The organism is Ralstonia sp. 25mfcol4.1 (assembly GCF_900104095.1).
Classification (GTDB): Bacteria; Pseudomonadota; Gammaproteobacteria; order Burkholderiales; family Burkholderiaceae; genus Cupriavidus.
The window spans coordinates 1-55629 of sequence record NZ_FNJO01000006.1 but is presented as its reverse complement, the minus strand read 5'-3'; the positions used below and the strand labels follow the sequence as shown (position 1 = coordinate 55629).

At 63.9% G+C, this 55629-nt stretch carries 55 protein-coding genes and 2 pseudogenes (1 of these 57 only partly in view); 21 read left to right on the top strand and 36 right to left on the bottom strand.

Features of this window, described 5'->3' with window-relative positions; genetic code table 11:
• From BLQ58_RS12445 to BLQ58_RS12400, 10 genes are all read right to left on the bottom strand, one after another.
• On the bottom strand, positions 1 to 184 hold the 5' portion of the coding sequence (locus tag BLQ58_RS12445) for a cation acetate symporter (protein ID WP_092598200.1). 1481 nt of this gene lie to the left of the window's left edge; only the first 184 of its 1665 coding nucleotides appear in the window; it begins with the start codon at positions 182 to 184; the stop codon falls past the left edge of the window.
• Positions 181 to 489 (bottom strand): DUF485 domain-containing protein, encoded by a 309-nt coding sequence (locus BLQ58_RS12440; protein ID WP_092598197.1) that lies wholly within the window; start codon positions 487 to 489, stop codon positions 181 to 183. Before BLQ58_RS12440 ends, BLQ58_RS12445 begins: the two co-directional genes overlap by 4 nt.
• Positions 490 to 841: 352 nt before the next feature.
• Positions 842 to 1135, bottom strand: a complete 294-nt coding sequence (locus tag BLQ58_RS12435; protein WP_092598194.1) for a GYD domain-containing protein — start codon at positions 1133 to 1135, stop codon at positions 842 to 844.
• Between the two features lie 267 nt (positions 1136 to 1402).
• Positions 1403 to 1741, bottom strand: a complete 339-nt coding sequence (locus BLQ58_RS12430) for a hypothetical protein (RefSeq protein ID WP_092598191.1) — start codon at positions 1739 to 1741, stop codon at positions 1403 to 1405.
• A 201-nt stretch (positions 1742 to 1942) separates the two neighbouring features.
• The gene (locus BLQ58_RS12425) at positions 1943 to 2833 is read right to left on the bottom strand and encodes a LysR family transcriptional regulator (RefSeq protein ID WP_092598188.1); all 891 of its coding nucleotides are present in this window, start codon (positions 2831 to 2833) and stop codon (positions 1943 to 1945) included.
• A 55-nt stretch (positions 2834 to 2888) separates the two neighbouring features.
• The gene (locus BLQ58_RS12420; RefSeq protein ID WP_254775934.1) at positions 2889 to 3476 is read right to left on the bottom strand and encodes a cysteine hydrolase family protein; all 588 of its coding nucleotides are present in this window, start codon (positions 3474 to 3476) and stop codon (positions 2889 to 2891) included.
• A 252-nt stretch (positions 3477 to 3728) separates the two neighbouring features.
• On the bottom strand, positions 3729 to 4151 hold the full coding sequence (locus tag BLQ58_RS12415; RefSeq protein ID WP_092598182.1) for a hypothetical protein: 423 nt from the start codon (positions 4149 to 4151) through the stop codon (positions 3729 to 3731).
• A 176-nt stretch (positions 4152 to 4327) separates the two neighbouring features.
• Entirely contained in the window at positions 4328 to 5146 is an 819-nt protein-coding gene (locus BLQ58_RS12410) for a class I SAM-dependent methyltransferase (protein WP_092598179.1), read from the bottom strand.
• A 162-nt stretch (positions 5147 to 5308) separates the two neighbouring features.
• Entirely contained in the window at positions 5309 to 6274 is a 966-nt protein-coding gene (locus BLQ58_RS12405; protein WP_092598176.1) for an NAD(P)/FAD-dependent oxidoreductase, read from the bottom strand.
• A gap of 6 nt (positions 6275 to 6280) precedes the next feature.
• Positions 6281 to 8698, bottom strand: a complete 2418-nt coding sequence (locus BLQ58_RS12400) for a hypothetical protein (protein WP_139186100.1) — start codon at positions 8696 to 8698, stop codon at positions 6281 to 6283.
• A 182-nt stretch (positions 8699 to 8880) separates the two neighbouring features.
• On the opposite strand from BLQ58_RS12400, the gene BLQ58_RS12395 reads away from it, so the two are divergent.
• A complete protein-coding gene (locus tag BLQ58_RS12395; protein ID WP_092598170.1) occupies positions 8881 to 11247 on the top strand; it encodes a xanthine dehydrogenase family protein molybdopterin-binding subunit in 2367 nt (788 codons plus the stop codon).
• Positions 11214 to 11675: a (2Fe-2S)-binding protein gene (locus tag BLQ58_RS12390; protein WP_092598167.1), complete on the top strand. Its 462-nt coding sequence runs from the start codon at positions 11214 to 11216 to the stop codon at positions 11673 to 11675. The genes BLQ58_RS12395 and BLQ58_RS12390 overlap by 34 nt, the downstream gene beginning before the upstream one ends.
• 19 nt (positions 11676 to 11694) lie before the next feature.
• On the opposite strand, the gene BLQ58_RS12385 is transcribed toward BLQ58_RS12390, so the two are convergent.
• A complete protein-coding gene (locus BLQ58_RS12385) occupies positions 11695 to 12378 on the bottom strand; it encodes a GntR family transcriptional regulator (RefSeq protein ID WP_254775933.1) in 684 nt (227 codons plus the stop codon).
• 245 nt (positions 12379 to 12623) lie between these two features.
• On the opposite strand from BLQ58_RS12385, the gene BLQ58_RS12380 reads away from it, so the two are divergent.
• From BLQ58_RS12380 to BLQ58_RS12360, 5 genes are all read left to right on the top strand, one after another.
• Positions 12624 to 13922, top strand: coding sequence for an MFS transporter (locus BLQ58_RS12380; RefSeq protein WP_092598164.1), 1299 nt, complete (start codon positions 12624 to 12626; stop codon positions 13920 to 13922).
• Positions 13923 to 13970: 48 nt separating this feature from the next.
• The gene (locus tag BLQ58_RS12375; RefSeq protein WP_092598161.1) at positions 13971 to 15152 is read left to right on the top strand and encodes a serine hydrolase domain-containing protein; all 1182 of its coding nucleotides are present in this window, start codon (positions 13971 to 13973) and stop codon (positions 15150 to 15152) included.
• Between the two features lie 63 nt (positions 15153 to 15215).
• A complete protein-coding gene (locus BLQ58_RS12370; RefSeq protein WP_029051639.1) occupies positions 15216 to 15944 on the top strand; it encodes a maleate cis-trans isomerase family protein in 729 nt (242 codons plus the stop codon).
• 27 nt (positions 15945 to 15971) lie between these two features.
• A complete protein-coding gene (gene hydA / locus BLQ58_RS12365) occupies positions 15972 to 17390 on the top strand; it encodes a dihydropyrimidinase (protein WP_029051638.1) in 1419 nt (472 codons plus the stop codon).
• A gap of 5 nt (positions 17391 to 17395) precedes the next feature.
• The gene (locus BLQ58_RS12360; RefSeq protein WP_029051637.1) at positions 17396 to 18133 is read left to right on the top strand and encodes an aspartate/glutamate racemase family protein; all 738 of its coding nucleotides are present in this window, start codon (positions 17396 to 17398) and stop codon (positions 18131 to 18133) included.
• Between the two features lie 61 nt (positions 18134 to 18194).
• Here BLQ58_RS12360 and BLQ58_RS12355 read toward each other — a convergent pair.
• Positions 18195 to 18466, bottom strand: a pseudogene (locus tag BLQ58_RS12355) (hypothetical protein); the annotation flags it as partial.
• A gap of 123 nt (positions 18467 to 18589) precedes the next feature.
• Here BLQ58_RS12355 and BLQ58_RS12350 point away from each other — a divergent pair.
• The gene (locus BLQ58_RS12350) at positions 18590 to 18844 is read left to right on the top strand and encodes a hypothetical protein (protein ID WP_029051636.1); all 255 of its coding nucleotides are present in this window, start codon (positions 18590 to 18592) and stop codon (positions 18842 to 18844) included.
• 1 nt (position 18845) lies between these two features.
• Here BLQ58_RS12350 and BLQ58_RS12345 read toward each other — a convergent pair whose 3' ends face one another.
• Positions 18846 to 20072, bottom strand: coding sequence for an MFS transporter (locus BLQ58_RS12345; RefSeq protein WP_254775932.1), 1227 nt, complete (start codon positions 20070 to 20072; stop codon positions 18846 to 18848).
• A gap of 155 nt (positions 20073 to 20227) precedes the next feature.
• Between BLQ58_RS12345 and BLQ58_RS12340 the strand changes: the two genes are divergently transcribed.
• Positions 20228 to 20743: a winged helix-turn-helix transcriptional regulator gene (locus tag BLQ58_RS12340; protein ID WP_092598155.1), complete on the top strand. Its 516-nt coding sequence runs from the start codon at positions 20228 to 20230 to the stop codon at positions 20741 to 20743.
• Between the two features lie 34 nt (positions 20744 to 20777).
• Positions 20778 to 21584, top strand: coding sequence for a helix-turn-helix transcriptional regulator (locus BLQ58_RS12335; RefSeq protein ID WP_029051680.1), 807 nt, complete (start codon positions 20778 to 20780; stop codon positions 21582 to 21584).
• A 13-nt stretch (positions 21585 to 21597) separates the two neighbouring features.
• Here the strand turns inward: BLQ58_RS12335 and BLQ58_RS12330 are convergent, their stop codons facing one another.
• From BLQ58_RS12330 to BLQ58_RS12305, 6 genes are all read right to left on the bottom strand, one after another.
• Positions 21598 to 22104, bottom strand: a complete 507-nt coding sequence (locus BLQ58_RS12330; protein ID WP_049815997.1) for a RidA family protein — start codon at positions 22102 to 22104, stop codon at positions 21598 to 21600.
• The gene (locus tag BLQ58_RS12325) at positions 22101 to 22973 is read right to left on the bottom strand and encodes a PhzF family phenazine biosynthesis protein (RefSeq protein WP_029051681.1); all 873 of its coding nucleotides are present in this window, start codon (positions 22971 to 22973) and stop codon (positions 22101 to 22103) included. The genes BLQ58_RS12330 and BLQ58_RS12325 overlap by 4 nt, the downstream gene beginning before the upstream one ends.
• Positions 22966 to 23949, bottom strand: a complete 984-nt coding sequence (locus tag BLQ58_RS12320; protein WP_092598152.1) for a Bug family tripartite tricarboxylate transporter substrate binding protein — start codon at positions 23947 to 23949, stop codon at positions 22966 to 22968. The genes BLQ58_RS12325 and BLQ58_RS12320 overlap by 8 nt, the downstream gene beginning before the upstream one ends.
• A gap of 175 nt (positions 23950 to 24124) precedes the next feature.
• Positions 24125 to 25177: a porin gene (locus BLQ58_RS12315; RefSeq protein WP_029051442.1), complete on the bottom strand. Its 1053-nt coding sequence runs from the start codon at positions 25175 to 25177 to the stop codon at positions 24125 to 24127.
• A gap of 370 nt (positions 25178 to 25547) precedes the next feature.
• A complete protein-coding gene (locus BLQ58_RS12310; protein WP_029051443.1) occupies positions 25548 to 26150 on the bottom strand; it encodes an HD domain-containing protein in 603 nt (200 codons plus the stop codon).
• Positions 26147 to 26509, bottom strand: a complete 363-nt coding sequence (locus BLQ58_RS12305) for a hypothetical protein (protein WP_029051444.1) — start codon at positions 26507 to 26509, stop codon at positions 26147 to 26149. Before BLQ58_RS12305 ends, BLQ58_RS12310 begins: the two co-directional genes overlap by 4 nt.
• Positions 26510 to 26690: 181 nt before the next feature.
• Between BLQ58_RS12305 and BLQ58_RS12300 the strand changes: the two genes are divergently transcribed.
• Positions 26691 to 26876, top strand: coding sequence for a hypothetical protein (locus BLQ58_RS12300; protein ID WP_029051445.1), 186 nt, complete (start codon positions 26691 to 26693; stop codon positions 26874 to 26876).
• Between the two features lie 72 nt (positions 26877 to 26948).
• Here the strand turns inward: BLQ58_RS12300 and BLQ58_RS12295 are convergent, their stop codons facing one another.
• The 4 genes from BLQ58_RS12295 to argC form a co-directional block, all read right to left on the bottom strand.
• Positions 26949 to 27461, bottom strand: coding sequence for a hypothetical protein (locus BLQ58_RS12295; RefSeq protein WP_029051446.1), 513 nt, complete (start codon positions 27459 to 27461; stop codon positions 26949 to 26951).
• A 12-nt stretch (positions 27462 to 27473) separates the two neighbouring features.
• Entirely contained in the window at positions 27474 to 28328 is an 855-nt protein-coding gene (locus BLQ58_RS12290; RefSeq protein ID WP_049815950.1) for a DUF2092 domain-containing protein, read from the bottom strand.
• A gap of 62 nt (positions 28329 to 28390) precedes the next feature.
• Entirely contained in the window at positions 28391 to 28669 is a 279-nt protein-coding gene (locus BLQ58_RS12285; RefSeq protein WP_029051447.1) for a hypothetical protein, read from the bottom strand.
• Positions 28670 to 29474: 805 nt separating this feature from the next.
• Positions 29475 to 30398: an N-acetyl-gamma-glutamyl-phosphate reductase gene (gene argC, locus BLQ58_RS12275; protein ID WP_029051448.1), complete on the bottom strand. Its 924-nt coding sequence runs from the start codon at positions 30396 to 30398 to the stop codon at positions 29475 to 29477.
• 136 nt (positions 30399 to 30534) lie between these two features.
• Between argC and BLQ58_RS12270 the strand changes: the two genes are divergently transcribed.
• A complete protein-coding gene (locus BLQ58_RS12270) occupies positions 30535 to 31419 on the top strand; it encodes a LysR family transcriptional regulator (RefSeq protein ID WP_029051449.1) in 885 nt (294 codons plus the stop codon).
• An 831-nt stretch (positions 31420 to 32250) separates the two neighbouring features.
• Here the strand turns inward: BLQ58_RS12270 and BLQ58_RS12265 are convergent.
• On the bottom strand, positions 32251 to 32697 hold the full coding sequence (locus BLQ58_RS12265) for a carboxymuconolactone decarboxylase family protein (protein ID WP_092598146.1): 447 nt from the start codon (positions 32695 to 32697) through the stop codon (positions 32251 to 32253).
• Positions 32698 to 32851: 154 nt separating this feature from the next.
• Here BLQ58_RS12265 and BLQ58_RS12260 point away from each other — a divergent pair, with 154 nt between their 5' ends.
• Together BLQ58_RS12260 and BLQ58_RS12255 are read left to right on the top strand one after the other, a co-directional pair.
• Positions 32852 to 34327: a MocR-like pyridoxine biosynthesis transcription factor PdxR gene (locus tag BLQ58_RS12260; RefSeq protein WP_092598143.1), complete on the top strand. Its 1476-nt coding sequence runs from the start codon at positions 32852 to 32854 to the stop codon at positions 34325 to 34327.
• Positions 34328 to 34595: 268 nt separating this feature from the next.
• Positions 34596 to 35060, top strand: a complete 465-nt coding sequence (locus tag BLQ58_RS12255) for a Rid family hydrolase (protein WP_029051618.1) — start codon at positions 34596 to 34598, stop codon at positions 35058 to 35060.
• A 13-nt stretch (positions 35061 to 35073) separates the two neighbouring features.
• On the opposite strand, the gene BLQ58_RS12250 is transcribed toward BLQ58_RS12255, so the two are convergent.
• From BLQ58_RS12250 to BLQ58_RS12215, 8 genes are all read right to left on the bottom strand, one after another.
• Entirely contained in the window at positions 35074 to 36108 is a 1035-nt protein-coding gene (locus tag BLQ58_RS12250) for a LysR family transcriptional regulator (RefSeq protein WP_217635995.1), read from the bottom strand.
• A 459-nt stretch (positions 36109 to 36567) separates the two neighbouring features.
• A complete protein-coding gene (aspT, locus tag BLQ58_RS12245) occupies positions 36568 to 38268 on the bottom strand; it encodes an aspartate-alanine antiporter (RefSeq protein WP_092598140.1) in 1701 nt (566 codons plus the stop codon).
• A gap of 59 nt (positions 38269 to 38327) precedes the next feature.
• Positions 38328 to 39092 carry a bestrophin-like domain gene (locus tag BLQ58_RS12240; protein WP_029051655.1) on the bottom strand — a complete coding sequence of 255 codons (765 nt, stop codon included), beginning with the start codon at positions 39090 to 39092 and terminating at the stop codon, positions 38328 to 38330.
• 64 nt (positions 39093 to 39156) lie between these two features.
• The gene (locus tag BLQ58_RS12235; protein WP_029051656.1) at positions 39157 to 39693 is read right to left on the bottom strand and encodes a hypothetical protein; all 537 of its coding nucleotides are present in this window, start codon (positions 39691 to 39693) and stop codon (positions 39157 to 39159) included.
• A gap of 10 nt (positions 39694 to 39703) precedes the next feature.
• Complete coding sequence (locus BLQ58_RS12230) at positions 39704 to 40519, bottom strand: DUF2092 domain-containing protein (RefSeq protein WP_029051657.1); 816 nt, start codon at positions 40517 to 40519, stop codon at positions 39704 to 39706.
• Positions 40520 to 40653: 134 nt separating this feature from the next.
• Positions 40654 to 41850, bottom strand: a complete 1197-nt coding sequence (locus BLQ58_RS12225) for a hypothetical protein (RefSeq protein ID WP_254775918.1) — start codon at positions 41848 to 41850, stop codon at positions 40654 to 40656.
• A 36-nt stretch (positions 41851 to 41886) separates the two neighbouring features.
• A complete protein-coding gene (locus BLQ58_RS28790) occupies positions 41887 to 42480 on the bottom strand; it encodes a hypothetical protein (protein WP_139186099.1) in 594 nt (197 codons plus the stop codon).
• Complete coding sequence (locus tag BLQ58_RS12215; RefSeq protein ID WP_254775917.1) at positions 42477 to 44447, bottom strand: alkyl/aryl-sulfatase; 1971 nt, start codon at positions 44445 to 44447, stop codon at positions 42477 to 42479. The genes BLQ58_RS28790 and BLQ58_RS12215 overlap by 4 nt, the downstream gene beginning before the upstream one ends.
• Before the next feature lie 405 nt (positions 44448 to 44852).
• On the opposite strand from BLQ58_RS12215, the gene BLQ58_RS12210 reads away from it, so the two are divergent.
• Entirely contained in the window at positions 44853 to 46262 is a 1410-nt protein-coding gene (locus BLQ58_RS12210; RefSeq protein ID WP_029051459.1) for a DUF2252 domain-containing protein, read from the top strand.
• A 529-nt stretch (positions 46263 to 46791) separates the two neighbouring features.
• Here the strand turns inward: BLQ58_RS12210 and BLQ58_RS12205 are convergent.
• Together BLQ58_RS12205 and BLQ58_RS12200 are read right to left on the bottom strand one after the other, a co-directional pair.
• Positions 46792 to 47223, bottom strand: coding sequence for a GNAT family N-acetyltransferase (locus tag BLQ58_RS12205; protein ID WP_029051460.1), 432 nt, complete (start codon positions 47221 to 47223; stop codon positions 46792 to 46794).
• A gap of 255 nt (positions 47224 to 47478) precedes the next feature.
• Entirely contained in the window at positions 47479 to 48324 is an 846-nt protein-coding gene (locus BLQ58_RS12200) for a DUF3626 domain-containing protein (RefSeq protein ID WP_029051461.1), read from the bottom strand.
• A 203-nt stretch (positions 48325 to 48527) separates the two neighbouring features.
• On the opposite strand from BLQ58_RS12200, the gene BLQ58_RS12195 reads away from it, so the two are divergent.
• Positions 48528 to 50963, top strand: a complete 2436-nt coding sequence (locus tag BLQ58_RS12195; protein ID WP_092598736.1) for a CheR family methyltransferase — start codon at positions 48528 to 48530, stop codon at positions 50961 to 50963.
• Between the two features lie 39 nt (positions 50964 to 51002).
• Here BLQ58_RS12195 and BLQ58_RS12190 read toward each other — a convergent pair whose 3' ends face one another.
• Both BLQ58_RS12190 and BLQ58_RS12185 read right to left on the bottom strand, forming a co-directional pair.
• On the bottom strand, positions 51003 to 51287 hold the full coding sequence (locus BLQ58_RS12190) for a hypothetical protein (RefSeq protein ID WP_049815953.1): 285 nt from the start codon (positions 51285 to 51287) through the stop codon (positions 51003 to 51005).
• A gap of 639 nt (positions 51288 to 51926) precedes the next feature.
• Positions 51927 to 52568: pseudogene (locus BLQ58_RS12185) on the bottom strand (transglutaminase family protein); the annotation flags it as partial.
• A gap of 165 nt (positions 52569 to 52733) precedes the next feature.
• Between BLQ58_RS12185 and BLQ58_RS12180 the strand changes: the two are divergent.
• The 5 genes from BLQ58_RS12180 to arsC form a co-directional block, all read left to right on the top strand.
• Positions 52734 to 53063, top strand: a complete 330-nt coding sequence (locus tag BLQ58_RS12180) for an ArsR/SmtB family transcription factor (protein ID WP_029051503.1) — start codon at positions 52734 to 52736, stop codon at positions 53061 to 53063.
• Positions 53064 to 53066: 3 nt separating this feature from the next.
• Positions 53067 to 53555 carry an ArsI/CadI family heavy metal resistance metalloenzyme gene (locus BLQ58_RS12175; protein ID WP_029051502.1) on the top strand — a complete coding sequence of 163 codons (489 nt, stop codon included), beginning with the start codon at positions 53067 to 53069 and terminating at the stop codon, positions 53553 to 53555.
• Between the two features lie 87 nt (positions 53556 to 53642).
• Entirely contained in the window at positions 53643 to 54155 is a 513-nt protein-coding gene (locus tag BLQ58_RS12170) for an arsenate reductase ArsC (RefSeq protein ID WP_029051501.1), read from the top strand.
• On the top strand, positions 54152 to 55216 hold the full coding sequence (arsB, locus tag BLQ58_RS12165) for an ACR3 family arsenite efflux transporter (RefSeq protein ID WP_029051500.1): 1065 nt from the start codon (positions 54152 to 54154) through the stop codon (positions 55214 to 55216). The genes BLQ58_RS12170 and arsB overlap by 4 nt, the downstream gene beginning before the upstream one ends.
• Positions 55217 to 55224: 8 nt before the next feature.
• Positions 55225 to 55629: arsenate reductase (glutaredoxin) (gene arsC / locus BLQ58_RS12160; protein WP_092598733.1), on the top strand; the 405-nt coding region annotated here is incomplete at its 3' end.

The window sequence follows — 55629 nt, the reverse complement described above, 5'->3', positions numbered from 1 at the left end:
TTTTCTTGGCCGCCCATTTGGTGATGAACAGCGTGCCGATGACAAACACCACGAACATGCCGATGGCCGTCCAGTTGGTGGCCTGCTTCACCGCCTGGCCCAGGTCGCCACCGGCGGCAAAGGCGTTGGCGGACAGCAGCAGTGCCGCGCCGAGCGCTGCGGCGCCGAATGCGTGACGGGTCATCGTGCCACCTCCTGCTTGATGCGGTCGGTCAGGTCGTCATAGACGCGGTTGGCATGGCGCACGTACAGCCCGGTGATCACGACGGTGAAGAGAATCACGAACAATCCGATCGGCATCCCCCAGGTCATGACGCCCTGGCCCACGCGCGTTGCCAGCAGTTCCTTGTCGAAGGCGATCAGCAGCACGTAGCCGTAGTACACCACCAGCATCACGGCCGTCAGCAGCCAGCCCAGCCGGCCGCGCCGACTCACCAGTTCCCGATACTGCCGGCTGGCCTTCAGTTTCTCGATCAGATCCTCTTGCATGCTTGTCTCCTGCGCATCTCTGCTGCACGTGCCACATATATTTGCGTTTGCCGCGCGAGTGTCCTCGCATGGCATGGTGACAAGGTAATGCGCGCCCCTTACCCGGTTCTTACACGGTGCCATTGGCGATGCGGGGGTAAACGCCTAGCCGGTGCTTCACCTCGGCGCGCATGGCGTCGCGATGCCACCGCCGGGCCCGTGCGGACTGGTAACTGCGATCCAACCTATCGGCGTCGGGTCCGTCGAGGTCCAGCAGGTCTCGTACTTCGGCTGGCTGCATGGAATCTGCGCCAGGGGGCCGCCGCGCAAGTCGATCCGTTCGCAGGACGCGCGGCGGCGTGGCAAGCGCCGTTCAGCGCATCTTGCCGACGATCGCCTTCATCTCGTCTTCCGTAAAGGCGCGCAGTGTCTGCGTGTGAACATTCCCTTGCGAGCCGATCGACAGGCCAAAGGCCGTCACGGATGCGTCGTCCTGCGCTTCCAGCGTCAGGATCACGTCATATATACCGAGCGTCCAGAACACGTCGGTCACCTTCACGCCGAACTGCGGCGCCATTTCGCGCACGGCCGCGGCGCGTTTGGTGGTGTCCTTGACAGTGCGTATGCCCTGGTCTGTAAAGCTTGCGAGCACGATGTATCGGGTCATGGCAAATCTCCGACAGGATGGGACAGCGTCGTCAGCGCGCTGACGGCGGCTCATGGCTTCGGAGCGTGACCCGACAGGTGCGCGCGACGCACCGTCCTGATGAAATGCATCGTGGACGCGTACACCTGGAAGGCGACACGCCGGGGAGTGTGAGCAACTTCGCGTCCATGCAAGGAGCGAGCCACTGGCCGCACCGCGCAGGCTGGCGGGCAGCGGCCATCCTTTACCAGGACGATTCCTGCCCAGGCCGTTGCAAGCCTGAAACAGTCAGCGGGACGGCGTGCGCACCGGCCCCGGGCACGCCTTGAGCCCGAGCCACATCACGCCAATCACGATATTGACCGGAACGCTGAGCGCGCCCGGCACATAGAAGCACGCCGACAGCACCGGCGCGCGCATCAGCAACTCGGCCGCACCGCCCAGCCCGTACAGCAGCACGCCACACCACAGCCATCGCCGCATATAGGTCAGCAGCCAGTGTGCGCGGGCCTGGTTGAAGCGCCAGGCCGCCGTGCGCGCGATCAGGTCGCCCCGGCTGGTGTCCTTGAACAGCCAGTCGAAAAAGAAGTACCGATACAGCAGGGTGCGAAAGGCAAGCTCTTGCATGATGATGGTGGGCCTACTCCGGCCGTATCGCGCAAAGACCGTGCCCACGCCGCTTCCGGCGCCGGGACTTTCACTACTGTAGGCGCTGCAGAGCCCGCGGACAGATTTTTCACGGCCGTCCTCGCATCGGACCCACGGATGCACCGGGGCGATGCATGGCACATCGGTGCCTGTCGCTGTCACCTCCAGGCGTCTTGCGCATCACTGCGCGCCGTAGTGCTCCGCCATGAAATCGATGAAGGCCCGCGCACGCGGAGTCAGGTGCCGGGTCTGCGGATAGAGCGCGTAGTAGTGGCTGGTGCCTGCGTGGTACTGCGGCAGCACACGCACCAGGCGGCCACGCGACAGTTCGCTGCGCGCCGTGCGCTCGGTGAAGGCCGCAATGCCGGCGCCGGCCAGCGCCGCCGCATACAGTGCGGTGATCGCATCGGCAGTCAGCGCGCCGCGCACGGCAACCCGTTCGGTTTGGCCGTCGGCACCCGTCAGTTGCCACGTATCGGGGGCCGCCGCGAATGCCAGCAGCTGGTGGCGGGCGAGATCGCTGGCGTTCACCGGCAGGCCACATGTGGCCAGGTAGGCGGGTGACGCCACCAGAACCGTATCGGACCTGGCCAGACGCCTGGCCATCAGACTGCTGTCGGCCAGCGGCGCGCTACGGATGCGCAGCGCCACGTCGAAACGCTCGGCCACCAGGTCGACGAACTGGTCACTGCACGAGAGGTCGAGCCGGATCTCCGGATAGCGCGCACGAAACGCTGGCAGCCAGTCCTGCAGTTCGAGCGTGCCGATGGCCAGCGGCACCGTCACGCGCAGCGGCCCGGACAACTGCGCGCCCTCCCCCGTCATCGCCACGTTCATGGCGTCGATACGCGCCAGGATATCGGCGCAGTGGCGGTGATAGCGTTCGCCGGCGTCCGTCAACGCGAAGCGCCGCGTGTTGCGGTTCAGCAGCTGCACGCCCATGCTGGCTTCCAGTTGCTTGAGCTGCCGCGACACGGTGGAGTGCGACAGGTCGAGCCGCTCCGCCGCCGCCGAGAACCCCCTGGCCTCGACGATGGCGCGAAAGACGCGCATGGCAAGCAGCTGGTCCATGAAAATGCCGTCTCCCAAAAGCAGAAACGCCCCGGCGGGGCGTCTCAGGACAGTGTCAGCGCAACGGCAGATGCGTGATGGCCGCAGTGGTCATCACATCGCCGAACGTGTCTTCGATCTCCGCAAGCGCGGCTTCATGCAGCGCGTCCTTGCCGATCGTACGGCCATCGGCGCGCGTGATGGCGCGCGTGGCCGAGGCGTCGGATGCTACCACAACGTGAAACCCGAGCGGCACCGCGTCGCGCGCGGCGCCGGCCACGCAGGCATGGGTCATCAGCCCCGCCACCACGATGGTTTTGACGCCCATTGCCTTGAGGCGGCGGTCCAGGTCCGTGCTGGCAAACACGCTCACGGTTTCCTTGCGCAGCACGACGTCCTGCTGGCGCGGCGCCATGCCCGGCTGGAAGTCCACGGTCTGGCCATCCACGGCAAAGACGGCGGCACCTGCCGGCGCGATGTGCTGGATCTGGAAGACGGGAATGCGGTGGCGATCGGCAAACGCAAGCAGGCGCTGCGCGTTGTCCATGGCGCGCTGGCCATCTGGAATCGGCATCCGGCCGGAGAAGTACTCCTTCTGGAAGTCGATGATGACCAGCGCCGTGCTGCGCGGATCGAGATGCTCGACAGGCTTGGCACCCAGCATCGCGCGGATGCCCGGGTGGGCGTTGTCTTGCGCCGCGTGGACGGCACCGCCGGCAGATGCCGCAAGCGACAGGCTTACGGTGGCCAGGCGGAAACAACGCAACAGGGTCAGGGTCATGACAGGCTCCTCAAAGAATCGAGGCGCCAGTCTAGGTTTGCACAGGTGGCCTGTTCAACGCCATGCGCCGCACAGCATTTGTGCGGCGCATGCACAGGCGCGCGGGGCGACGCGGGGGCATCGACGTCGATCAGGTCAGGCGCCGTCGAGGTAGATGTTTCGCCGGCCCAGGCGGCTGCCGAGGGCGTCCGGCGGCAGGCTCATGCTGGCGGGGTCGGCGGCGGCCGGGGCAGGTGCCATGGTCGCGGTACCCGGCGCGGGCGGCACGCCCCTCTGCACGGTTTCCATCGAACCCTGTGCGTAGGGGTTGGCGGCGGGCTGCTGCTGCGCGACGTCAACGGGTGCCGCCGCCGGCGCGGCCGGCGCTGCGTAGCCCGTGGGAGCGGCCGGCGCACCGTAGCCGGTGGACGCGGCAGGGGCGACAGGCGCGCCAGGCGCGACCTGGGTGGCGGGCATCGGCTGGGCCTGCTGGGCGGGAGCCAACTGCTGCGCGAGCAGTGGGTACGACGCGATCAGTGCGCCAGCCATCAACAGGGATTTCGCCAGATGTTGCTTCATTCGTGTACCTCCAGAAAAGCCTACAGACTTGGGAAGGCCCACTGTAGCGTCGAGGCACCTGACAAAGTGTTCCGTTTTGCAACTGTCATTAACGAGGCTTGCGGCCGACATTCATGCGCGGTATTTGCGCGCGCGTGCATCGGCCGCCACATACTGGTGTCGTGCGCTGGATGCGCTCACGGCGGCGTCATCACGGTCACGCGCAGGTAGGTCGCCGGGATCTCGGTGACATCGGGCTTGCCACTCCGGTTTTGCGCGGTGAACAGCGCGTCGAGTTCGCGCTGCAGATCGTCGCGCCTGCCGTTCGCCTCTGCGGCGGCAAACGCGTTCATGGTCGGGCCGTAGTAATCGCGGAACGTCGCCACGAAGTCTGTTGGCTTGCCGGCGTACCGGAAGACGTAGGTGTCCCGGTCAAAGCCGATGTTCTCCGGCGGCACGCCCGCCGCGCCGAATCGCTCGGTGACAATGATTTCGTGGCCCCACAGCATCGGGCTGATGAAGCCTTCCGGCGGTGGTGGCGAATAGGACATGCTGATCTTCAGCACCTGCGCGACCAGCGTCGGATCGTTCGGAATCCAGTTGCCCATCACGATGCGCCCGCCGGGCTTTACCACGCGCACCATCTCGCTGGCCACCTCCCCCGGCTTGGGCGCGAACATGGCGCCGAACATGCTGACGACCAGGTCGAAGGTGTGGTCCTGTAGGTCGGTCAGCGCGCAGGCATCGCCCTCCTGGAAGCGCAGGTTCCCGAGCCCCGCTTCCTGCGCGCGCCGGTTGCCGGCGGCCACCAGGTTGCTGGCGATATCGACGCCCAGGACGTCGGCCCCACGCTTCGCTTCGGGCAGCGCGGTGGTGCCGTCCCCGCAGCCCAGGTCAAGCACCTTCATGCCGGGCGTGACGCCCAGCCGCTCCACCAGTTCGTCGCCACTCTCGCGCATGGTTGCCGCCAGCCGCGTGAAGTCGCCCTTTTCCCACAGCGCCTTGTTCGGATTCATCTGCTGCCCCCTTGTTGCCAAGTCGTTGGATTGTGGTCCGTGCCGACCCCGCCGGCACGCGGCCCCCGCGTTGCGGGTTCTGGTTTTGTAGTGCATGGGACAGTGGCGGGCAATGGGACCGAAGCCCCACGCGACGGACAAGACACCCGCCGGTGCCGGCCGTCACCGCACCGCCAGGTGCGCGCGCGCATACACCTCGCGCAGTGCGGCCCGACTGGTCAGATAGGTCTGCAACACCCAGTCCGCGTACAACGCCGCCGCCAGGCTGCTCCGCTGCGGCCAGCGCACCACGCCGGCGGCCAGCGCACCGGCGCGGGCACCCGATTCCAGCGCAAAGCGAAGGCCATCGCCGGTAGCCGGATCGAGATAGCCAGCCGCATCGCCGCAAACGAAGTAACCCGCGCCTGCCGCCTGCCGCAGATGCCGCCAGCGGCGGCACTCGCGCCAGATCCGGCCAACTGGCCGCATGCCGGGGGGCCATGCCACGCTGGCGTCGCGCGTACTGCACAGCGCCGTCCAGATGCAGCCCTGTGGCGTGGCGTACCGCCACAGCCATCCGTTGGCGCCAATGACGAACTGCGTACCTGGCGCGCTGGCCTGCCCCCCAGCCAGCACGCCAAAGCCGCGCTGCAGCCACCAGGCTCCCGAGTCGATCCCTTCCGGCAGGCCCAGGGTGCGGCGCAGCCACCCGTTCACGCCGGACGCGTCGATCACGACGTAGGCGCCGGCAGCAAGGCCACCGCCGGACATGCCCTCCACGCCCGTCACGCGATCGCCGGCCACTCGTGGCCGCAAAGTCGACGCCGGCATGACCTGGTAGTCGGCCCCGGCGCGCACCGCCGCCTCGCGCAGGCCACGATCGAGCTGCGCACGATCGACGGCCCGGGCACGCTGTGTGATTACGGTAGCGTCTGGCCATGCGTGGTCGAGCCAGATGTGGGACCGGGTAGCGAACGCAGGCGAGATCGCATCCAGCAGCCGCAACGCCCCCGCCGACGCGCATTCGGGCACCGCGCGCATACGGCCGGCGCCCACCATCGTCACCGCGCCACCGGCCCGGGCCGCCGCAATGGCGGCCGCGCATCCCGCCGGACCGTCGCCGATCACCAGCACGCCACCATTGCGCATGATCGGTCAGTACAACGCCAGTGCTTCCGGGCCAGGGGCGCGGCGCCGCACCGCGCCGACCAGGCCCGCCGGCGTGGCGTCGCATTGCAGCGCCTCGGCATAGGGCACGCGCAGCCGCCCCGGTTCATGCTGGCGGGGCACGGCACTGGCATCGGCGGGAAGCACGAACACGAAGCGATAGACGATATCCGTCGCGCCATCCTGGACAGCCGCGGGAGCGGCGTCCAGCCTGCGCGCCGATACCAGCCACAGCCGCGTGTGCGACGGCACCTGGCCGTTGTCGCACGCCGCCACCGCGTGGCGCAGCGCGGCAATCCGCCGGATCAGCTCGGCCGAGTCGACATGCTCGAACGCGCCGAACAGCATCTGGCCACGCAACGCATTGGCCACGTAATCCGAGCGGTGGATGTCGGCGTAGTCCACCTCGCCCTCCGGGGTCAGGTACGGGCCGTACTCGCCGTCCCAGCCCGGCCGTGTCGCCCCGGCTTGCGCCAGCGGATGCGATGGGTGATAGCCCAGTTCGTCATCGAGCATCGGCAGCGCGGTGGGCGCATCGGCGCGACGGAACGTGCGCGACGCGTCCGGGCTTAGCGCCGGCCAGAAGCTGTTCGACGCCGCGCACAGCTTGATGTCCTCCGCAAACGGGCTGCCCAGCCCGAACGTGGCCAGATAGATGCCGCCCCAACCACCGGCATAGGTCACGTCCCAGCCCGGCGCGAACACGCTGGACGATGCATCGGACAGGAACGACACCATGCGCGGCACGTGGGTGCCGTCCGCGTTGGGTGCCTGCCCGCGTGGTGCCAGGCTGAACGACACGGGCATGGTGGTCTCGCCGGGCGGAAACGCCCGCGCCGCGCTGAATGGGTCACGATGCAGGGGATTGGCGGCCAGCCGTTCGGCACTGAGCGAGAGCGGCGATCCGCTGCGAAATTGCGACTTCGGATCGATCTTCTGCTCGCGGAACCACCGCTGCAATTCCGCCTGGTCGGCGTAGGGATAGAAATCCGGCGCGGCCACCACGGAGTAGGCCGGAAACACGTGGCGGTCCGGCCATTGCGCCACGCGCACGCTGACCGTCCCTTCGGCACAATGGTCCAGGAACAGCTGGGCGTGATAGCCGCCCTGCTTGACTTCGGCCAGGAACTGCTCGCGGTCCGAAGGCTCCGCGCACATGTCGCGATAGGTGGCCCCGTCGTCTTGCCAGCGGTGCCGGATATTGATGTACTCCGGCGCGTTGCGAGGCTCCGGATAGCGCAGGAACGCTGGGGCAAAATGCGGGACATATCGCTCGCGCAGCGCGTTGATGCCTTCCAGGAAAAGTTTGAACAGGTCCGAGAAAATGCGCTGGGTGGTGAAGCGCCGGTTGACCACCGGCAACACGCGCCATTGCGCCGGCACGCGGAAGCCCCGAATCTTGAAGTGCTCTGGCGTCAGGGGCTCGATCAACGGCAACGCCCCCGGCATCAGCCATACGGAATCGCCCTTGCGCACCAGCGCGATCGGCGGCGCCGTGGAGCCTGGCACCGGCGCGGCGCTTTGCGCGGCATCCGGAAAGCGCCACGACTGGGAATAAGGCGGATCGGCCAGCACGGCCCTGGGCTCCGGCGTTACGCCCCAGCGCGCCTGCACGGCGCGGCGCAGCTTGTCGCCGACGTGGTGGTGGCCGTATTCCAGCGTCAGGTCCTGCCCCGGCACGCAGCCGCTGGCGAACAGCTTGCGCACCGGCACCAGGAACTCGCGCGCTTCGTCGCCCTCCCGCTCGCCTTCGACCAGGCTCAGCGCGCTGGCACCGCGCGTCCTGCGCACCAGGAACGCCGCATAGTGGGCGGGCAGCACCCGCACGTGCTCGGGGTGCCCGGCTACGGTCGGCACGTGGCTGCGCGTGCGGGGGTCGTAACTCGATTCGGTGTCGCCGTTGCGCGCGATGCCGAGCCGAGAAAACACCAGGTCTGCGTGCAGCTGGTGCCCCGTGCGGCGTGCCGGCCGGTACTGGCAGGCAAGCACCGCGACATCGAGCGATGCCCAGTCGTCGGGCAGCGGCGCGCGGGAATAGATGTAGTTTTCCAGCAGATCCAGGTCGGCCAGCTCGATACCCTCATCCAGCGTCGGGCACTCCGCCAGCGCCAGCATGTGATAGAGCAGGCTGCGCGCGGGGTCGCCCGGTTCCACGGCACGGCGCGTGGCACGGCTCAGTTCGGCCACGCGCGGGTCCGACCAGTCGATCTGCAGCGTACGTTCGAGGATGTCGGCGGTGTCGTCGGCCGATCGAACCAGCGACAGGTCCAGGCCATGCCGCAGCAGCGCCTGTTTCCACGGGGCCGACAATCGCAGCACCCAGGCATGCATCGCTTCGACGGGCATCGCGTACCTCCCCCGGACAACCGGCGGCGTGCCCGCATGCGCGGGGGCGCGCGCTTTCATCGGCTTTCAATCCGTATTCCATCGCATTTATGTCTGCCAGGCACGCCTTGGCCTTTAGGCCTAGATGTCCCAGTGCCGCCTCGCGATGGCGGGCGACATTGACTAATATAGGTGATCGCAGCAGCAAGAGAATCGGGCTTGCGCGCTTGCGTTTGCGACCGGAGGCGACCAGAGGCCATGTCATGCTGACGCGCAGAACCTTTCTACTCGGCGGTGCGGCGGCGGGCGCGCTGGTGGTGGGATGGACATTGCTGCGGCCCGAGGACCGTCTCGACGCCGACCTGCCACCACCCGCCACCACGGGCGATGCGCGCCTGAACGGCTGGGTCGTGATTGGTGCCGACAACCACGTGACCATCGTCATGAGCAAGGCCGAAATGGGCCAGGGTGTGCATACCGGCGCGGCCATGCTGCTGGCCGAGGAACTCGATGCGGACTGGTCGCAGGTGCGCGTGGAGCAGTCCGCCATCGAGCCGCTCTACGTCAATCACGAGAACCTGCCGCGCAGCCTGCCGTTCCGCCCTGACGACGACGGCGCGCTGGCGCATATCAGCGAATACCTTGCCCGCCGTAGCGCGCGCCTGCTGGGATCGATGGTAACCGGCGGCTCGACCAGCATCGTCGACCTGTGGCAGCCGATGCGCGAAGCGGGCGCCTCCGCGCGCGCCATGCTATGCGGTGCCGCGGCCCGCCGCTGGGACGTGCAGGTGGAACAGTGTCAGGCCCGCTCCGGACGCGTGTTCCACGCGGCGTCGGGGCGTTCGGCCAGCTTTGGCGAACTCGCCACGGACGCGCGCGACCTGCCGCATCCCGGCCATCTCACGCTCAAGGACCCGAAGACGTTCACGCTGATCGGCAAGCGCCTGGGCCACATCGAGGCAAAGGCGAAGCTCGATGGCACCGCGCGTTTCGGCATCGACGCCTTGCCCGACCACCTGCTCTATGCGAGCGTGCTGATGTGCCCGACCCTGGGCGGCACCGTTCGCAAGTTCGACACGAACAAGGTGATGCACAAGATCGGCGTAAAGGGGTTTTATCCGATCGATGCGTACCACGGCGGCACGGGGGGCGTGGCGGCGATCGCCGAGAATCCGTTCATCGCCATGCGCGCGCTGTGCGAGTTGCCCGTCGAATGGGATCACGGGCCGGCCGCGGGGCTGAACACCGATGACGTGCGCGCGGCGCTGACCCGTGCGCTGGAAAGCAGCGACGGCGGCCACACGTTCTATCGTACCGGCGACGCCGAAGCGGCGCTCAAGCGCGGCAAGATGCTGGAAATGCGCTACGAGGTGCCCTACCTCGCGCATGGCGCGCTGGAGCCGGTCAACTGCACGGTGCAGGTGGACGGCCGCAAGGCCCAGGTGTGGGTGTCCACCCAGGTGCCGATGGCCGCGCGCAAGGCGGTGGCGAACATGCTGGGCCTGAGCCCCGGCGACGTGCAGATCCAACAGCAACTGCTGGGCGGCGCGTTCGGACGACGGCTCGAAATCGACTTCATCGTGCAGGCGGCCGCCATCGCGCGGCACGCATCGCCCAACCCGGTGCAGACCATCTGGTCGCGCCCACAGGATATGACGCACGATTTCTACCGGCCCGCCTGCATGGCTGTGTGCCGCGGCGCACTGGACGCTGACGGACGGCTTGTGGCGTGGCAAAGCGTCTCGGCCAGCCAGTCGATCGCCGAACAGGCGCTCCCGCGCGCGTTCGGCAAGCCGCGCTTCCTGGCCCGGCTGCTGACCGATGCCACCATGGCCGAGGGCGCGTTCGACCAGCCCTATGCGTGCCCCAACATGCTGGTGCACCACCATCGCGTCGAACTGCCCGTGCCCGTAGGCTACTGGCGCTCGGTCGGCCATTCGCATCAGGCGTTCTTTGTCGAGTGCTTTCTCGACGAGATGGCGGCGGCGGCGGGCAAGGACCCGATCGCGTTCCGGCTGGAATTGCTGACGCAGCCGGCACACCGGCGCCACGTACGCGTACTGGAGACGCTGCGCGAGCGCGCCGCATGGCGCGGACCCGCGCAATGGAGGGACCGCGATGGCGTGGCGTTCGCACGCGGCATGGCGATGCATGAATCATTCGGCAGCGTGGTGGCCCAGGTGGCCGAGGTGGCGGAGACAAAGCGGCAGGGTGCCACGGCCGAGCGTGATTTCCGCGTGACGCGGGTGGTCTGCGTGGTCGATTGCGGCCGCGCCATCAATCCGAACCTGGTGGAGCAACAGATGGAAAGCGGCATCGTGTTCGGGCTGTCGGCCGCGCTGCAACAGGCCATCACGTTGCGCAACGGGCAGGTGCAGCAGCACTACTTCCCCGACTTTCCGATCGTCGACATGGAGACCTGTCCCGTCATCGAGACCTATGTGCTGGACAGCGACGCAGCGCCAGAAGGCGTGGGAGAAACCGCGACCCCGCCCATCGCGCCCGCCGTGGCCAACGCCTTGTTCGCGCTGACCGGGCAGCGCCACCGCAGGCTGCCGCTGCAGGCGACACCTGCCGTACCGGAGGGCAACGACCCATGGTGTCAGTCCGTCTCAATGGCAAGACAGTAGACCTGAAGTCTGCAACCGACACGCCGCTGCTGTGGGCGCTACGCTGCGAGCAGCGCCTGACCGGCACCAAGTTCGGGTGCGGCATCGGCGTGTGCGGCGCCTGCACGGTATTGCTCGACAACCGTGCCACGCCGGCATGCCAGCTGCTGCTGAAGGACCTGCGCGGTGCGCGCATCACCACGGTCGAAGGCCTGCAAGGCCCGGTCGCGCAGGCCTTGCGCGCGGCGTGGATCGAATTCGATGTGGTGCAGTGCGGCTACTGCCAGAGCGGGCAACTCGTGGCGGCCGCGGCGCTGCTGGCCCGCTGCCCGGTGCCGACAGACCTGCAGATCGATATGGCGATGCGAGGCATCGCCTGCCGCTGTGGCACGTTTCCGCGCATCCGCAAAGCCATCCACAAGGCAGCCGCCATGTGCCGGCGCGGCTGAGCGGCCGGCGTGGGAGGCCTCAGCGGCCGCGCCGTGCGTTGGCCACGCGGGCTGCCGGCTCGCCGGATTCGGCCAGTGTCAGCTCCACCACACGCAGCACTTCCCGGGCCGTGTTTTCCGAATGCTCCCGCAGGATGCCTGCCAGGCGTGGACGCCCGGGTTCACGCAAGGCGGTCATGATGGCCTCGTGTTCCTCGTGCGATTCCTGCCAGCGCATGAGGTCGGCATTGGCCGCGCCGCGCGCGCGATGCACCTTGCTCATCAGCGTGGCATAGATGCCCGACAGCACGGCGTTGTCGGCACTGTCGACGATGAGCTGGTGGATTTCCTGGTTGATGCGGAAGTAGTCGGTGCGACGGCCCGAATCGTGCGCGTCGATCATGGCCTGATGCTTGCGTTCGATCTTCGCCAGCGCCGCATCGTTGAGCCGTTGCGCGGCCAGATCGCCCGCGTGGGCTTCCAGCCCGTGCAGCGTCTCGAAGGTGGCGCGCAGTTCGTCAAGGTCGAGCGGCGCCACGCGATAGCCGATGTACTGGCGATGCAGCACCAGCCCTTCGGACACCAGCACCTTGAGCGCCTCGCGCAACGGCGTCTTCGATACGTCGAACGCGTCGCAGAAGGCCTTCTCGTCGATGCGCACGCCGGGCGGCAACTCGCCCTCCTGAATCATCGTGCGCAGCCGCGCCGCGATTTCGGCCGACATGCCCAGTGTGCGCAGGCGGGCGGATTTGGGAAGCACTTGTGTCACGAACGTCACCAGAATAGGGAATCTGCACCAGTCCGAAGATTAGCACACCCAGATTGGTGCTTACCCTATGATCATATAAATCAATAAGTTATGAGCGTTGTAATTACAGATTACGTATCCTATACTCCGTTCCAGTTGCGCGACACCCCAACAGAAACGCCTCGAAAACGCAGCACCCCAGGAGCAAGGAGACCCCCGTCATGTCAACCACAAGCCAGGCCGCCGCGATGACGGCCCCGCGCAGCAGCGTCCGCTGGAAGATCTTCCTGATGATGCTGTTCCTCATCGCCATCAACTACATCGACCGAGCGTCGCTGTCGGTGGCGATGCCGCTGATCGCAAAGGAATTCGACCTGAGCCCCACCATGCAGGGCATGGTCCTGAGCGCGTTCTTCTGGACCTATGCGCTGATGCAGGTGCCCGGCGGCATGTTGGCCGACAAGTACAAGCCGCGCATCGTGATTGCCTGCGCCACCGTGTTCTGGGGCGCATTCCAGGCACTGGCCGCCGTCTGCACCACCACCACCGCCCTGCTGCTGACCCGCCTGGGCCTGGGCGCCGCCGAAGCGCCGATCTACCCGGCCGGCGGCAAGCTCAACGCGATCTGGATGACGCAGAACGAACGCGGCCGCGGCGCCACGCTGCTCGATGGCGGCGCGCCGCTGGGCGCGGCGCTCGGCGCAATCATCATCACCTGGCTGATTTCCTCGCTCGGCTCGTGGCGCCTGGCCTTCGTGGTGGCCGGTGTCGGCACCGTCATCGCCGGTGTCGTGGCCTGGTGGTACATCCGCAATTCGCCGCGCGAGCACGCTGGCGTCAATGAACTGGAAGCCAGCTATCTCGAAGCGGCGCACGCGACCGAACATCGCGCCGAGCCAGCCAACCTGTCGGGCCGCTCGCTCGATTTCTTCAAGTACCGCTCGGTCTGGTGCATGGCCATCGGCTGGATGTGCTTCAACACCGTCTTCTACGGCCTGCTGACCTGGATGCCGAACTACCTGAACAAGGTGCATGGCTTCGACATCAAGGCCATGGGTGGCGCCAGCTTCATCATCTTCTTCAGCGGCTTCATCGGCGAACTGATCGGCGGCTGGATTGCCGACAAGTGGAAGGAAGCTGGCGGCCGGCCCAACGTGGTCATGCGCACGCTGTTCGGCATTGCCGCCGTGGTGGCCACGGTGTCGATCTTCTCGGTCGCCTATGTGACCAACCCCGTGGTGGTCGTCGTCCTGCTCTCGTCCACGCTGTTCTTCCTGCGCTGGTGCGGCCTGTTCTGGTGCATCCCGTCGATCCTGGGCACCCGCAACAAGATCGGTTTCCTGGGCGGCGTGATGAACCTTGGCGGCAATATCGGCGGCATCAGCGTGCCGATCATCGTCGGCATGATCGTGCAGTACACCGGCTCGTACTTCCTGGCGCTGATGTTCTTCGCGGCCGCCGGCGTGGGCCTGCTGCTGGCGTCCACGGCCATCGACTACGAAAAGAAGATCCCGGTCTGACAACCGGCTTCGCACCGCCGGACAGGAATCCGGCTGGAGGAGACACCCATGACACGACTCACCCCGATCCTGGCGGCGACACTGCTGGCCTTCGGCGCACCGCTGGTGCAGGCTGCCCCGGCCACGGCCGGTGGCATCCCCACGGCGCAGCCCGAAGCGGTCGGCGTCGATTCCGCGCGGCTGGTCGCGCTGTCCGAATGGATTCGCCGCGACAGGCTCGATGTGCGCAGCCTGCTTGTCATCAAGGACGGCAAGCTGGTGTTCGAACGCTACAGCGAGGGCCTCGGACGCGACTACAACCACGAGCTGTATTCGGTGACCAAGTTCATCAGCGCGCTGCTTGTCGGCACGCTGGTCGGCGACGGCAGGCTCGCCGCCACCGACGCCCCGGCGCCACGCCTAGCGGCGGCACGCCCGGATCTGGCACAGGCGCTCGCCGACAAGCAGCAGATCCAGCTGCGCCATCTGATGTCGATGTCGAGCGGCCTGTCGTACAAGCTTGTCGAAGGCACCGACACGCTCTACTACGGCGTGCCGGACCGCCTCAAGGTGGCCGCCTCGGCCAGCGTGCGCACCACGCCAGGCACAGAGTTCGACTACATCGACGTCAACCCGGTGCTGGTCGGCGCCACGGTCAGCCAGGTCGCCGGCATGCCCGAGCAGCAATATGCGGCGAAGCGGCTGTTCGAACCGCTCGGCATGTCACACTTCCGCTGGGACGGTGCCGACGGCAAGGGCGCCGTCTCCGGCGGCTGGGGCCTGCGGCTTCGCTCGATCGACATGGCGCGGCTTGGCATGCTGATGCTGAACCAGGGCCGCTGGAACGGCAAGCAGATCGTGCCGGCGTCCTGGGTGGCGCAGATGACCACGCCGTCGGGGCCCGCAAAGGACTACGGCTACTACTGCTGGGTCAACAACATCGTGAAGGGCGAGCGCGAATTCAGCGCCATGGGCTACAAGGGCCAGTTCATCACGGTGCTGCCCGGACAGAACGCGGTGATCGTCATGAACAGCATCATGTCGACGCAAGGCGGATTGCGCGACGCAAAGTACCTGGACCTGTATCGTCAGATGGTCAACGATTACGTGCTGCCGGCATTGCAGGCCGGCGCTACCGTCAAGCCCGACGCCGCGCGTCAGGCCGCGTTGAAGAAGGAGCTGGAGCTGGCACGCGCCACACAGGGCGTGCCCGGCACCCAGCTCGCCTTCAACGACAAACCCGAACAATAAGACCAACATCCAATCCCGAGGCGCCGCGCCCAGACGGTGCCCGAATACTCTTGAGAACCAACCATGAGCAAGCAGATTCGCCTTGGCATGCTGACGCCATCTTCCAACACCGCACTGGAGCCCATTACCAGCGCGATGGTCAGCGGCCTGCCCAACGTCAGCGCGCATTTCTCGCGCTTCACGGTCACCGAGATCTCGCTGCGTGACCAGGCGCTGGGCCAGTTCGACCTGGAGAAAATCCTCGGGGCTGCCCGGCTGCTGGCCGATGCGCGCGTCGATGTGATCGCGTGGAACGGCACGTCGTCGGGCTGGCTCGGCTTCGACCGCGATCAGGCGCTGTGCAAGCAGATCACCGAGGCCACCGGCATCCCGGCTACCACCTCCGTGCTGGCGCTGAACGAGATTCTGGAGAAGACCGGCGCCCGCCGCTTCGGCCTGGCCACGCCTTACCTGAACGACGTGCAGCAGCGCATCGTCGCCAACTACCAGCGCAGCGGCTTCGACTGCGCAGCCGAACGGCATCTGGATCTGCACGTGAACTACAGCTTCGCCGAAGTCGGGGAAGACACCATCCGCAGGATGGTGCGCGAACTGGCCGGCCAGGACGTGCAGGCCATCACCACGTTCTGCACCAACCTGCGCGCCGCGCACCTGGCCGAGGAACTGGAGGCCGAGACCGGCATCCCGCTGTACGACACGATTTCCACCGTGGTGTGGAAGTCGCTGCGGCTGGCGGGCGTGGACACCAGCGCCCTGAAGGGCTGGGGCCGACTGTTCCGCGAAGTCGAATAACACCGGATACATCGGAGAGTGATGATCATGCCCGCAGACAACCATCTTGACCTCGTGATTCGCAATGCCGACGTGGTCACCGCTTCCGATCGCTTTCGTTGCGACATCGGCGTACGCGGCGGCAAGATCGTGGCCCTTGGCCACGGCTTGCCCGCCGCGCAGCAGGAAGTCGACGCCACGGGCCTGCTGGCGCTGCCCGGCGGCGTCGATGGCCACTGCCACCTGGACCAGCCCATGCCCGACGGCATGCGCATGGCCGACGACTTCTTCACCGGCACACGCGCGGCCGTGTGCGGCGGCACCACCACGGTGATCCCGTTCGCCGCCCAGGAAAAAGGCGCCTCGCTGAAGGCCGCCGTGGCCGACTACCACTGCCGGGCCGACGGCCGCGCCGTGATCGACTACGCATTCCACCTGATCGTGGCCGACCCCACGCCGGCCGTGCTGCAGGACGAACTGCCGTCGCTGATCCGCCAGGGCTACAGCTCTTTCAAGGTCTACATGACCTATGACGATCTGAAGCTGTCCGACCGCGAAATGCTCGAAGTACTGGACGTGGCACGCCAGAACCAGGCGCTGGTGATGGTGCATGCCGAGAATGCCGACTGCATCTCGTGGCTGACCGACAGGCTGACCGGCGAAGGGCGCATCGCGCCGCGCTTCCACGGACTGGCCCGCCCGGCCGTGGTCGAGCGCGAAGCCACCCACCGCGCGATCTCGTTCGCGGAACTGGTGGACGTACCGATCCTGATCGTCCATGTGTCCGGCAAGGAAGCCATCGAGCAGATTCGCTGGGCCCAGGGCCGCGGCCTGAAGATCCTGGCCGAGACCTGCCCGCAGTACCTTTACCTGACCGCGGAAGACATGGGCCTGCCCGGCGACGACGGCTACGAAGGCGCCAAGTGCATCTGCAGCCCGCCGCCGCGCGACCCGGAAAACCAGGCCGCCGTCTGGCGTGCGCTGGCCAACGGCGTGTTCAGCGTGTTCTCGTCGGACCACGCGCCGTTCAACTACGACGACCCCGAAGGCAAGAAGCTTGGCGGCGTGGCCCAGCCGTTCGACCATATCCCGAACGGCGTGCCCGGCATCGAGACCCGCCTGCCGCTGCTGTTCGATGGCGTGCAGCGCGGCAAGCTGTCGCTCCACCAGTTCGTCGAACTGACGTCGTACCGTCCGGCCAGGATCTACGGCCTCTACCCGCGCAAGGGCACCATCGCCGTGGGTGCCGATGCCGACATCGTGCTCTGGGACCCTGCGCGCAAGGTTCGCATCGCCAACAGTAACCTGCATCACGCGGTGGACTACACGCCGTATGAAGGCATCGAGGTCACCGGCTGGCCGATGACCACGTTCTCGCGCGGCGAGATGATCGTGCGCAACGGCGAGTACCTGGAGCCGGCCGCAGGACGCGGCAGGTTCCTGGAAGCGGGCCAACCCGAACTGTAATCGCCATGAACCTCCTGATCGTCAATCCCAATATCAGTGCGTCGGTCACCGACCTGATCCATGCGGAAGCCCAGCGCACTGCGGCGCCGGACACCCGCATCACGATGGCCACGGCCGGTTTCGGCGTGGCCTATATCGAAACACGCTTCGAGGCGCTGGTAGGCGGCTACGCCACGGCGTGCGCCGCCGCGGAGCACGCGGGCAGCTTCGACGGCCTGATCGTCGCCGCGTTCGGCGACCCCGGGCTGGCCGGCCTCAAGGAACTGTTCGACGTACCGGTCGTCGGCATGACCGAAGCGGCGCTGGCCAGCGCCTGCCTGCTGGGACAGCGCTTCTCGATCATCGCGATCTCGCACCGCATCGAGGCCTGGTATCGCGAATGCGTGGCCGCGAACGGCCTGGCATCGCGGCTGGCCAGCATCCGGTCGCTGCAGACGCCGCTGCGCGACATCGGCAGCGTGCAGGAAGACCACGCGGCCCGACTGGAAGAGATGAGCCTGCAGGCCGTGCGCGAAGACCGGGCCGACGTGATCATCGTGGCCGGCGCCCCGCTGGCCGGACTGGCGCGTTCGCTGCAAGGCCGGATCCCGGTGCCAGTGGTCGATGGCGTCAGCAGCGCCGTGCGGCACTGCGAATCGCTGGTGGCGTTGCGCGCCGGCAGCGCCCGCGAAGGCAGTTTCGCCCGGCCGCCGCAGAAGGCCAACGCGGGCCTGCCGCCCGCCCTGGTGCGCCTGCTGGCGTAATCCTGCGGCACCCGCTTTCGCGAACCGGGCGGCCGCGGCCGCCCCAGTGACACGCCGTTCGTCAGCGCGGGTCGGGAAAGTCTTCTTCCCAATACTCGTCCGGCATGCGCGAGCACTGCGCCTCCTCGCGCGCCAAATCGCGACGGCGACGTTCCACCCGCCGGATCTTGCCCGATGTCGTCTTGGGCAGTTCGCTGAATTGCAGTCGGCCGATCGCTTGTAAGTCGCCAGCTTTTCCCTTGAGAAGCGGAAGACCGCCAGAGCCAGCGCAGGCCCTGCGGTGTGACCGTAGACGAGATAACCGTCGTCTCGCCGCAGGGCGATGTCGGACGTGTGATACCAGCCGCGCAACCGTTCGATGAGCAACACTATGGGTAGCAGGGGCACAGAATCTGCCATATGCTGGATTGTTCCGCGTGCACGCGCGCCCTGCCCGACCCCGCACGGAGACGACACATGCTTGATGGAAGCGCAGCAGACACCCTGCGACGTGAAGCAGCCGTCGCACGCGAGACCGCGCCCGTCGATCGGCGCATCGCACGGCTTCGCCAGGACATCCGCTGGCAGCTGCACTATGCAAAAACGCAGAAGGCGCGTGGCTACCCGGCGCGGGACTACGCGCGCGTACTGCGGCTCCTCCGGCAGACCCTGAGCGTCGAAAGAACCTATCGTGCCGCGTTGCGCAGGGCGGCGCTGGCCCGGTTGCCCTGAGTCATCGCGCGCCTCCCCAGCAGGCGGACTTCTTGCGGGCCATCGTGCAGGAGCCGTTTCTTTCAGCGCACGCCGGGGCGCGGCGCGTGGCGGCCCAGAACACCAGTGCCGCCATGCTGACCGCCGCACCCAGCGCGCAGACGGCATACCATCCGCCGGCCCCGTATGCCGCCGTGGTACCGATGGCGCCCAGCCCGCTGCCCACGGCATAGAACAGCATATAGAGACCGATGAGGCGGCCGGGCGCCTCCGGGCGCGTCCGGACGATCATGCTCTGGCTGGTGACATGCAGCGCCTGCCCCGCCGCGTCAAGCAGCACGATTCCCACGGCAAGTATCCACAGCGACACGTGCAGCTGGGCGAGCGGCCACCAGGCCAGGACCAGCATCACCAGTGCCACCATGGTCGTGCGCTGGCCATGTCCGCCATCCACCCACTTGCCGGCACGCGCGGCCGCCAGCGCGCCAATCACCCCCACCAGTCCGAAGGCACCGATGGCCGTGTGCGGCAGCGAAAACGGCGGCGCGCCCAGCGGCAGCACCAGCGCGCTCCAGAAGATGTTCAGCGCGGCAAACATCAGCAGCGCCAGCATGCCCCTGACCTGCAGCGTGCGCTCGTGGCGCAGCAGCGCGAACATCGACAGGATGAGACGCGGATAGCTCACGCGCACGCGTGGCGGCGCAAGCAATGGCAAGCGATTCCACAGCAGCACGCCCGCCACGAACATCAGCATCGCCGCCGCAAGGTAGACCCAGCGCCATCCCGCAAGATCGCTGACGGCCCCGGCAAACACGCGTGCGGACAGCAGGCCCACGAACACGCCGCTCTGGGCCGCCCCGACCACCCGGCCCTGCTCGTTGGCCGACGCCGCGCTGGCCGCATAGGCCAGCAGGCCTTGCGTCATTGCCGTACCGAGCAGGCCCACCGCCAGCATGCCCGCGAATAGCACCGGCAGCGTCCGCGCCAGACCCACGACCACCAGCACGATGATCAGGGTAACCAGCTGCGCACGCATCAGCCGGCGCCTGTCTATCAGATCGCCCAACGGCACGACGAACAGCAACGCCAGCGCGCTGCCGGCCTGTGTCATCGCCACCACGCTGCCAACGACCGCAAGGTCGATCCGGAAATCGCGCGCCAGGGCATCGAGCAACGGCTGCCCATAGTAGACGTTGGCCACGCTGAATCCGGCCGATGCGGCAAACAGCGCAACCAGACCCCTGGCCAGGCCAGGGCCGCCCTGCCGCGCGGCGGCCTCGATGCGTGATCTTTCCAGCGTGTCTTCCGGTGCCATGGCGCCCCTTATCCAGTTTCAAAACAAAACTGGTTGAATGCTAGGGCAACCAGTTTTAAAATGCAACCAGCATCCCATGCCGAAACCCCATGCCAACACCTTCGACCCCAGCGACATCCGCGACGCCCCTGACGCGCACCAGCCCGAAGCCTCCGGAATCCTGCCCCGTCGCACGGTCACTCGATGTGGTGGGCGACCGGTGGTCGCTGCTGATCGTCCGGGACGCCTTCGATGGCGTACGCCGCTTCGGCGATTTCCAGCGTAGCCTGGGCATGGCGCGGAATATCCTGGCGGACCGTCTGCACAAGCTGGTGGAGGCCGGCGTGCTGGCATTGCAGGCGGCGTCCGATGGCTCGGCCTACCAGGAGTACGTGCTGACCGCCGCGGGCGAGCGGCTGTTTCCGGTGGTGGTGGCCCTGCGCCAATGGGGCGAGCGCCATCGGTTCGCGGCGGGTGAACGCCATTCCACGCTGATCGACCGGCGCACAGGCAAACCCTTGCCGCCCATGCAGCCGTTGGCGAAGGACGGCACCGCCATACGGCCTGCCGATACCGAGGTCCGCAAGCTGAAGCCGGACAGTGGCTCCGGCCGGACCGGCGTATGATGCGTGGCATCCCCTGGCCGCCGGAATGTCCGCGATGACCGACCGCCCTCACCTGTCTCCCAAACTGCATCTGACGGCCACGCACGGCTTTGCGCTGCACAACAGCCGGCAGCCCGCATTCCGGCGCGAATGGCACGAACATGACTGCGGCATGCTGCTATGGCCGCGCATGGGCCGGCTCAGGACGGTGTGGGATACCCCCGGCGATGCGCCGGGGCCAGCGGCGCAACCGGCGACGCCCGCTACGGCGGCACGGTCACGGCGTGCCGCGACGCTGGTGCGCGGTGCCGCGGTACTGCTTCCGGCGTCGACGTCGCACCTCACGGCATCCGAGCATCGACAGCAGCAGCACGGCGAACTCTATCTGCCCCCCGACCGCATGCCCGCCCTGCGGTATGGCGCGATCCGCCTGGACGGGCCCACGGTCGCCATGCTGGAGGCGCTGCTGGCCCCCAACCTGTCCACCCCGAGTGCTTCATGGCTGGTGCGTGCCATCGTCGAGCAACTCGTGACGAGCCAGCCGCTGGCGCATCCTGAAGAGCCTGCATCGATCGCCCATCGCATGGTGTGGCGCTTCACACAGGCGCTGGAATGCGACCAGCCCTTGCCGTCGATCGATGCGGTGGCCAGCGAACTCGGTGTGGCGATTCGACAGTTGCAGCGCGCATGCCAGATCGAACTCGGCACCACGCCCGTGGCGGTCCGCCGGCGCGTGCTGGCGGCGCATGCCAGGACGTTGATCGCGACCGGACACTCGCCCGCGAGTGTCAGCGTGCAGCTGGGCTTTGCGTCCAGCGGCCATCTGCACCGGCTGCTGCGCGAGGTGCCCGCCCCGGCCTAGGCTGCGGCGTTCCTCATGCGCCGGCCACGATCGCTTCCATTTCGATTTCTGTCCACGCACAGTCGGGCAGACTGGCCACGCCCAGCGCGCTGCGGGCAGGCAAGGGCTGATCGGGAAACGCCACGCGCAACACGGCCGACGCCGCGTCCAGCACCGCAGGATGCAGCGCGAACGTGTCCGCCGCACGAATGAACCCGCGCAGCCGCGCTACCTGGATCACCCGCGACAACTCGCCGCCACACGCCTGCCGCAGCGCCGCCAGTGCATTCAGCATCGAGACCTGCGCGGCTTCGCGGGCCGGCATCAGGTCGTCGTCGGTGCGGCACAGGCCCGCCATGGCCACGCCGTGGCGCCGGCAGACCTGACCGGAAATCGACACCCATTGCGTATCGCCAACCGGCACCGCGCAATACGGCGCGTAGTGCCCCCGGGGCGCCGATACCTCCGGCAGCACCAAACCCACGGCCGCGAGCCGAGCTTCCGGCGTGTCTGGCGGCGTGCCCGATGCCTGCGCCGTCATGGCGCGCCCCATGCCGTCCGGCCACTGAGCCAGCAGCCGTGCGCCGCACCCTGGTCGTCGACGCGCGGCGCCACCAGGATCTCCGACGGACTGCCCATGGCATCGCCTTGCCAGACGGCAATGGATGGCGCGACCGCCGCGTCAGCCCCGTTGCCAAGGCCGCCTTCGCGAGCCAGGTAGCCCCACAGTGCGGCTGCGGCGATTCCCGTGGCAGCGTCTTCCGGGTAGCCCGACGATTTCGGAAACTGCCGCGCGTGCACGATGCGCCGGCCATCCGGTTTCGTGGCACCGAGCGCGTATGGATACAGGCCCGTGGAGTCGATCGATTCGCAGAGTGCCTGCATCGTGGCGAAGTCGGGCTGCAGGCCATCGAGCATCGCCACCGAAGGCAGCGCCACCAGCGTCTTCACGCGGCTGGTGGCGGCGTTGGTCGCCGTCCACGCGCCCGCCGGCAAGCGCAACTGCGCGGCCACCCGGGCACTGTCCAGCGCGTCCAGCGCCTGCGTGCGTACCGCCGGCTGGGAGATCCACGCGCATTGCAGCGTGTCGTCCCACCGGGCGTGCACCACGCCGCTCAGGGTTTCGATACGCGCGGTGGGCGCGGTCCACTGCCCCCACTGCCGCAGCGCCCATAACGTGCCGACGGTGGCGTGGCCGCACATCTCCATCTCGTGCTGCGGGACGAAGAAGCGGATGCGCCAGTCGCAGCCGATGGTGCTGGGCAATATAAAGGCCGACTCGTGCCCGTGCGATGCGGCCACCGCCTGCATGGCCGCCGCGCCCATGCCCCGTGCATCGGCAACCAGCGGCACGGGGTTGCCGCCCCGGCCATCGCGCACGAATACGTGGATCAGACTGACTTCACTCACCTGTGGCTCCTACCGATCGCGCGATCGCGCCCCAATAGGGGATGTCCTTCTGTACGGCCGCCTGCAACGCCGCCGGCGTACCCGGCCGGGCCGTGACACCCTTGGCGGCAAGATCTTCCGCCACGGCCTTGTCTCCCAGCACCTTGTTCAGTGCGGCATTGAACCGGTCTACCACGGCTGCGGGCGTCCCCTTGGGGAACGCAATGCCGTACCACAGCTGCTGCTCGAAATTGGGCACGCCCTGGCTGGCGAACGTCGGCACATCGGCCAGCAGCGGCGTGGGCGCGGTGGTGGCGATGGCGGTGATCTTGCGCGCCTTGATGTACGGCGCCAGCCCCACCGGATTGTCGAACATGATCTGCACTTGCCCGCCAATCAGGTCGGTGTAGGCCGGGGACGCGCCGCGATACGGCACGTGCACCAGCGGCACGCCGGCCAGCTTCTGGAACTGCTCGCCCATCAGGTGCGATACGGTGCCCACGCCCACCGAGCCGAAGCTGTGCTGCGTCTTGTCGGCCTTGAGCCTGGCCAGCAACGCCTTGACATCGGTCGACTGCAGCTGGTTGTTGACGGCCAGCACGTATGGCGAGGTGCCGATGAACCCGGCATAGCTGAAGTCCCTGGCCGGGTGGTAGGTCAGCTTGGGATAGATCGCCACGCTGACCGCGTGCGTGCTGGTGGTCACCACGCCGGCGGTGTAGCCGTCTGCCGTGGCGCGTGCCACATAGGCCGAGCCAAGCGTGCCGCCGGCTCCGCTGCGGTTGTCGATCACCACCGGCTGGCCCAGTTCGCGCTGCAGCAGCGGCTGGATCGACCGCACCACCAGGTCGGTGCCGCCGCCCGCCGGGAACGGAACGACGATGACAACGGGCCTGGCTGGCCAGGTCTCGGCATGCGCGGCCCCGAAACAGAGTCCGGCTACGATGGCCAGCAGTGCGCGGTGCGCCGCGCGGGACGGATGGGACAGGATTGACACGGGCGAACTCCTTGTGGATGTGCAGGGAGTCTAGGCACGCGGCGCGCGGGATTCGAACCGGAATGCGACCCGCGCCGATCCGAAATGCGCCCGGCGAGCGCCAGCCCCGCCCCTGAGCACAATGAAAAAGGGCACCCTCGCGGATGCCCTTCGATTCATCGCACGCGGCGCGGGGTCAGAACTTGTGGCGAATGCCCATCAGCACGCCGGTCTGGTTCTTGCCAGCCACCGTGGTGCCGAAGCCGCCGGTACCCAAGTCCGAACCATCCTTGTTCTTCGTGTAGGCCAGGTTCAGGTAGACATCGGTCCGCTTCGACAACGAATAGTCAGCCGAGACGATGAACAGCCACGGATCGGCCCCCGAGTTGCGGAAGTCCTGGTAGTAGGCTGCGCCGGTGAGCGACCATGCCGGAGTGATGTCCCACTGCGCGCCGGCCCAGTACAGGTTGGTGGTCTGCGACGTCGGCGGCGTCATGAAGCGGGCATAGCGGTAGCCCAGGTACGACTTGACCGGGCCGAACTGATACGTGCCGGACACGGCAGCCTTGCGCGTCTTGTCCTGGTCCGTGGCCACTGTGTTGCCGTTCACTTCGTCGTAGACCACGGCGATGGCCAGCGGGCCGCTTTCGTAGGCCAGGCTGCCGCCGAATTCGCGGCCGACCTTGTAGTTGCCCGGCACTTCGCCATTGACGCCCGAGGTGCCGTCCGCACCGGCGCTGTACATCAGCTTGGCGCTGACCGGACCGAACTTGCCGGCGTACTTGATGGAGTTGTCGGCACGCGACTGGAACGCACTGTCCTGGGCGCCGATCGAGTACCGCGTCGAAATGCCCATCGGGTCGAACTGGACGCCGAAGTCATACATCGCAGTCGTATGGCGGCCAAGCGTCAGCGTGCCATAGGCGTTGCTCAGACCGATCCACGCCTGCCGGCCGAACAGCCGGTTGTTCTGGGTGCTCTTGCCATCGTCGACGCTGAAACCGCTTTCCAGCGCAAACACCGCACGCAGGCCCCCGCCAAGATCCTCGGCGCCGCGCAGGCCCCAGCGCGAGCCCGACAGGTTGCCCGATTGCATACGGACCACCGAATTGTTGCCGGCGCCCAGGTGATTGGCGTATTCCACGCCCACATCCGCCACACCGTACAGCGTTACCGACGTCTGCGCGAACGCGCCCCCGGCGAACAGGCCCGCGACGGCCGCTACCATTCCTACTGCTTGCTTCTTCATGACGCTGAGGTCTCCCCTCTCGTTGGAAAATCATCATCGGCCTGGGCAATGCCGGCCTGTGTTCTTCTTGCGCTGCCGCCACCCCGTGATGCGGCATGACGCCATCCGGTCTGCAACACCATGCATCCCGATGGCAATTTGGATGTATTTAAACAGATACAATACATCATATAGTGACGCATGTGACACCTATCGGGGTTATCCCCGAGGTGCGGACGCAACAAAGCTTGTTGCGCGGGGCAGGTCTCGTATTACGGAAAGGAGCGTGGGGTTGAGCGTCCCGGGCGGTACACGACTGCCCGACGTGCCGAGCAGCCGCGGCCGCGCCGGCATCAGCCAGTAACGGCGCCAGTCGCCCGGCATCGGTGCCTCAGAGGCTATCGTCCCCGGCCGCCGGGTTGCGGAAATGCGCCCGCACCAGCCTGGCGGCGGCTTCCCAGAGCGCGGGGGCGCCAAGCGCGATGGTCGGCCCGTAGCGGGAAACGACCTGCGCTTCATCGAGCCCAGGCGCAATCCATGTGCCGCCGCCGGTGGCGACGTTATGAAGCAGCGGCTGAAAGCGGTCCAGCGACTTGGCAAACTTTGCGTCGTCGCTTTCGGCCGCCTCGAATTCCGTCCACAGCCCGCGAAACTCGGCGGCCTGCGCTGCCGGCAGCAACGAAAAGATCCGCTCGGCCGCCCGCTGTTCCCGTTCGGCCTGGCCGGCCTGCATCGACGGATCATGGAACGGCGTGTCGCCGGCATCGATCTCCACGATATCGTGGAGCAGCAGCATCTTGACGACGCGCACCACATCGACCGGTGCGGCGGCATGTTCCGACAGCACGAGCGCGTACATGGCAAGGTGCCAGGAATGCTCGGCACTGTTCTCGCGCCGCGACTGGTCGATCAGCGGCGACATCCGCACCACGCTTTTCAGCCGGTCGATCTCCCGCAGGAATGCCAGCTGTCGTTCCAGGTTGGAGAGGTTCACGGCGCCGACTCGTCCGGCTCGTCTTCCAGCAGGTGCCCGTAGGCATCTATTTCCTTCTGGGTCCGGGCCTCGCTGGCGGCGATCTTGTCGGCCGTGATGTCGCCGTCCACGAACTCGACCGACACCCGGCGCACGCGCGAATCCTTGTCGACGATGCCCTGCAGCACCTTGTCGAACAGCTTTTCCCCAGCCTTGAGGCCCAGCGCCTGCGGCACCAGCACCTTGACCAGCAGGATCTCGTTGTCGTCCGAGGCCTTGGCCACGTCGGCGATGGCTGTCCTGAGGTAGCCCTTCAGCTTGAGCACACTGAGGTTGCCGGGAACCGCCACGTGCGATACCCGAATCCGTTTCTTGTCCATGCGTTACTGCCCGGCTGTGATGTCAACGCGCCGAATATAACGCACGCGCGCCCCACCTCCGGGCTCGGGCGGCCGCCGGGCGCTTCATTAAGCATTCTTAACGGAAGATGCATACGCGAATCATTATCATTTGATGCTCATTTGTCATGACCGGATCGGCAAACCGCCGGTTCCGCCCCGAATGCGTCTGAAAACCCTTGCCGTCGTCGCCGGCACCCTCCTTTCCGCGGCGCCGCACGTGCGAGCCCAGCAAGCCCATTCCGGCGACCCGCTGCCGACGGTGGTCGTCACCGGCACCCGGAGCGAAAAAACGCTGGACGAGACCCCGATCCGTACCGAGGTGGTGGACCGCCATTGGCGAATTTAGCGGCGAAGAGGATTAACTTTGCTTAACGGGCAGCGGCCGTCCCAGGCGCGGATCGGCGCTTCGCCTCCTCCGTCAGTACGGCGGGTTGACCACCACGTATTGCCCGCTCTGCGGCAGATACCAGGTCGAGCCGCATTGCTGGTAGACCATGCCACCGTAGTTGACCGGCACGCAGCTCGGCGGGATGGTACGGGTCATCGAGCCGATCACGGCCGAGGTCATCGCCACCGTTGCGGTGACCGCGGCGGCCGTGGCCACCGGATGGTAGTCGTTATCCCAGCCTCCACCGCAACAGCCGTTGCTGCTGACGTTCACATTTGTGTTGCGGTTGACATTGACGTTGTTGTTCACGTTGTTGACGCTGGTACTGCGCACGTTGTTGGTCCGGGCGTCTGCGCGCGTATTGTTCACCTGCTGCGTCTGCCGCGCCGCACTGGCGTTGGCGTTGGCACCGCCGCCCCCGCGCGCGCCGGCGGCTTGCGCGCCGCCACCCGCGCGCGCGTATGCCGATGGCGTCCAGGCGGGCATCGACAGGACGAGCGCGGCCAGGATCACTGCGAGTTGTTTTCCGTGTACTTGTCTCATGGCAGTGCTCCTCTATTGCTGCTGACTCTGCGCGCTCTGCTGCGACGGCTGCGTCTTCAGTGGAACGAATTCGACCTTCTTCGCGCCGGCCGGCGGCGAGAACACGAAAGCAGAATCCTTGAACTTCGGCTGCAGGTTCCACTTGTAGTGGGTCACCGATTGCGGGCGGGCCTCGTCGGCACGATTGGTAATCACCAGCTTGCGTGGCAGCGGCTTGCCTCCGGACGCAATCCATATCTGCCAGTCGATCTGCCCCTGGCGGAATGCATAGTGGTCGCACAGGTCGCCGCCGATGATGTCCTGGCCCGCATACAGGGCTGACTCGATGTTGTCGGTGGGCGCGGCGGAGGTGCCCCACGTAAAGAGATCGGCGGATGGCAGTTCGACACCGTACCGCGCCCGTAGCCGATCCACGAGAACGCCCAGGTTGTCGGCGAACTCCGCCTGCGAGTAATACTTCTGGTCCGGGTAGTACAACGTTACCGTTTTGCCGTCGTACACCAGATCGCGCTGCGACCGTGCAGACCGCATCTGGGCGCGCAGTTTGTTGGGCCGCACCACGTCCAGGTCCGACGTGGCCGTGTGCTGCAGCTTCTCACCGTCGGCCAGCACGCGCTCGCCGGACAACTCGATAAAGACCTCGAACTGTTTCAGCGTCTGCAGATAGGTCCCCATGTCCTTGAGCGCCTGGATCGACGCCGGATCCACCGTCTTCGCGTCGGTAGCGGCGGGTGCCGTTGCGGCAGAAGTCGAGGCCGGAGGCGTTGCCGTTTTCTGGCTCGGCGGGGGACTGGAGGCCGTGGGTGGCGCGCTGCTACAGGCAGCCAGCGAGGCAACAAGCAAGGTCAGGACCGATTTGCGTGCCATGGTGAACTCCGAAAGGATATTAAGGAGTGCCAGCAAAGACATATGCGCGCGTCGCCCGGCACTCAGCCGCGGCGCATCGGCATGCGCTTTGATGGTTGACTCTGCAGGGCGGGCCCTGGCAAAAGCCAGAGGCAGGAAGCCCGTTGCACGTAGCGGCTGGTGCGCCGCACCTGGAGCGGGTAAAGCGAAACGGCAAGGAACAGCGACCAGACAATCGGGTCCGGGAACGGCGGGAATATTCCGAACCGGAAAATCGCCAATACCGCGAGCAAGGCCGCCTGAATCAGCGCGTCAAGAAAATCTCGGGACAGGGTTTCCCCGGCAGGGGCCGCAGGCAACATGGTTTGTCTCCGTTCTTCTCAGTTGCCGAATTCTGCGCAACAGCGCCACTTCATTCTAGGTCGTGTTATCCCGTTCAGTGCCACTACGTTCGTCGACTGTCTTGCGCGCCATGCACACACCAATTGTCGGGGGCGCCATGCCGGTTATCTCTGCGGTTTATTGAATGCTTCAGCATGGAATCCAAGCGAGCACAGTAAATCACATATAAAATCGCGACATTACAGCCATCGACAGTTTCAATTTTTGGAATCGGTTGGGCGCTCAAGTTTCCGGGCCGCCTGCCGTAAGGGTCCGTACTACCATTGGCTCCATCGGAGCGCCCGTCGCGACCTGGAAATGGGCTACGGCTGGGCTGCCGGCTCGATCGCGCCAGAGTCACGCCGTGCACAACAGGAATATGTGGAGTCGATATGCTGAGATTTGCGACGATTATCTTGCTCTCGACATTGGGTTCGGCTGCGGCGAATGCCGCGCCGGATACGGGCAGCCGGCCCCAGATTCTGAGTACCGAACACGGAATCAGCGATGGCCAGCGTGATGCGACGGTGTTGCACACGCCGCCACCTTCCCGGGCGGGCACCATCGCGACACAACCGAACGCCCCCGCCTATGACCAGCAGGTCAATGGATCTGCACCGTACCCATATATCGTCGCGCCATATATTCAGATACCTGGCAATACGCCGTACCCGAATCCCCCGCGCCCCGTACCGCACGGTCGATAAATCGCGACGAAGCTGGCCGGAAATCCAATGTCCCTTCCCCGGGGGCGGCAAGGGACATTCGACGGCCTGGGATCCAGGGCTACGCCAGCATCAGGTCCAGGTTTTGAATCGCGGCGCCCGATGCGCCCTTTCCAAGATTGTCGAAAACCGCGGACAGCAATACCTGCCCGTGTGCCTTGCTCGGAAATACGCTCAGGCGCAGGTCGTTTGTCCCGTTTAGCGCCTGCGGGTCCAGATGCTTCACATCGCACGCCGCTTCGGGCGGCAGGACATGGACATGTTCCGCCCCGGCATAGTGGCGCGCGAGGCATTCCTGTAGCGTCACACCATTCACGCCCGGCGCCAGTAACCGCAACGCCAGCGGCACCGTCAGCACGATGCCCTGGCGGAACGCACCATAGGCGGGGACGAAAATGGGCGGCTGGCCGAGCCCGGCATGCTGCTGGATCTCGGGCGTGTGCTTGTGCGCAAGCTCCAGGCCATAGACCTGGTATGCAGGCGCGCTGGCGGCTCCCTGCCCTTCATATTCCTCCACGCCGGTGCGTCCGCGCCCGGAGTAGCCCGATACCGCGTGAATGCTGATGGGGTAATCGTCCGGTATCAGCCCAGCCTGCACCAATGGATGCAGCAGGGCAATCGCACCGGTCGGATAGCAACCGGGATTGGTGACCCGGCGTGCCTTTGCGATGCGCTCGGCCTGCTCCGGCCTCATCTCTGGAAATCCGTAGGTCCAGTCCGGCTGCGTACGGTGGGCGGAGCTTGCGTCGATGACGCGAACCGCCGGATTGACAATGGTGGCCACTGCCTCGCGCGCGGCCGCGTCCGGCAAACAGAGGATGGCGATGTCGCAGGCGTTGAGGGCCTCCGCACGACGCCGCAAGTCCTTGCGCTCCGCAGCCGCCAGCGTCATCAGTCTGATATCGGTCCGGTGACGCAGCCGTTCGTGGATCAGCAACCCGGTGGTGCCTTGGTCGCCGTCGATGAAAACAACGGGAGAACTCATACGTGAAATGCTCCGCTAACTTTGGATTGGAAGAAGCAAGACGAAGAAAGAGCCCCCATGTTCGGCGGACCGCTACAATATGGAAAGTTGAATTTCATAACGTGAACATTCAGTTTTCCTGAATCTGGACGCCGACATGCGAGAGATCAGCCTGGACCGCCTGCGCACTCTGGTCGCCATTGCAGAGCGCGGCTCTTTTGCCGAAGCGGCACGTGCCTTGCATCTGGCGCCGCCAACGGTCAGCCTGCATATCGCGGAACTGGAAAACCGCATTGGGGCGCCCCTGCTGTCCCGCAAGCGCGGACATGTCAGGCCGTCGGCGATCGGAGAGGTGCTGGTGGAGCGCGCGCGCCGACTCCTTGCCGATGCGGAGCGGGCGCTGGACGATATTCAGCGCCAGGTGCAGGGCCTTGAAGGGCGCGTGCGGATCGGAGCCTCGACTGGCGCCATCGCGCATCTGCTGCCGCAGGCGCTGGAGGTCTTGCGCCAGCAGCATCCCGCCATCGACATTCAGGTGGCCGTGCTGACCTCGCAGGAAACGCTATCGCGGCTAGCGGATGGGACGCTGGATATCGGCCTCGTCGCACTGCCCCAGCCACCCGTGGCGGGGCTCGTCATCAAGCCCTGGCGGCGCGATCCCGTGATGGCCTTCGTACCCGCGCACTGGCAGTGCCCGGCCCACGTCACGCCAGAATGGCTCGCTGCCCAACCGCTCATTCTCAATGACGCGACCACACGCCTTTCACGCCTGACGGCGGAGTGGTTCGCAACCTCGGGGCATCACCCTGCGCCTCGCATCGAGCTGAACTTCAACGACGCGATCAAGAGTCTGGTGGCGGCCGGTTATGGCGCCGCGCTGCTGCCCCATGAGGCGACAGCGCCAGCACCGGACCAACGCATCGTCATGCGTCCGCTGCGTCCGGCATTGTGGCGTCGGCTCGGCATCGCGCATCGTGCCGGGCATGTCGAGCGTTCCACGCAACACGTACTGGATCTGTTGCGCGATCTGCGACTGGCGTAGGCGCTCCGGGCTGGCAACCGCCGGTCAACCCATGCCGTCCGCTCGAACAGCGAGCGCGAGCCGGCGTTGAAGCGCCATCCCTGGACCCCGGCGGAGCCCAGCGCGTGCTGATACGGTAGGTGCCATAGCCATTGAAGCGGCAGATCGTGGCCCGGGTCCGGCTTTTTTCGAGTGACTTGCGATATGTCTCAGGTTGCGGCTTCCGCTCCAAGAGGGGGTGGACAGACGCCTCGCCCGACTGTCACGTCTCATAGTTAGTGGGATGTGCAACGTAGAAAAATCAAAGAGTTGCGGAGCCCTGTCTCAAACTACCTGGGTCAAAATCTCACAGTAAGCGGGTAAAAGGCGCAACCCGTCTCACAGTAAGTGGGTACATGGTGTGGCGAGGGAACGGGGCTTTGTAAGTTGAGGCTAGCCGCCGAAGGATTGCGGCATCTCGAAGCCCAAGCGCAGGAAGCGTTCGGGTCAGGCTACGGCACCGGCGTCGGGAAATCCAAGGTCCCTTCGCGGCCAGAAACTGTCATTGCCCATCGCTGAACGAATGGCTGCTTTGGCACAGGCAGCAGTCGAGACTTGATTCCTTGCTGGCCCGATTTCCATTAGCGCGACTCTGCAGCTTCCAAACCACTTACTTGCAGCAGATTCCCGCTCGATTAGCCGGATTTTTCTCCGAAGATCTGGCTCTCATTCGGAGGATCGGCTGATACCGGAAACGGAAAATGGCTGAATGCCCTTCGAGCACCCCTCGGTCGATAAAGGAGTGTTGAAGGATGAGTGTTCAACTGTGTCGGCTACCCGACTGAATGCATGAGGGCGGTCGGCCTTCCCGCATTACACCGCTGCCGCAACTGGAAGCCGAAACGGGGCGCCGAGACGATTGAATGCGTTCATGGCGGCAATCGTAATAGTGAGATCAACGAGGTCCTTGGGCGAAAATGCTGCCGATGCGGCCGCATAGGCTTCGTCTGAGGCATGCGTCTCACTGACGCGCGTCACTTCCTCCGCCCAGGCCAACGCGGCCCGCTCTCGCTCGGCGAATAGGTGCGGTACTTCATCCCACACCGGAATCAGCGTGATCTTGTCGATTGACATGGTCTTTCTGAGATCGCGGCTATGCATGTCAATGCAATGCGCGCATCCGTTGATCTGGGAGACGCGGAGGAACACGAGGTGGACAAGCTCCTCGGGGAGATCCGTCTTCTTCGTGACATAGTGGTGGATACCAAAAAGCGCCTTCGCGCCGTCAGGCGCGATCTCTTGCCAGTTCAAGCGGGTCATCTCGGTCCTTTTCTGTTGCTGATGGAGTCTAGCGTCGCGGTCCGCTCGCCCGAGCCGCCTATCGACTTGGGCCGCGATTCATGTCATAACGCAAAGTTACTCCGCCAGGCATTGAAGATACAGGCCCAAAAAGTGGAGAAACGACTGGCCCAAAATGAATCACCCGAATTCACCCGCCGTGCTGTCCATTCTGGTGGACCGCGCCACCGCCGTGCCGATCGGCGACCAGATCCATGCGAGCCTGCGACAGGCGATCGTCGAGGGTCGGCTCGTACCTGGACAGCGTCTTCCTTCCGGCCGGGACCTCGCTGCGCAGCTTGGCGTCGCCCGCGGCACCATCCGTGTCGCCTACGACCGTCTGATCGCCGAAAATCTGGTGTTCGGCGCGGGCTCCGCGGGCACACACGTATGCGCGCGGCTACCTGTCGGGCGAGCCGGCGGCGAAGCCGAACTCGATGGGCCTCTGGCGGATTTCACCCGCCCGTTCTCGAGCGTCCCGCTTCCGTTCCAAATGGGCGTACCTGCCCACGACGCGTTTCCCGCCAAGCTCTGGGCCCGCATGCGGACGCGTGCCGTACGCGCCGATGCCTTCGCTTACACGGCCTATGCTGACCCTCGCGGCGAGCCTGCCCTGCGAGCCCAGATCGCGAGCCACCTGGCCGTAAGCAGGCAGATGCAATGTCATCCGGATCAAATCATCGTTACCAGTGGATACCGGCAGGGTCTGATGCTGGCACTGACCGCCCTGCGCGCGCACGGCCGCAAGGCGTGGCTCGAGGAGCCAGGGTATCCGCTCGGAAGGCGAGCACTGGAAGTGACCGGAGCCGAGGTCGTACCCGTGCCCATTGATGCCGAGGGGCTGCGCGTCGGAGCCGGCGTCGCCAGCGCGCCAGACGCTTTGCTGGCTCTGGTCACGCCCGGCCAACATGCACCGCTGGGCGTCACGATGTCGCCGGCACGCAGGCGCGCGCTGCTCGAATGGGCGGCGACAAGGGGGGCCTGGATCATCGAAGACGACTATCTCGGAGAACTACAGCTCGACGGCCGAGCCGCCCCGGCGCTTGCCGCCGGCGAGGGCGCCGAGCGTGTCGTTCATATCGGCGCGTTCAGCAAAACGATCAGCCCGGCGCTGGGCCTCGGTTTCGTCGTTGCCCCGCGCGCAGTGGCGGAGCATCTGGTGGAGGTCTGCGCCGTGTTGGCCCCGGCGCCGAACCGGACCACCCAATTGGCGGTGACGGAGTTTCTGCGGGATGGGCATTACCTGCGGCATTTACGCCAGATGAAGGCACTCTATGGCGAACGCCGCCGCCTGACGCTGGCGCATGTCAGCGAGTTTCTGCCGGGCACGCTGGTGGCGGGTCTGGGTGTGATCGCACCGCTGCCACAAACCGCCGACGACCGCGTGGTTGTCGGCCTTGCCCGCGCACGCGGCCTCGCACCTTCGGCACTCTCCGCATGGTACCTTCGCCGCAATCACGCGCAAGGCGGCTTGCTACTCAGTGCGACAAACCTGCGGCCTGACAACATCGAGGCCGTGTGCGCGACGCTTGCGGATATCGTTGCTTCATCGAGTCGTAGCCCACATGAGTCCAATGGTCGCGAAGGCGGCGTCGAAGCGTCCACTTTCTAGAGATATCGACGACGGCTAAGGGTCGGAACCGAGGAGCCGTAGCCGCGGCGGGCCTAGCGACCGCGGAACTTCCGCGTGCGGCCATTTTGCGTCAATGGTGCTAGTTAATATGAATGGCCTTTGAGCCCCCAATGCCGGCCACTCATGGCGCAAATCTGCACGCCAAAAGTGCATCTTTGCGCTCTTGCAGCCGGCCTCAGATGTTAGGCTTCAACCGTTCTAAGCCCATCCGTCGGCTCCGCTCTATCTTTTTCCCTAGGAGGTAAGCATGACCACGAATCAAAATTCGCTCGAAAAGAAAACCGCCTATTGGGGTGTTCCGTGGGAGGACGCATATGGCTATGCGCAGGCAGTCCAAGTAGGCGAAGACATCTATGTGTCCGGACAACTGAGCCATGATAGCAACGGACAACTTGTCGCTCCGGCCGCTCTTGACGAAGCAGGGAAGCCTCGCGATTTTTCCACGATGGAAGCACAAATGCGTGCCACGTACGAGAACATCGCCACACTTCTCGGGAAATTCGGTGCAACGCTCGACAATGTTGTAGAAGAAACGCTGTACGTTCTGGACGTCGACGCGGCATTCGCAGCCGCCGGCAAAGTACGCAAAGCAGCGTATGGTACTGAACGCCCTCAATGCGCCAGTAACCTTATCGGTGTCTCGCGCTTGGCCATGCCGCCGCAATTGATTGAGATTGCCTGCAAGGCGGTCTTGCACAAACCGGGCACCTAGCCGACCCGGTTTTTCAGAACCTTCCGATTGGATTCGTTTCGCGGCCTTCGATCAACGCCTTCTGCTTTGCTACCGCCGCAGCACAAAAGCTCATAAACGCTTGGACGCGTCGTGTCCGCCGAATATCGGGATGTGTGAGCAGCCAAAGCTCATCCTCCAGCTCGGGGACCACAGGACCGACGCGGACCAACTCGGTCGTCAAATCGCCCAGCATGCACGGAAGGTAACCCATACCGAGCCCGGCAGCGACCGCTTTGCTCACGGCAGCAACTGAGTCGGAACGGTATGCAATGTTGATCGGTGCAACGCGGCTTTGAAGGTAATGGAATGCTTTGAGCCCCGCCAGTTTCCCGGTGTAAGAGGCCCACGTCATATCAAAAATTCGATCCGCTGCAGGCCGCTTCCGGCGAAATTGAAGGGCGCTTCCGTACGGCGCCCACGCAATGCTCGCAAGCTTTCGCCCCACTAGATTCTCCAATGGACTCCGTGTTGCTCTTATCGCGATGTCCGACTCGTCCCGGGCGAGATCAAGTGTGTCATTTCCGACCAGCACGTCAACTGACAAGGAAGGGTTGCGGGTCCTGAATTCGGCGAGGATTGGAGTCAGGAAATACAGCAACAGCGAATCGCTTGTGGTAATACGAAGGGTACCCAACGGCCCATGTACTGCACCTGCGACCCGTCGGGCTACGCTGACGACATCCAACTCGACACGCTCGCTCAGCTCCCGCAGCTCCACCCCTTCAGGGGTCAGCTTGTAGCCAGCACGTCTCCGGTCAAACAACGCAACGCCCAATGCGGCCTCGGCCTGCGCTACCCGGCGCGAAACGGTGGACGCGTTGATGCCCAATCTTTCGGCGGCAATCGCGCGACTGCCGCACTCGCTTAGCATTTTGATGATGCGGAGATCGTCCCAAGAAAATCGAAGAGCCGCATCACTTATTGCTATTACTTTGCGATCTGGCACAGTTGAGGATGGCATGAGTCTTAATAATGAAAACTGTACGTTAAGGCCTTGCGCAAGCCTTTCGCCGAAAACGCGCATCATCTCACAGTAGGATCACGAATTTGAAGAGAGCTGGTACCGGCGGAGAAGCTGGGCCTGCCGGCCAGAACACAGCTCACCCAAATTTCCTCAACAAACGGTTGCTTCTGGCTGCCTCACTCACGGTACTGAGATAGTTGGCAGGGGAGCGGCTCTGCACGGTCGCTGGGCACGGCGCTCACTTGGCTCCTCCGCCCTACATTGCGGCCGCTCGAGGCGTATGCGCTCGGTGGCCGAGAAGGGTCGCGAACCGCCGATTGAGCTGGACCTAGCCTGTGAATGTGGGTCGACGACGGGGTCCGGCCAGTAAGCGTCATCCGAACTAGCGCATCTGGATGCGCGGTTTCACACTAGGTTTCGGCCTTTCGGAGACACAACGTCTATGTCTTGTTGCATCCTCGCCAGGGGGCGAAAGGACGCGGTAGAACTCCGCGTCGAGGCCACTGGTCGGCAAATATTCCATTAGGCCACCAGCGCCACGATCACCGTTCCCCATAGCGCCAGCAGCACGTTGCCCACCGCATAGGCAACGCCGTAGCCCAATGTAGGCACTGCGCTTTTTGCGGCTTCTTGTACTGCGGCCAACGCGGGGGTTGCCGTCGAAGCCCCTGCGCAAACACCAAGCATGACGCCCGGATGCATCTTCATGAGCTTGTGGCCCACAAATATGCCTGTGAACATCGGAATGCTCACTGTGAGCGCTCCGGCGAGCAGCAATGACAAGCCACTTGACTGCAGACCTTTGACGAAGTCGGGTCCGGCATTCAGGCCGACGATCGCTACAAATCCGGTCAACCCAATGGACTCGAACACCCAGAGCGTCGGCCCCGGAATACGGCCGAAGAGGCGCGGCTGCACTGATCGTAGCCAGCCACACACCAGCCCGCCTAGCAGCACCCCAACGCTAAGCGAGAGGCCAATCTCAATGCCGCCAACGGCAAGCGCCGGGATGCCAACGAGGGCTCCAGCCACGATGCCCAGCGATACCAGCACCATGTCCGTCGCATTGGTTGCACGATCAGCCACGCCAACTTTCCCCACTGCGCCCTCGACACGTTTGACACTGCCCACCAGCGAAAGGATATCTCCACGGTTAAGGATGGTTTTGGGCGAAAGAAGTATCGGCGTGCCCGCGCGCGACACGCGCAGCACAAACACGCCGCGCGCGCCTTCCTCCTGGGCCAGTTCACCGAGCCGGCGCCCGTCAATTGCCTTGGAGGTGATCACCACGTCCAGCGCTTCCACTTCCACGTCCAGCAACGTCCGATCATCAATCTCCCGCAAACCAGCACCCGGGCCTTCCATGCGCTCGACCAACAAGGTGCGTCGACCTGACACACTGAAGGTGTCGCCGGCACGCAGGACAGTTTCCGGCGTGGCGTCCGTCATGACGCCATTGCGGCGAAGACGTTCGATAAAGAGACGCTCCTCACCCATTGCCGCTTCCAGCTCGGCGATCGTTGCGCCTGCCAGCGGCGATCGATCGCCAATGCGATAGGCGCGCAGTTCGAACTCGCGCCGGCTCGGGATTGCCTGCGTCGCGTTGCCTTCCATGCTGGCTTCGAGCTCGCGGCACACCGCGGGGAGATCCACACCCAGCAATCTAGGCGCGAGTTGACCGAGAATCCACGCTGCACCAATCACACCCACCAAATAGGTGACCGCAAAGGCAACGGGAACCTGGTTCGTCAAGACCTGCCGCTGGGCTTCCGACAAGGCCAGCCGCGAAATGGCGTCGCTCGCCGTTCCGATGGTGGCCGATTCTGTCAGCGATCCGGCCACCACGCCCGCCGCGGTACCTGCCTGGTATCCGAACAGCTTGCTGACGACGAATGCGATCACAAGCCCAGTCGTGGCGACGATCGCCGCCAGCAGCGCCTGCTGCAGACCATCGCTGCGCAGACCGCGAAAGAACTGTGGGCCGGTGCGAAACCCGATGGAAAACAGGAATAGCAGAAAGAAGCACTGCTTCACTTCACCGGAAATCTTGAGGCCCAATTGCCCGACCAGCACGCCAGCGAGCAGCGTTCCGGTGACGGCGCCCAGCGTAAAGCTGCCAATTTTCAGCTTACCAAGCGCGTAACCCAAGCCCAGCACCAGGAAGAACGTGACTTCCGGATGAAGACGAAGTACATGCTGGAACCAGTCGAACGCTGCAATCATTGCGAACTCCACGGTGACCTACTAAGCGACGCACGAGGCTCACTCGATCCCAATAGGTGTCACGGAGGATCCAGGGATTGCTGAAGACTTAGGAGGTTCTGGGGGACAACGCGGATCAGCCCGCCGCGCGGGCTGTCAATATCCGAAATCAGGGACAACGACAGTGACACCGTCAACGGCACGATCAGCAGCAGAAACAGCTTGGTACCTTCCGCGCGTATGCCATATCCCTGCAGCAGGCTGCTGAAGAACGCGATGATGATCATCAACCCCCAGGCAGAAATGGGGATACGGTTCAGCCAGGCTGCCTCGGTATAGCCCTGCGAATTGATGACATCATTCATACCTGCCACGGCCAGCGCGGTGATCGGGTTGGGTGCAGCGCCGGCTGCGTCTCGCACCAACCGCCACATCTCCGCTTCGACACGCGCGGTCTTGTTTTCTATTTCTTGCACCTTAGCTCGATCGCGCGTCTGGTAATAGAGGATGCGCTGTTCGAGGTATTGACCGAGCAGCCTCTTGATGGCTGGCGCGTCGGCCGCCATCAACTCCGCCCTGAGATACTCGGTGCCAATCGCATTGGCCTCTTCTTCTTCCAGATTCTTGCGCTGATCGTATCGGCCTACCGCCATCGACAATGTGAACCCGATCAGCAACGCAAGAAGCGTCAGCGTGGCGCCCTGGATGATGTTGAAGTCATCCCGATTCTCCTTGGCAATTGGCCAGATGCGGCGTAGAAAAAGCGCCCCGATGGCCGTGGCGACGCCCATGAACAACAACAGTACGACGAACAGAATGGCCGGGTGGCGAATCAAGTCGTGCATACATCCTCATCTGGTATCGTCTTATCCGCGGAACAGGCGCGCTCGAGCGGTGACCCTATCGGACTCAGTACGGCGGATTGACCACCACGTACTGCGATCCCTGCGGTTGATACCAAGTGCCTCCGCATTGCTGGTAGACCATGCCGCCATAGTTCACGGGCGCACAATTCGGCGGCACGGAGCGGACCATCGAGCCGACTACGGCCGAAGTTACGGCTACCGTCGCCGTCACGGCCGCCGCCGTTGCAACCGGGTGATAGTCGTTGTCCCATCCACAGCATCCACCGTGATTGTCGACATTCACGTTGACGTTACGATTCGAGTTCACGTTGACGTTGCGGTTGGTATTGACGCTGTTGACGCTGGTGCTACGCACGTTTTTGGCGCGCGCGTCCACCCGGCTGTTGTTGATTTGGCGCCCGCCACCACCTCCGCCGCCGGCATGAGCGCCCGCCATATGTCCGCCACCGCCACCCCCGGCGTGTCTCCCGCCCGCATGACCACCGCCCGGGCGGGCTTCCGCCGTAGGCACCCATCCCGATGCGACTAGGACGAGCGCGGTCACGCAAACCATCGAAAGCTTGCCGAATGCGTATGTCATCGCGGGCTCCTTAGCGGGACTTTAGGGGAACGAACTCGGCGGCCTTGGCGCCCGCCGGCGGCGTGAATGCAAAGGTGGTATTGCCGAACCTCGGATTCAGGTTCCACTTGTAGTACGTGACCGACTGCGGCCGTGCATCGTCCGAGCGATCCGTGATGACTAGCTTGCGCGGCAACGGGCGCGGGCCAGCAGAAATCCAGATCTGCCAGTCGAACTGACCTTGCCTGAACGCATAGTGGTCGCACAGGTCGCCAGCGATAAAGTCCTGTCCGGCGTTCATCGCCGATTCGATGTTATCGACCGGGGCGGCGGGCGTACCCCACAGGAACAGGTCCGCAGAAGGCACTTCTATGCCATAGCGTTCGCCCAAGCGATCCACGAGTGTGCTGAGGTTGTCGCTGAACTGGGCCTGCGAGTAGTACTTCTGATCAGGCTGGTAGAGCGTCACTGTCTTGCCGTCGTAGATCAGGTCACGCTGCAGACGGGCACTGCGCATCGTTGCACGCAGTTTGTTGGGCCGAACGACGTCGAGATCCGCGATCGCGCTGTGCTGCAGCTTCTGCCCGTCCTGCAGTACGCGCTCGCCAGTCAGGCTGATGCCGACCTCGAACTGTTTGAGGGACTGCAGGCTCGCGCCCATGTCCTGCAATGCCTTGATGACCGCCGGGTCCACTGCATTGGCATCGGGCTTTGGCGCCGGCGCCGTGGCGGCGGGCGCCGCGGCGGCGACCGGCGGATTATCCGGCGCCTTGGCTGGCGACGGGGGTGCACTACTGCAGGCCGTCAGGGCAACAGCGAGCAGACCAAGTACCGGTAAGCGTGCCATGAGTACACTCTCCAAGCGATGTACAGCCGTTGGTGGAAGGACAGCGAGCACGGGCGTGTCCCCGATCAAATCCTTGCGTGTGCTCCCGATGCGTGGCGTGCGAGTCGCGATGAACCGTGCGGAGCGCTACACACCTACAGAAGAACTGTCAATAGTTTGAGCAGCGTTGCCTTGATAGGATACTGACCAGCCACAAGCAGAAGCATGGGTAGAGCCGCCGGAAGCGCGATGGCGAACAGTACGTACTTGTTGACGATCACGACCCGAATTTTCGTCACAGACTCGTAGATGGTCTGCGTATCCGCAGTGGCGCCTAATTCTGGCGCATTGAGCATCTCGTCATCATCCAGGCCATCGTTGCCTTCCAGCCAACGGCCTTGAACCTTCCGACCATGTTCGGCAAGCAAGACACCGTAGTCGAGCATCGCTTGCTTCTTCATGAGCATCAGTAATGGGGTAAAGCACAGCAACGGCATGGCTACCAGTAGTATTAGCACGACGACCAGCAGTCCCATTTGAATGTAAAGGGACGGCACGGGTGTGTCGTGGTAGGCAACAAGATGGGCCCAGGAAGCGGCCACAACCGCCGACACTGCAAGCGTGAACGGTGCGAATGCTGCCGGCATGCGCGCCAAGAATCCTAACCCTCCTACCCGATCAGGATGCGTTGGCACAAGCTGAAGCGGTAGCCGCGCAAGCCGGCCAAGGACGACGGCGGCAAGACAAAGCCGCCAGACCCACGCAAGAAGCAGCACGGAGAACACTGGCCTCACCACCAGCAGAAGCCACCACGCGCCAAATGTTCGTGCCGACCGCTCGCCCGTCCACGCGATCTCGTCGGGGTTCGGTGACGCCAGGACGATGGCCGTCCAGGCGATAACCAATCCACCGATTACCACCCACGGGTAGAAGCGGTCGCGCAAGCGGGAACCGGCCTGGATCACCTCCCGGAAGCCAGGAACAAGGCTTGGATCGACAATCCCGGTGCGTACGAACTGAGTCAGGCACAGCGGTACCAGCGTCTGGACAAGTGCTTCGCCCACGATCATCAGTGGGATGGCAACCAGGCATCGCACATGGATGCCAAAGTGACCCAGCATGGGCTCGTCAGGCCCACCAGGTAACATTCGCCCCGTTGACCATGCCCAGATGACAAGCGGCAGCCAGCACAACATGCTGTAAAAGACGGCGCGACGTCCAATACCAAGCCCTGTGGCCGGGATCAGTCCGATGCGCCGTTGGAGGTGGAACAGCAGGTCATTGCGGACGAGGGAAAAGTCCAGCCCCTCCACCATGCCGCGATATCCGGTGCCTTGAGAAATCGCGCTCATCGCCAGCGCCTGTTGCGGCTCGCCCTCAGGATCAGGCTAGCGTCGAACATGTTGCTCGTGGCTGGCAAGCGCAGCACCGGTTGGCTGCGCAAATCGACCTGCAAGCAGCGAAGCCACACGCATCCGGTTTGCCGGATCACCCGTCACGACGACCAGTCCACTATCCACTGCCTGCTGCCAGGAGATCCGTCCTTCCAGCAGGCCTCTGAGCACCTGCTCTCCCGTGACCACTACAACGTCTCCCTCGGCGGGGCCCGCATCGTGGTCGGCATGAACGTCAGCCTTGCGTTGCCCGACCGGGACATATCGCGTCCAAAGCCGCGTTTCGACAAGCAGCAGGGAGGTAGGCGGCAGCTTTGACTTGACCGACGTCAGACGCTGCTCCAGCATGTGGGCCGCATCGTCCGCTCGCAATCGGGCTTCCATACCCGTCAGATTTCCCGAAGGCGGGAGCGCGCCTCCCGAGAGCGCGTCGTTCATCGCAAAGGCGACGCCGATCGATGCGGGATGGGCGGCCCCAACTTCGTCGCCGAGGACAAAGTCGGACCCACAAGCCGCTCCCAGGCCCGGGGCCAGGGCCAGCGCGCCCGCTACGAGCACACCGGCTAGCACAGTCGGTTTGGTCTTCATGGCGTCACGATGTTGAACCAGAACGGGAAGGAATCGAGCAGACCGAGGAACTCGCCAAGTGCTTCACGGCGCCCTTCCACCTTCATGTCGCCCTTTGCGATAGCGTTCTCAATCGTGGTTTCCTTGAGCTGGATGGAATCGAGCGTCGCCTTGGACAAGGTGATTTTGGCGTCTGCCTGCGGCAACGGCTTACCGTAGTTCAGGACGGCATTTTCGACCGCCAGGCCATATTGTTTCTTGAGATCGGTGAAATCCAGGTTCAGAGCGATCTTCTTGCCTGCGGCCTTCGGGCCATTCAGACGTACCGACAGGTAGTCGAACAGCATTTCAGGCGGCATGGCCTTGATAGTGTCCGGACTGGCCACATCGGTGCCGCCTGCCTTTGGCACGCCATTGCGCAACTCGTATGCGCCCATGAGGTACACGGAGCGCCACGGCCCGCTTTCCGCCTGGTAGCCGAGCTGCTCCAGGGAGTCGGCAAGCAGATCCTTGCCAGCCTTGCTGTTCGGATTGGCAAATACCACCTGCTTGAGCGCCTCCGCGGTCCAGCGATAGTCGCCCTTGTCGAAATCCGCCTTGGCACGCTTGAGGATGGCCGCTTCGCCGCCCATGTACTCCACGTACTTCTTCGCGGCCATTTCGGGTGGCAGGTTGTTCAGGTCCGATGGATTGCCGTCATACCAGCCCATGTACCGCTGATACACCGCTCGCGAATTGTGGCGCAGCGTGCCGTAATAACCCCGGTTCGGCCAGAACTTATCGAGCTCGGGCGGCAGCTTGATCATTTCCGAGATCTCTTCCCCGGTGTAACCTTTATTCATCAGGTTGACCGACTGGTCGTGGGTGTATTTGTAGAGATCGCGCTGCTTCTTCCAATAGTCGATGATCTTGGCATTGCCCCACATCGGCCAATGGTGAGCCTGAAACTTGAAATCGACGTCCTTGCCGTACGTATCGATGGTTTCGTTCAGGTAGCTGGACCATTTCAGTGCGTCCCGCACCTGGGCTCCGCGCAGTGTCAGGATGTTGTGCATCGTGTTGGTCGTGTTCTCGGCCATCCACATGCCTTTGAACTGCGGGAAGTACGTATTCATCTCGGCTGGCGCCTCGGTGCCAGGTGTCATCTGGAACACCATTTTCACACCGTCCACAGTCACCTCGGTACCGGTCTTGCTGATGATGTCCGTGGGAACGATCAGCCCTGCCGTACCCGTGGAGACCGTCTGTCCCAGGCCGCCATTCACCCCACCACGATCGTTCCGAGGCAGCAGCGCACCATACATGTACACGGCGCGACGACCCATGGCGTTGCCGGCAATGACGTTCTCGCTCACCGCATGCTCGGTAAAGCCCTCTGGCGCGAAGATCTTGACCTTGCCCGATTTCACATCGGCCTCATTGACTACACCCCGGACGCCACCGTAATGGTCGATGTGTGAATGGCTATATACGACGGCCACCACGGGTTTTGAGCCCAGATGCTGCGTCACAAAATCGTAGGCTGCCTTGGCCGTCTCTTCCGAGATAAGCGGGTCCAGAACAATCCAACCTGTATTGCCCTGCACAAACGTCACGTTGGACAGATCGAAGCCGCGAACCTGGTAGATACGGTCCGACACCTTGAACAACCCATTCTGCATCGTGAGTTGCGCGTTGCGCCACAGGCTCGGATTGACCGTGTCGGGTGCGGGCTTGTCGATGCTAATGTACTGTTTGTACGCCTCGAGATCCCATACGACATCGCCCTTCGCATTGCGAATCGTCAGCTTGTCCGGCTTAGCAACCAGACCGCGCTGCGCGTCTTCGAAATCCGCTTTGTCATTGAAGGGCAGTTCATTGAGGACCGCCGCGTTTGCTGCTTTTGTGGCCGCCGTTGCAGGCTTGCCTCCTATCGGCTGCGCTTGCGCCCAACCCAATGATGTCCACGCCATGGCAAGCGCGCCAGTCAAGACGAGTACGGCCTTCATTGTCATCCCCCGTTAAGAGTCTCCCCAAGGTGAACGGATCGTCTCTCAACGGTGGACGCTGTAGAAGTGAAATCTTTATCTTTCCGCCTTAAGTGTTTTGGGGAAAGTGGCGCAATCCAGACAAGCGTTTGGTGTGCCGCACCAGAGCCCAAAGCAGTTCAAGTCTTCGGGTTTTCACGGGGACAGATAGAAGCGCGATGCATCGAACTCAATGTAGTTAGATCAACCACCGAAACTTTTCACTTCCGCGATGGGCTCGTCGCGGTAAGCATAGAGCTGACCTATGCTGCGCCGACCAAAGCAGCACGGATACGGTATCGCGGAGAGCTGCTTCTGGTGACGAATCGGTCGCAATAGCCAAGGCGGCGCTTGGATCTTCTGGCGCAAAAATGAGAGGTAATGCAAATGGCCGCTTCACTAAATGCCTCCGCGCGGCAGGAATTCGGGCGCCAAGCACGACAGCACGTCAGACGCTCTCAGCATGCAAACATTGGCGACACCGAGCGCGATCCGATTGAACTACTGAAGGCGAACAGTGCTGGGCGGGTTGAGGCGTTGGTGCCGCTCCGCTACGGCCGGATGTCCGTTTCGCCTTTCACATTCTTCCGAGGCAGCGCCATAATTCAGGCTCACGACCTCGCGGGCACCGTCAACACCGGTATCGTCCTTCCTATTTGTGGGGATGCACATTTATCTAACTTTGGGGGCTTTGCGACCCCGGAACGACAGCTCGTCTTCGATCTGAACGACTTTGACGAAGTCGCTCCCGGCCCTTGGGAATGGGATTTGAAGCGTCTCGTGGCAAGTTTCGCCATCGCTGGCGATCATATGGGCGCGGGCCGCGGAGCGATCGCCGAATGTGTATCGACTGCAGTACAGGAGTACGGCGACCGGATGCGCGAATACTCGGAATCCAGTTCACTGGACCTCTGGCACGAAGTCATCACCTTCGATCGAATGATGGAACGTGCGGTCAGCGATGAAGGCCGGGAGTTGATTGCGAAAACAAGCAAAAAAGCGACAAGCCGGACCAACGAAAGCGTTCTAGCCAAGATGGCGACCTTGCAGGATGGCCGTTGGACCATCCAAGACGCCCCTCCTGCACTGTTCCACCCTGGCGGGCCAAACTCCTTGCTTGGTGGTGAAAAATGGGCCGACACCGATGCATGGAAGGGTAAGCTCGCGAAGGCCTTTGACGCCTACGTGCAAACACTACCGTTTGACCGCCGTGCGCTGATATCGCAGTATGAACTTCACGACATCGCATTCAAAGTGGTCGGTGTTGGCAGCGTAGGCACGTTCTGCCTTGTCATGCTGTTCGTCGATTGCCATGGCAATCCTTTGTTTCTGCAAGTTAAAGAGGCCCGCCCCTCCGTCATCGCTACCTATTTTCCTGCAGCGGGCCCCTCACATCAGGGGGAGCGCGTCGTTGCTGGACAGCGCCTACTCCAGGCCGCGAGTGATTCGTTTCTCGGGTGGACAACCGGCCCGGCCAATCGTCACTTCTATTTCCGCCAGTTGCGGGACATGAAAGTCTCAGCGGAAGTGGAACGTATGAGCAATACCGTCCTTCAGGGCTATGCGCGCATGTGTGGCTGGGCGCTAGCCCGCGCACATGCAAAGGCGGGCGGTAAAGCCATTGAGATTTCCTCATATATCGGCAGCGGCGAGCGTCTTGCCGATGCGCTGGTTGAATATGCGTTCGCCTACGCCAAGCAAAACGAAGCCGACTACGGTCTGTTCATGACCGCATGTCGAACAGGCCGACTCGAGGCCCGTGGTGATGAAGAGATGGCCCAGGATTTTCGGGTATGAATTTCCTGGGTGTAGCAATGGCGGATTCAGATATTGACGAACTGACCAGAGCGCACCGGCGCTTTCCTTGCATATGACACAGGTATCACGCTTGGCAATTACGAGACTGAACGGGCGGTGGTTCGTAACCCCGATCAACAGGGATGGTTCTACCGGTGAGGCTTGCCCCTTCGAAGACGCAGCGGCCGCACTGGCATATGCGGCGGCAACTTATCCCGGTAAGCCAGTCAGCCAGCCAAGAAATTCGGTCGGCGCGAGACCTCTGAAGCCGGTCCGCGTATGGTTGCACGTGTCCGGGGATTAGTTGCGCAGGAAGCCAGAGGCTTTGCAGGACTTGGGCGACCGCAAAGGGCCACGAGGAAACGGGCGATAGACCGATAGACCGCCATATGCAATCTACCGGTCTTTAGAGCAGTCAAAACTGAACAACTCAGATGGGTCGGCTCCAGTCTGCTGGACTCACGTGTAGCAGATCTCGCGGTATCAATCGGACAGTTCTCGCTTTAGCCGACCAATGGACTGATGCACTTTAGACAGTCTTCTTCATCGACGGTGCTGGATGAAGCTCGAAATTTCGACTCTCATAGAACGAAACAGCTTCTGGCCTCGCATCGAGAAATACGGCACTCATATCGCGTACGCGAGCGTCAGCTTCGGCGTAGTCCATCAGGGCGTGCCCCGCACCGCTGCCTCGCGCTTCGGCCACGACGACTAGATCATCGACGTGCAGATACGCCCCGCGTGCCAACGTGTGGACCGGTCGCATCCCCAGGACGCCGATTAGTGCGCCGTCTCTGAATGCTCCGACGAGCTCGTACCCCGAATAGGATTGCCTGAGGGTTCGTCGGAGAAACTCCGCTTCGTCCAGCTTGCGCAACTGAGAGATAACAGGGAAGGCTTGCGGCCATTCGACTGGTGAAAGCCGTCGAACGGTGATAACAGCGCGGAGACTCGCATTCATGGATCAGTCGAGTTTGAACAGACGTATCATTCTTGCACACAACCGGACATTATCGCTCCCGTCAAATGTCCGGTCTTGAGCGGCACGAGTTAGCGCTTTGGGTCGGCGAGAGACAACCGTAGCCTGGTGCCGGGTCGTCGACCGATTCCTGGCAAGCAGCGGTCATCCATCGAGCCCGCTTCAAATATCCGCCATGGATGGGGGGAGCGGAATGCACCGAGGTCGAGCGGCCGTATGAACAACGGCGAGCATGACTCAGCGGGGCTTGCAGTTGCCAAAACGGGCCAGACAGTGCCACACCTGTTTGAGCATCTGCGGATCGTGTTGGCCGAGGTGCAAGGCCTCGCCAATCCGCACCGGCGTCAGCAGGTGTGCGCCTGCCAGGATCGCAGCAAGTTCCGCGACGGCTGGGCCGCGGTACTCTTGCTGTCGGCGCAGCAAATCGGCTCCTGCGCGAAAGCCGGCGTGCCATTCGACACGACAGGGCAATGCATGGGCAAGCGCCTCGATCTCCGTATGGCGGAATGATGGGTCGAGTACGATGGCCTCCACGTCGCGCGCGATTAGCACCCCGCCATGAACATGAGCCTCGATGTAAAGGTCAAGGGGATCAACATGCCGCGCCGCGGCAGCCAGAAGTTCGACAAGGGCGAAACGGTCAAACACGCCGAAGTGACTCGGCTCGTAGACGCTATCCGGGTAGCAAAACGTCGTGCGAGCCAGCACGCCGGAAGCAAGCCGCAGATGCGCCGATCCAAAGCGTGGCGCAGCGCCGGCTGGTGCATGACCCAGATTCAGCGCGCCATAGCACGGCCGTTCGGAAGGTGATGTTGTGTCATAGGCCTGTCCGAAGATCCGACTTTCCCAGTGCCACCGATCGCCACCGGGGTAGGCGGTCAGCCCGCCATTGCTGGTACCAGTTTCGAACTGAGATCGATACACGCCATCATCGGCCATCACCGCCAGCAGGGGCCGCCCCCGAAACATCCGATCCGGGTGGAAGTTCAGCGTTACGCGCCAGCCTGGATCAACCGGCTGGCCTGCAGATCTCGCGGCAACGTAGGCCCAAGCACGGGCGGCTGGAGTTCGGGCGGATGACATGGTGGCGCGCAAGTTTCACGGAAACACTTGACCAATTCTACCGGCAGCACATTGACTGGCCAGAGCGCGACCATGTAACTTGTTTTGCCGACAAGGGGACTTGGGTATCCAAACGAGGTGTCGCCCTTGCGCGTGGCTTTCGCGTTGCTACGCTAGAAGTGCCACCGGAAGTCGGCTGATGCTCCGCTATGTGGGAGATGACAATGGAAAAGTCGTTAGCTAGAAGCCCCGTCGACGTACCCGTCGTTGCCGTCGGAGCGTCGGCCGGTGGCATCACCGCCCTGCAGAAGCTTTTTGAGGGACTTCCTGCCAAGCTGCCGTTTGCGCTCGTCGTGCTGCAGCATTTGCCCAGCGACCGCCCCAGTGGTTTGCCGGATCTGATCGCGAGATGGACCCACCTGCCGGTCCAGGTTGTCGCAGACGGCATGCGACCCGAAACGAATACGGTGTACGTCCCAGCGCCTGATCATATCCTGACGCTTGAAAATGGCCGGTTTCATACAAGCCAGGCGCAAGGCGGCGGTCGACGGCCCGGCATCGACACGATTGACGCATTCCTTGAAAGTCTGGCGCTGCGTGAGGAACCGCGCTCCATAGCGGTCATCCTGTCAGGTACCGGCATGGACGGAACCGCAGGTGCGGTCCGCATCCGTCAGGCTGGCGGCATCGTCATCGTACAGGACCCCCTCACGGCCTTACATGACTCGATGCCTCAAGCCGTCATCCAGCGCGGCATCCATGACCATATCCTGCCTGTCGGCGCGATGGGTCGACAACTGGTGGCCTGCGCCGACCCAGCCTATGTACGTCCTACGGGCTCCGCCGACTGGACAGGTGGCATGTCGCAGACGCTGGGCCGGATAATCGAACTGGTGGGACAGCGGGCGGGATTCAACTTGAGCGGATACAAGCCTTCGCCGCTGCTTTGGCGCGTCCAACAACGTATGGATATGCGAAAGGTCTGGTCGTTCGACGACTATGCCCTGCTTCTCGAGGATGATCCGGTCGAACTGGAGGCACTGGTGCGAGGCATCCCCATCCATGTTACCGAATTCTTCCGTGACAGCGATGCCTGGGAGATCCTGGGCAACGATGTGCTCAGACCGCTGGTCGCCGCGGCCGGAACCGCTCGCACGGTAAGGGTATGGACGCCGGCATGCGCGACGGGCGAGGAGGCGTACTCCATAGCGATGCTCCTCGACGAAATCGCGCACGAATTGGCCACCCCTCCAGACTTCCAGATCTTTGCTACAGACGCTGCGCCGGAGCTCGTCGCAAAGGCGAGTCGCGGCGTGTTCCGAAGTGAGGCCCTGACGGGGCTTTCGCCCACGCGCCAGAGCCGGTACCTTTACCAGGTCGACGCGTTCTTTCGCGTGAAACGGTTCCTGCGCGAAAAATTGGTGTTCGTGCCGCAGGATCTACTCTCGGACCCGCCGTTTGCGGAACTCGACCTGGTCACCTGCCGCAACCTGTTCATCTATCTCGAGCGAGCGACAGTCGAGGAAGTCTTGTTCCGTCTTCACGGCGCGTTGCGCACTGGCGGCGTTCTTTTTCTAGGCAGGAGTGAAGCACTGCCTTCTAACGCCCAAGGATTCGAAGCGGTCTCCGTACAATGGAATATCTATCGCAAAGTCGGCCCAATGCCAGGTGTCCGACGCGACCCCGTATCCACTGCTCCGAGTAGCACAGCACGGACAGCGGCTGCGCTTCGCGTCGCCCATGAGCAATTCGACGTTCCGTCGGCACTGATCGACCACAGGGGCGACGTGCTAAGGACATACGGTAGCACGAAGGGTATCTTGACACTGCCCGCCGGGGAGCCCTCCCTCAACCTCACGGATCTCGTCCCACGGGAATGGGTGTCACAACTCCAATACGGCATCCGCCAAGTGCAGGAATCGCACGACCCGCTCACGTTGACAAACCTGACGGCCGCCCTTGCAAAGGACACTCAGCTAAGCATGCGACTTACCCCGCTCCAAACCTTGGGTGGAGGTGCATGGGACCGTATTCTGGTGTCGTTCATACCGGAGCAAGACTGTTCCGACGCACTGGGCGCGGGCGACTCCAACCTTTTACAAGACGACCTTGCTGTGGGTGCCAGCGTCAATTGGAAAGACGAAGCGCGCACGTCCCGCGAGGAGCTGGAAGCGTCGCGCGAGGAATTGCAGGCCCTCAACGAAGAACTCAAGGCGTCCAACGAACAGCTCAAACAAAGCAACGAGGATCTCAACGATGTCAACCGCGACCTGACGAGAAACATCGAGCGGCTCGCGATGCAAAGCCGCGTGTTGCTTTCCGGCCAGGTCATGGCTCTTTTTCTTGATCTGGAACTGAGACTTCAGTGGTTCACGCCGACGATGCGCGACGTGTTTCCACTAAGGCAGGCCGATACCGGGAGGAAAATCGCTGACCTCGTGCCGATATTCCGCGACCCTCACTTCTATACCGACATCCAGCATGTGGTCCGCACCGGCGAAGCGCGCGAAGCCGTCACACGCGACGACAAGGGCCGAAGCTTTCTGCGCAAGACATTTCCGTACCTCTCAGAGACAGCCGCGATCGCCGGTGTGGCAATTACGTTCGCCGATATCGGCGCTCATATGGGCTCAGAGGCGCTAGACAAGCGAGGAGCCTAGACCCAGAGTAAGGTACGCATGGCAGGCGGCATCCCCGTGTCAGATACCCGCCAGCGATTCGCCGCTGACCAATCCTTCGATGATGTCCGTCCCGTGCTGGACCGCTGCGCGCTTGGCCACACCCAAATCGGCCCACTGTGCATCCGGTACTTGAAAGACTCGCCCGCTGTCGGCTGTCGGCGCGATACCCTCCCGACAGATCACTACGGAGGCGCTGTAGCTACGGTCCGGCCTTCGTTCATGCCATTCACGCGGCGGATCGTATTTGTAGACTAGCGGGTAAATGTTGAAGCCTTTGCTGTTTGCTGCCGGATAAGTGTCCATGCCATGCTCCCAAGGAGAAGTCTCCCACTCTACGCTGATTGTCCGCGACGGCCAGCATCTATTTTTGGGCCTGGACGCACCCTAGACGACGTAGGACAACGGCCTACATCCCTCGACGATGTTCCCGTTCAGCATGACAGTCTCTCGCAAACTCTTGCGACACGGGCTAACCGCCGCATTGATCAACTTCACCGGGGCGTAGCTCTTGGCCGATCCAGCAGACACGACCGCGCATAGCTATCGCGGGCTAGTACTGTCCGTAAAGGTATTTCTTGAGGACTCCGATCCCGTGAAGTTCAGTACTGGCTGGGGCTATGAGGTATGCGTCGATGAGGTGCAGCACGGCACGCGCGTTTGGGGGCCGCTTCATTCAGGCACCCCCTATGAGTCGCATGGTTGCGCCGAACACGCAGGTGTTCAGCGAGGCCGTCTCGCCATCGACCTGCTGCTGGGCCTGCTGCAGGCTTCTTGGCGCTGATCTGGAGGCCCCACGCTCTGTCAGAAAGACTACGCCTGAGCCATGGCAGATCCCGCTGGAACGCATCCCAGCGGCGTTCGTCGATGAAGCCATGGAACCGAAGAATGGAACGCTGCAATGGAAACCGAGATCATGGAAGGCGGCCAGCAACTGAGCGCGGATCACCAGGTCGAGATGGCGCGTGTTGTGGCGAGCGGCATGCCAATGCCGGCGGCAGAATCGGTCAGAGCCTCGATTTCGATGTAGGGCCGCTCCGACCCGACCTTGCCGAATATCGCGGCAAAGGGAACATCGGCGGCATCCCGGCCGGTGCCGATGCGCAGCAGTCCGGTCGGAATGGACATCCCCGACGGATCAAGCAAATACCAGCCGTTCGAGAGATACACCTCGAGCACCGCATGGAAATCGGGTGGCCCCATCGCCGGATCCGCGCCATAGTCCAGGCTGCTGGAAATACGGGCCTGGATGCTCAGCGCGCGACAGATGGCGATCATCAAATGAGCGAAATCCCGGCACACCCCCGTACGCTCCATGAGCGTATCGATCGCCGACGTCCCCTCGTTGGTCGACCGTGAAAGAAAGCGCACATGGTTGCGCACCCACTCCCGTATCGCATACACGCGCGGGTAGCCCTGCCGCATGCTGCCAAACTCGCGCATCGCAAATTCCATCATGCGGTCAGATTCGCAATAACGGCTCGGGGCCAGGTAGGGCAGCACTTCGAAAGGCAGGTCGGCGACCGCGACCTGCGATAGCGTTTCGCCATCATCGAGCCAATGCTCGATCTCCACCACTGCCTCATACCGAGTTCCCAAGCGGCCCTTGTTCTTTACTCAGGACACGTTGCTCGCTGTCTCACGTACCTCGCTAACTAGACGCCGTATATTGACCCGGCTGAGCCACCTGCTGAGGCCGACCGTCACAACAGTACGCTTGCAACGCTTTTATGATTCGACTATAGTCGAATCATGGAAACCGATAACGCCCTGGAAGCGCTTGCCGCGCTCGCCCACGCCGTCCGTCTGGCTGTGTTCCGCCTGCTCGTGCAGGCCGGCCCCGAAGGCCTGCCGGCTGGCCGCATTGCCGAACTGATGGAGATGCCGGCCTCCTCGCTGTCATTCCACCTCAAGGAATTACACCGCGCCGGTCTGCTGGCCAGCCGCCAGGAGGGCCGGTCGATCATCTACATGGCACGCTTCGAGACCATGAATGCCCTGCTCGGCTATCTCACGGAGAACTGCTGTGGTGGCAATCCGTGTTCGCCGGTGTCCTCTTGTTCCGTCGCCACGGAGTCCTGAACCATGAAGCGCTTCCACGTCCACGTCAGCGTGGCCGACCTGCCGGCCAGCATCCGCTACTACTCGGCCCTGTTCGCTGCCGAACCCACTGTCGTCCGGGACGACTACGCCAAGTGGGCGCTCGACGACCCGCGCGTGAACTTCGCGATCTCCAATCGCACGGAGAAGCTCGGCGTCGACCATCTCGGCATCCAGGTAGAGACCGACGCGGAGCTGGCCGAGACGCAGACGCGCCTCGCCAGCGCCGACCTGCCCCTGCAGTCCCAGTCCGAGACGAACTGCTGCTACGCGACCTCGAACAAGCACTGGTCAGTGGACCCAACGGGGATCGCTTGGGAATCGTTTCACACGCTTGGTGGCGCGCCGACCTATGGTGAGTCACGGGAGCGGAGCGCCGAGGCCGCCGCGTGCTGCGTGCCGGTCCAATTGAGCGCCACGCCGAAGCCAACCGCCAAGACCGCCTGCTGCACGCCGGAATCCGGCTGCTGCTGAGCACTCCCTGACCCGCCTCCCGCATCGGGACCTCGCGCGAGGAGGCACCCGCTCGCCCCAACGTCGCTCAATCGCCCAACAACCACCATGTCCGACAAGACTTTCAACGTGCTGGTGCTGTGCACCGGCAATTCCGCCCGCAGCGTCATGGCCGAAGCGCTGTTCAATGTGCTCGGCAAGGGACGCTTTCACGCCTACAGCGCCGGCAGCCATCCCTCTGGCACGGTCAATCCCTTTGCCATCGAGCGCTGCCAGTCGATCGGCTACGACACCTCTGGCCTGCGCAGCAAGAACTGGGATGAGTTCGCCCTGCCCGACGCACCCAGGATGGACTTCGTCATCACCGTCTGCGACCAGGCCGCGGGCGAGATCTGCCCGATCTGGCCCGGCACGCCCATCACGGCACAAGGGGGCTTCATGGACCCCGCCGCCATCCAGGGCTCCGATGACGAGAAGCGCAAGGTGTTCGACCAGGTCTTCCGTCAGATCCTCAATCGCGTCAGCCAGTTCGTGAACCTGCCGCTGCACGTGCTGGACCATAACGCCATCCAGAAGGAGATGCGCGCCATCGGCGAGCAGCCTGTGGAGGCCGGGCAATGAGCACGGCGCAACGGTCCGCCGCAGCGGCACAACCCAGCGCCATTGGCTTCTTCGAGCGCTACCTGACCGTCTGGGTGGCGCTCTGCATCGTGGCGGGCATCCTGCTCGGTCAATGGCTGCCACCGGTCTTTCAGGCCATTGGCGCCATGGAGGTCGCACAGGTGAACCTGCCGGTCGGCGTGCTGATCTGGATCATGATCATCCCGATGCTGATCAAGATCGATTTCGGTGCCATGGGCCAGGTCGCGGGACACTGGCGCGGCATCGGCGTGACGCTCTTTGTGAACTGGCTGGTCAAGCCGTTCTCCATGGCGCTGCTGGGCTGGATCTTCATCCGACACCTGTTCGCTGGCTGGCTGCCAGTGGATCAACTCGACAGCTATATCGCTGGCCTGATCCTGCTGGCGGCGGCACCCTGCACGGCGATGGTGTTTGTCTGGTCCCAGCTCTGCAAGGGCGATCCGTACTTCACGCTGTCGCAGGTCGCGCTCAACGACGCGATCATGGTCGTCGCCTTCGCGCCCGTCGTCGCGCTGCTGCTGGGTCTGTCGTCGATCACGGTGCCCTGGGATACGCTAATCACCTCGGTGGCCCTCTACATTGTGGTGCCGGTGCTGATCGCACAGGTCATCCGCAAGGCACTTCTGGCACGGGGCGAAGCCACCTACAAGCGTGTAGTTTGCGCGCTGGGTCCCTACTCGATCACCGCCCTGCTCGCGACGCTGGTGCTGCTGTTTGGCTTCCAGGGCAATGCCATCGTCGAACAGCCATTGATCATCCTGCTGCTGGCCGTACCGATCCTGATTCAGGTCTTGCTGAACTCCGGCCTGGCCTATCTGCTCAACCGCAAGCTCGGCGTGGCCCATTGCGTGGCCGGCCCATCCGCCCTGATCGGCGCCAGCAACTTCTTCGAACTGGCCGTGGCCACCGCCATCAGCCTGTTCGGCTTCCAATCCGGCGCGGCGCTCGCCACCGTCGTCGGCGTGCTGATCGAAGTCCCCGTGATGCTGTTCGTCGTGGGCGTGGTCAACCGCTCACAGCACTGGTACGAATCGCACTGAGATACCCCATGACCGTCACCATCTATCACAACCCGGCGTGCGGTACGTCGCGCAACACGCTGGCCATGATCCGCAATGCGGGCATCGAGCCCACCGTCATCCAGTACGTGAACACGCCACCCGACCGGCAGACCTTGCAGGCGATGATCCGCGATGCCGGGCTCACTGTGCGCGAAGCGATCCGCGAGAAGGGTACGCCCTATGCCGAGCTTGGCCTTGGTGATCCAGCACTCACCGACGACCAGTTGCTCGATGCCATGCTGGCCCATCCGATCCTGATCAACCGGCCATTCGTCGTCACCGAGTTAGGCGTGCGGCTATGCCGGCCGTCGGAACTCGTGCTGGACATCCTGCCGGCGCCGCAGCAAGGCGCCTTCACCAAGGAAGACGGCGAGGCCGTCATCGACGCGCAA

Excerpts from the sequence above, each read along its gene's own strand:
- BLQ58_RS12330 (WP_049815997.1), bottom strand. The coding sequence starts at position 22,104 with ATGACGGCGCAGGCATCGGGCACGCCGCCAGACACGCCGGAAGCTCGG.
- BLQ58_RS12190 (WP_049815953.1), bottom strand. The coding sequence starts at position 51,287 with ATGGACACTTATCCGGCAGCAAACAGCAAAGGCTTCAACATTTACCCG.
- aspT (WP_092598140.1), bottom strand. The coding sequence starts at position 38,268 with ATGATTGCAGCGTTCGACTGGTTCCAGCATGTACTTCGTCTTCATCCG.
- BLQ58_RS28790 (WP_139186099.1), bottom strand. The coding sequence starts at position 42,480 with ATGAAGACCAAACCGACTGTGCTAGCCGGTGTGCTCGTAGCGGGCGCG.
- BLQ58_RS12350 (WP_029051636.1), top strand. The coding sequence starts at position 18,590 with ATGCTTGATGGAAGCGCAGCAGACACCCTGCGACGTGAAGCAGCCGTC.
- BLQ58_RS12415 (WP_092598182.1), bottom strand. The coding sequence starts at position 4,151 with ATGAAGCAACATCTGGCGAAATCCCTGTTGATGGCTGGCGCACTGATC.
- BLQ58_RS12360 (WP_029051637.1), top strand. The coding sequence starts at position 17,396 with ATGAACCTCCTGATCGTCAATCCCAATATCAGTGCGTCGGTCACCGAC.
- BLQ58_RS12370 (WP_029051639.1), top strand. The coding sequence starts at position 15,216 with ATGAGCAAGCAGATTCGCCTTGGCATGCTGACGCCATCTTCCAACACC.
- BLQ58_RS12285 (WP_029051447.1), bottom strand. The coding sequence starts at position 28,669 with ATGTTGCCTGCGGCCCCTGCCGGGGAAACCCTGTCCCGAGATTTTCTT.
- BLQ58_RS12290 (WP_049815950.1), bottom strand. The coding sequence starts at position 28,328 with ATGGCACGCAAATCGGTCCTGACCTTGCTTGTTGCCTCGCTGGCTGCC.
- arsB (WP_029051500.1), top strand. The coding sequence starts at position 54,152 with ATGAGCACGGCGCAACGGTCCGCCGCAGCGGCACAACCCAGCGCCATT.
- BLQ58_RS12395 (WP_092598170.1), top strand. The coding sequence starts at position 8,881 with ATGCTGACGCGCAGAACCTTTCTACTCGGCGGTGCGGCGGCGGGCGCG.
- BLQ58_RS12170 (WP_029051501.1), top strand. The coding sequence starts at position 53,643 with ATGTCCGACAAGACTTTCAACGTGCTGGTGCTGTGCACCGGCAATTCC.
- BLQ58_RS12215 (WP_254775917.1), bottom strand. The coding sequence starts at position 44,447 with ATGAAGGCCGTACTCGTCTTGACTGGCGCGCTTGCCATGGCGTGGACA.
- BLQ58_RS12230 (WP_029051657.1), bottom strand. The coding sequence starts at position 40,519 with ATGGCACGCTTACCGGTACTTGGTCTGCTCGCTGTTGCCCTGACGGCC.
- BLQ58_RS12380 (WP_092598164.1), top strand. The coding sequence starts at position 12,624 with ATGTCAACCACAAGCCAGGCCGCCGCGATGACGGCCCCGCGCAGCAGC.
- BLQ58_RS12225 (WP_254775918.1), bottom strand. The coding sequence starts at position 41,850 with ATGAGCGCGATTTCTCAAGGCACCGGATATCGCGGCATGGTGGAGGGG.
- argC (WP_029051448.1), bottom strand. The coding sequence starts at position 30,398 with ATGAGTTCTCCCGTTGTTTTCATCGACGGCGACCAAGGCACCACCGGG.
- BLQ58_RS12260 (WP_092598143.1), top strand. The coding sequence starts at position 32,852 with ATGAATCACCCGAATTCACCCGCCGTGCTGTCCATTCTGGTGGACCGC.
- BLQ58_RS12300 (WP_029051445.1), top strand. The coding sequence starts at position 26,691 with ATGCGTCTGAAAACCCTTGCCGTCGTCGCCGGCACCCTCCTTTCCGCG.
- BLQ58_RS12255 (WP_029051618.1), top strand. The coding sequence starts at position 34,596 with ATGACCACGAATCAAAATTCGCTCGAAAAGAAAACCGCCTATTGGGGT.
- hydA (WP_029051638.1), top strand. The coding sequence starts at position 15,972 with ATGCCCGCAGACAACCATCTTGACCTCGTGATTCGCAATGCCGACGTG.
- BLQ58_RS12295 (WP_029051446.1), bottom strand. The coding sequence starts at position 27,461 with ATGAGACAAGTACACGGAAAACAACTCGCAGTGATCCTGGCCGCGCTC.
- BLQ58_RS12410 (WP_092598179.1), bottom strand. The coding sequence starts at position 5,146 with ATGAATCCGAACAAGGCGCTGTGGGAAAAGGGCGACTTCACGCGGCTG.
- BLQ58_RS12430 (WP_092598191.1), bottom strand. The coding sequence starts at position 1,741 with ATGCAAGAGCTTGCCTTTCGCACCCTGCTGTATCGGTACTTCTTTTTC.
- BLQ58_RS12390 (WP_092598167.1), top strand. The coding sequence starts at position 11,214 with ATGGTGTCAGTCCGTCTCAATGGCAAGACAGTAGACCTGAAGTCTGCA.
- BLQ58_RS12210 (WP_029051459.1), top strand. The coding sequence starts at position 44,853 with ATGGCCGCTTCACTAAATGCCTCCGCGCGGCAGGAATTCGGGCGCCAA.
- BLQ58_RS12400 (WP_139186100.1), bottom strand. The coding sequence starts at position 8,698 with ATGAAAGCGCGCGCCCCCGCGCATGCGGGCACGCCGCCGGTTGTCCGG.
- BLQ58_RS12175 (WP_029051502.1), top strand. The coding sequence starts at position 53,067 with ATGAAGCGCTTCCACGTCCACGTCAGCGTGGCCGACCTGCCGGCCAGC.
- BLQ58_RS12240 (WP_029051655.1), bottom strand. The coding sequence starts at position 39,092 with ATGCACGACTTGATTCGCCACCCGGCCATTCTGTTCGTCGTACTGTTG.
- BLQ58_RS12265 (WP_092598146.1), bottom strand. The coding sequence starts at position 32,697 with ATGACCCGCTTGAACTGGCAAGAGATCGCGCCTGACGGCGCGAAGGCG.
- BLQ58_RS12375 (WP_092598161.1), top strand. The coding sequence starts at position 13,971 with ATGACACGACTCACCCCGATCCTGGCGGCGACACTGCTGGCCTTCGGC.
- BLQ58_RS12235 (WP_029051656.1), bottom strand. The coding sequence starts at position 39,693 with ATGACATACGCATTCGGCAAGCTTTCGATGGTTTGCGTGACCGCGCTC.
- BLQ58_RS12305 (WP_029051444.1), bottom strand. The coding sequence starts at position 26,509 with ATGGACAAGAAACGGATTCGGGTATCGCACGTGGCGGTTCCCGGCAAC.
- BLQ58_RS12270 (WP_029051449.1), top strand. The coding sequence starts at position 30,535 with ATGCGAGAGATCAGCCTGGACCGCCTGCGCACTCTGGTCGCCATTGCA.
- BLQ58_RS12435 (WP_092598194.1), bottom strand. The coding sequence starts at position 1,135 with ATGACCCGATACATCGTGCTCGCAAGCTTTACAGACCAGGGCATACGC.
- BLQ58_RS12315 (WP_029051442.1), bottom strand. The coding sequence starts at position 25,177 with ATGAAGAAGCAAGCAGTAGGAATGGTAGCGGCCGTCGCGGGCCTGTTC.
- BLQ58_RS12180 (WP_029051503.1), top strand. The coding sequence starts at position 52,734 with ATGGAAACCGATAACGCCCTGGAAGCGCTTGCCGCGCTCGCCCACGCC.
- BLQ58_RS12385 (WP_254775933.1), bottom strand. The coding sequence starts at position 12,378 with ATGTCGGCCGAAATCGCGGCGCGGCTGCGCACGATGATTCAGGAGGGC.
- BLQ58_RS12200 (WP_029051461.1), bottom strand. The coding sequence starts at position 48,324 with ATGTCATCCGCCCGAACTCCAGCCGCCCGTGCTTGGGCCTACGTTGCC.
- BLQ58_RS12195 (WP_092598736.1), top strand. The coding sequence starts at position 48,528 with ATGGAAAAGTCGTTAGCTAGAAGCCCCGTCGACGTACCCGTCGTTGCC.
- BLQ58_RS12340 (WP_092598155.1), top strand. The coding sequence starts at position 20,228 with ATGCCAACACCTTCGACCCCAGCGACATCCGCGACGCCCCTGACGCGC.
- BLQ58_RS12405 (WP_092598176.1), bottom strand. The coding sequence starts at position 6,274 with ATGCGCAATGGTGGCGTGCTGGTGATCGGCGACGGTCCGGCGGGATGC.
- BLQ58_RS12335 (WP_029051680.1), top strand. The coding sequence starts at position 20,778 with ATGACCGACCGCCCTCACCTGTCTCCCAAACTGCATCTGACGGCCACG.
- BLQ58_RS12440 (WP_092598197.1), bottom strand. The coding sequence starts at position 489 with ATGCAAGAGGATCTGATCGAGAAACTGAAGGCCAGCCGGCAGTATCGG.
- BLQ58_RS12420 (WP_254775934.1), bottom strand. The coding sequence starts at position 3,476 with ATGCTGGGTGCCAAGCCTGTCGAGCATCTCGATCCGCGCAGCACGGCG.
- BLQ58_RS12425 (WP_092598188.1), bottom strand. The coding sequence starts at position 2,833 with ATGGACCAGCTGCTTGCCATGCGCGTCTTTCGCGCCATCGTCGAGGCC.
- BLQ58_RS12205 (WP_029051460.1), bottom strand. The coding sequence starts at position 47,223 with ATGAATGCGAGTCTCCGCGCTGTTATCACCGTTCGACGGCTTTCACCA.
- BLQ58_RS12250 (WP_217635995.1), bottom strand. The coding sequence starts at position 36,108 with ATGATGCGCGTTTTCGGCGAAAGGCTTGCGCAAGGCCTTAACGTACAG.